This is a genomic window from Rhodococcus aerolatus (assembly GCF_054783215.1).
This window is the reverse complement of sequence record NZ_BAAGQZ010000054.1, coordinates 1-54737: the sequence shown is the minus strand read 5'-3', so window position 1 is coordinate 54737 and position 54737 is coordinate 1. Positions and strand designations below refer to the sequence as shown.

The following is a 54737-nucleotide window of genomic DNA, read 5'->3' as shown; positions in this document are numbered from 1 at the left end:
CCGGCCAGTGCGCCATGTACGGCCCGGCGGTGTCGAGGGGGAAGGTCTCGCGGGCGAAGCTGCGGCGCGCGACCGGCACCGACGACGGGTCACCGGCCAGCGCCGCCCACCCGGGGTTCCACCACACCAGCTGCCAGTCCGCGGCGAACACGGCCACGGCCGCGTCGTGCAGCCGGTGGACCACCCGTTGGACCCCGGGCGGGATGTGGTCGGACACCTCGCCCCCGGCCGGAGCGGCCAGCCCGGCCAGCCGGTACAGGTGGTCGCGCTCGGCGTCGGTGAGCTGCAGGGCGCGGGCCAGGGCGGCGACCACGGGCGCCGACGGGGTGCTGGCCCGGCCCTGCTCCAGGCGCACCACGTAGTCCACCGAGACGCCGGCCAGCTCGGCCAGCTCCTCGCGGCGCAGCCCCGCCGCGCGGCGGTCGCGGCGGCGCGGCAGCCCGGCCGCGGCGGGGGAGAGGCGGTCGCGCCACGCCCGCAGCGTCGCACCGAGATCCGTCGTCACCGCCCCAGTCTCCCGCCTGCCCGGCCCGTCCGGGTGGTACTGCTGGTCCCCCCGACGAGCCGTCCCTGGCCGGGCCCCGGCGCCGGGCGCAGGCTGGGTCCCATGACCACCACCTTCATCACCGGGGCCAACAAGGGCCTCGGCCGCGAGACCGCCCGCCGCCTCGTCGAGGCCGGCCACACCGTCGTCCTCGGGGCGCGCGACCCGGAGGCCGGCGCGGCCGCCGCCGCTGACGTGGGCGCCCGCTTCGTGCGCATCGACGTCACCGACGACGCATCCGTCACCGCCGCCGCCGAGGACGTCGCCGCGCACGAGGGCACGCTCGACGTCCTCGTCAACAACGCCGGTGTCAGCGGGGCGCAGCAGGATCCGGCGGCGCTCACCGGCGCGGACGCGCTGGCCGTGCTCGACGTCAACGTCGCCGGCGTCATCCGCACCACCACCGCGTTCCTGCCCCTGCTGCGCCGCTCGGCCGACCCGGTCATCGTCAACGTCAGCAGCGGCATGGGCTCGCTCGAGCACACCCACGACCCGGCGCGCGTCGAGTTCAGCGTCCTCGCGCCCGTCTGCACCGCGTCCAAGGCGGCGGTGACGATGCTGACCACCCAGTACGCCAAGGCCTTCTCCGACGTCCGGGTCAACGCCGCCGACCCCGGCTACACCGCGACCGACCTCAACGGGAACTCCGGCCCGCAGACCGTCACCGAGGGCACCGACGCCATCGTCACCCTGGCCACCGAGGGCCCCGGGCACGGCTCGGGCCGGTTCGTCGACCGGCACGGCGAGACCACCTGGGGCTGACGCCGGGGACAGGATGGTCCGCGTGGCGGACGAGCCGAGGATGCCGGTGACCTACGCGCACTGCGCCCACGTCACCGGGCCCTTCCTGCACGGCACGGCCGCGGTGCTAGCGGTGGGCGACGAGCTGGCGCCCGGGCACGGCTCGCACTTCCGGCCCGGCCGGGCGCTGCGCCACGTCTACCTCACCACCCTGGAGCCGACGGCGGCGTGGGGCGCGCAGCTGGCCGCGGCGCTGCGCGGGGTGCCGGGCCGCGGGCACATCTACGTCGTCGAGCCGCTCGGCCCGTTCGAGGACGACCCGAACGTGACCGACCAGAAGTTCCCCGGCAACCCGACGTGTTCCTACCGCAGCCTCGACCCGCTGCGGGTGACGGGGGAGCTCGCCGACTGGCAGGAGCACCCGCCGGACGCCGTGCAGCGCATGCTCGACGGGCTGGCCCGGCTGCGCGCAGAGGGCCGCGACCTGATCCTCGACTGAGGAGCGCGGGGCGCGGGTGGGCTCAGTCGTTGCTGCCGCCGGAGTCCCCGCCCCCGGAGTCCCCGCCCCCGGAGTCACTGCCGCCGTCCCAGGTCCAGCTGTCGTCACCGCCGCCGCCACCGCCCGAGTACCGGGTACGCCCCTTTCCCGGGCCGAGCACGACCCACCAGGTCCCGAGCACGACGAAGGCCGCGATGGGCACCCCGACGACGACGCCGCGCACCAGCACCTGGTCGCCCACCAGCACGGCGACGACCACGGCGACGACGTAGAGCACCCCGCCGACCACGACCCCGCCGATCCACCGCTGCCGTCGGCGGCGCTCCGCCTCCCTCCGGGCGGCGAGCAGGGCCGCGTGCGCCTGCTTCCGCTTCCGGCGCGTCGGGCCGCGGGCCGCCCGCGCCCGCCGGGGGTCCGGCGGCGGGGTCTTGCGCAGGTCGGCCACGCGGTGACGCTAGCGGTGGGGTGCGGCCTGTGCTCCGCACCCGGGCCCGTCACCGCAGGTCGAGGCGGGCGAGCGCGGCGGCGTCGGGCGAGCCGGGCGGGGCGCTGTAGAGGACGAGGTGCTGGTCGCGCTCGGGCAGCAGGACCCCGTCGCAGTCCACGGTGACGGGCCCGACCACGGGGTGGGTGAACGTCTTGGTGAGCACGGGCACGGCCTGGACGTCGTGGCGCTCCCACAGCCGGGCGAACTCAGCGCTGCCGGCCAGCAGCTCGTCGACCAGGCCGGTGATGTCGGGGTCGTGCGGGTAGCGGGCGCGGGCGGCCCGCAGCTGCTGGACGGCGCCGCGCCGGAACTCGGCGCCGTCGCTGGTGCCGTACAGGGACGGCTGCTCGGGGTCGCGCAGGAACGCCGCCCGCGCCAGGTTTCGGTCACGCACGGGCAGGGCGCCGAAGTCCTCCATCAGCGCGGCGGCCAGGGGGTTCCAGGCCAGCACCTCGTAGCCGGCGGAGAGGACGAACGCCGCCGTCGCCGGGATGCGGTGGATCAGGGTCACGATGCTCCCGCGCACCTCGCGCTGGTGGCGACGTCGCCGGGTGGGAGCGGTGCCCGCGAGCACGTGCAGGTGGTCGTGCTCCGCCTCGCTCAGCCGCAGCGCGACGGCGATCCCCTCGCAGACCTCGCTCGACGGTCGCGGCGCCCGGCCCTGCTCGAGCCGCGTGTAGTACTCGGTCGAGATGTGGGCGAGCACGGCCACCTCCTCGCGCCGCAGGCCCGCGGTGCGTCGCCGCGGCCCGGCCACGAGCCCCACGTCCTCGGGGTCGACCCGGTGACGTCGGGTGCGCAGGAAGGCGCCGAGCTCGTCCTTGTCCACCCGGACATCATCGCGCCCCGCGGCCCGCCCAGGCCGGTACGGGCTGTACCTGCCTCGGCGTCGCGCAGCACGTCACGGTGGAGCCATGACAACAGCCACCACCACGAACCCCACCACCTCGACCGGCCTGCTCCACGGCAAGGTCGTGCTCGTCACGGGCGCCAGCCGCGGCATCGGCGCCGCGGCGGCCCGCCTCTTCTGCCGCGAGGGCGCCACCGTCGTCCTCGCCGCCCGCGACACCGCGGCGCTCGACGCGCTCGTCGCCGAGCTGCGTGCCGCCGGGGGCACGGCGGACGCCGCCCCGCTCGACGTCACCGACCCCGCCGCGATCCGTGCCGTCGTCGACGGCGTGGGGCAGCGGCACGGCCGGCTCGACGGGGCGTTCAACAACGCCGGGGTCGCCCAGCCGCCCGGCCCGCTCGACACCACCACCGAGGACGTGCTCGACCTGCAGCACGCCGTGAACTTCCGGGCGCACTGGGTGGCGATGACAGCGGAGGCCGCCGTGATGCGTCGGACCGGCGGCGGCGCCATCGTCACCACCTCGAGCATCGGCGCCCGCCGCGCGAACCCCGTGCTGCCCGCCTACGGGGCGATGAAGCGGGCGTTGAACAGCCTCACCGAGACCGCGGCGGTCACCTGGGCGCGCGACGGCATCCGTGTCAACGGCATCACCCCCGGGGCCACCGCGACGGACATGATGACGGGGTGGGACGCCGCGTCCCCGGGGGTGATCGAGGCGGCGACGGCAGGCACCCCGCTGGGCCGGATGGCCGAGCCCGACGAGGTCGCGCAGGTGGCCGCGTTCCTGCTCAGCGACCGCGCCTCCGCGGTGACCGGTGCGATCGTGCCGGTCGACGGCGGCGCCGGAGCCTGAGCCCGCTACCCCGGGGCCACGCCGAGGCCGGCGACCAGCAGCGCGACCAGCCGTCGCGGGTCGCCGGCCGACGGGTCCTCCGCGCCGATGCAGAGGTCGCCCACGCCCCGCATCAGCTCGAGCGCGGTGATGTCGGCGTGCACCTCCCCGGCGGCGCGGGCGGCGTCGAGCAGCTCCGCGCACGCGGGCATCAGCCGGTCGAGGAAGTAGGCGTGCAACCCGGCCAGACCCGCGTCGTCGGAGCGCAGCGCCCCGGCCAGGCCGTGCTTGGTGACGAGGAAGTCGACGAACAGCCCGAGCCACTCCGCCAGCGCCGTGTGCGGCGACTCACGCCCGGCCAGCAGCTCGGGACCCGCTGCGGCACAGGCCTCCACCTGGTGGCGGTAGACGGCGACGACGAGGTCGGCCCGGGTGGGGTAGTGCCGGTACACGGTGCCGACGCCCACGCCGGCCCGCGCGGCGATGTCGCGGACGGGGGCGTCGACGCCGGAGGCCACGAACGCGGCCGCGGCCGCCTTCAGCAGTGTCTGCGCGTTGCGGCGCGCGTCGGCCCGGCGTGGCTGTGGCGTCGGGTCCACCGCACCTCCCCGTTGCGTAGACGGAACATTGTTCCGTATCGTTCGATGAGCGGAACAACGCTCCGGTTCTCCCCAGGATGGCAGACCGGGCGCGCCGCCACCACGCCCCAGGAGGACCCGTGCCGCACCGCACCCCCGCCCGGCCCAGTGTCGGCATCGCCACCCCGCCCCAGCAGGTCACCCACGACGAGCTGCTGCGGGTGTGGCTCGAGGCCGACGCCGTGCCGGAGATCGAGCACGCCTGGCTGTTCGACCACCTGCTGCCCATCGCCGGGGACCCGTCCGGGCCGGTCCTCGAGGGCTGGACCCTGCTCGCGGCCCTGGCCGCCCGGACCACCCGGCTCGAGCTGGGCCTGCTGGTGACCAGCAACCGCATCCGCCCGCCCGCGCTGCTGGCCAAGATGGCCACCACGGTGGACGTCGTCTCCGGCGGCAGGCTGGTGCTGGGAATCGGCGCGGGGTCCCGGCCGTCGGTCCCGTGGGCCCACCGTGAGTACGCCGCCCACGGGCTGCCGTTCCACGACGCCGCGCACGCCGTGGGCAGCCTCGGCGAGGCGCTCACCGTCATCCGTCGACTGTGGACCGCCGACGAGCCGTTCGACTTCCACGGCGAGCACGTCGACCTGACGGGGGCGTGGGCCAACCCGAAGCCGGTGCGCCGGCCGCACCCGCCGATCCTCGTCGGTGGCCGCTCGGCGGGCGTGCTGCGGCTCGTCGCCGAGCACGCCGACGTGTGGAACATCCCCGGCGGGGACCTGGCCGACGCCGTGGGCCGCAACGCCCTGCTCGACCGGTACTGCCACGAGCTCGGCCGCGACCCCGCCGCGATCACCCGGTCCCTCCACGTCGGACTGTCCTACGACGACCCGGGCACGACGCGGGACGCGATCGGTGCCGCGGCCGAGGCGGGCTTCGGCCACGTCGTGGTCGGCCTGCCCGCGCCGTACCCCGAGGGCGTCGCGCGGTGGGTGGCCGACGAGGTCGTCACCCCGGCCCTGGGCCCGCGCCGCTGACCTACCCGCTCATGCCGCCATCGATCGCGAAGGTCGTGCTGGTGACCATCGCGCTGGCGTCCGAGGCGAGGTAGAGCGCGGCCTGCGCGATCTCCTCGACGGTGCTGTGCCGGCCCAGCGGGATCATCGCGTCGAAGTCCGCGGCGGCGTCGGCCTGCGACTTGCCCGTCGCGGTCATCTCGATGCCGTCCTGGAACGGGGTGGACGTGGGTCCGGGGTGCAGGGTGTTCACCCGGATCCGACGCGGCGCGCACTCCTTCGCCGCCGAGCGCATGAGGCCCACCTGGCCGTGCTTGGCCGCGACGTAGGCGCTCAGGTTCCCGAAGCCGACCAGGCCCACCACGCTGGAGGTGATGATGACGCTGCCACCGTCGCTCACGCGGGGCAGCGCGTGCTTGAGGACGTGGAACGCGCCCTGCACGTGCACGGCCAGCGTGCGGGCGAACACCTCGGCGGGGTAGTCGACGATCGTGGCGACGGCCCCGCTGATGCCGGCGTTGCTGAATACCACGTCGAGCCGGCCGAAGCGCTCCACCCCGGCGGCGACGGCGGCGGCCACCGCGTCCTCGTCGGTGACGTCGGCGACGCGGGCGGTGGCGTGCTCCTCGCCCAGCTCGGCCACGGCGGCCCGGAGTGCGGCGTCGTCGAGGCCGAGCAGGACCACCCGGGCGCCCTCGGCGACGAAGAGCCGGGCCGAGGCCAGCCCGATGCCGCTCTCCCCGCCGGTGATCAGCGCGACCTTGTCCTGCAGCTGGCCCATCTCGTCGTCCTCCTCGTCGTGTGTCGGCCGCGTCCGGCGGCCCGCGGGCATTGTGGCCCGGGTCACGGTCGGACGTACACGGTTGTGCACGTCGGACCTGCGTGTCGGGCGTTGCCGGGGGCCCGCGCGGGCGTGAGACTCCTGCCCCGTGAGCGACATGCCGGTGATCACCCAGTCCGAGCTCGGCGGCCCCGAGGTGCTGCGGCTGGCCACCGCCCCCCTGCCCGAGCCGCTGCCCACCGAGGTCCGCGTCCGGGTCGCCGCGGCGGGGGTCAACCCGGTGGACTGGAAGACGCGCTCGGGGCGGGGCATGGCCGCCGTGCTCGGCCCGCCCCCGTTCACCCTGGGCTGGGACGTCGCCGGCACGGTCGACGCCGTCGGGCTCGGGGTGAGCCGCTTCGCCGTCGGCGACCGGGTGTTCGGGATGCCGTTCTTCCCCCGGCAGGCCGGCGCCTACGCGGGGTTCGTCTGCGCCCCCGCCCGCCAGCTCGCCGCCGTGCCCGAGGGCGTCGACCTCGTCACCGCCGCCGCGGCCCCCCTCCGGCGCTCACCGCCTGGCAGGTCGTGCACGACGTCGCCCGGGTGCAGCGCGGGCAGCGGGTGCTGGTCACCGCGGCCGCGGGCGGGGTCGGCCACCTGGTGGTGCAGCTGGCCGCCGAGCTCGGGGCGCACGTCGTCGGGTTCGCCTCCGCCGCCAAGCTGGACGTGCTCGCCGAGTACGGCGCCGCCGAGACGGTCGACCGGCACGCCCACGCGGTCGACGAGCAGCACCGCGACGTCGACGTGGTGGTCGACCTCGTCGGTGGGCAGACCAGCCTCGCCGCGCTGCGGGTGCTGCGACCCGGCGGCGTGGTGGTGAGCGTGCCGTCCGGGCAGGGGGAGGGGCTCGAGGACGCCGCGGCCGCGGCCGGGGTGCGGGCCGCGCGGGTGATCGTGGAGCCCGACCGCCCGGCGCTCGAGGCGGTGGCCGCCCGGCTCGGCGACGGCACGCTACGGGTGAAGGTCGACCGCACCTACCCGCTCGCCGACGTCGCTGAGGCGCACGCGGCGGGGGAGCGGGGCGAGGCCTTCGGCAAGCTGGTGCTCACGGTCGAGCCCTGACGGCGCCACGTCCCCCGTGCGGGAAGATCGCGGCGTCGAGGGTGGTTGAACGCTCCATGAAGAAGATCGGGTTCCTGTCCTTCGGGCACTGGTCGGACGCGCAGGGGTCGCAGACGCGCTCCGCCTCCGACGTGCTGCACCAGTCGATCGACCTCGGCGTGGCCGCGGAGGAGCTCGGCGCGGACGGCGCGTACTACCGGGTGCACCACTTCGCCCAGCAGCTCGCGTCCCCGTTCCCGCTGCTGGCGGCGGTCGGGGCGCGCACGAGCCGCATCGAGATCGGCACCGGCGTGATCGACATGCGCTACGAGAACCCGCTCTACATGGCCGAGGACGCCGGCTCCGCGGACCTCATCTCCGGCGGCAGGCTGCAGCTCGGCATCAGCCGGGGATCGCCGGAGCAGGTCGTGGACGGGTTCCGCTACTTCGGCTACGCCCCGAGCGAGGGCCAGGACTCCGGCGACCTCGCGCGCCAGCACACGGCCGTGCTGCTCGAGGTGCTCAAGGGTGAGGGGTTCGCCCAGCCGAGCCCGAACCCGATGTTCCCCAACCCGGGTGGTCTGCTGCGCGTCGAGCCGCACTCCCCGGGGCTGCGCGACCGCTTGTGGTGGGGTGCGGGCACCCGCGCCACCGCGGAGTGGACGGCCGAGCAGGGCATGAACCTCATGAGCTCGACGCTGCTCAGCGAGGACACCGGGGTGCCCTTCCACCAGCTGCAGGCCGAGCAGATCCTGCGCTTCCGCAAGGCCTGGGCCGACGCCGGGCACCCGCGCGAGCCCCGGGTCTCGGTCAGCCGCAGCATCTTCCCCATCGTCTCCGACACCGACCGCGCCTACTTCGGCCGCGCCGGTGGTGGCGACCAGGTGGGCTACCTCGACGGCGGCAAGGCCCGGTTCGGCAAGACCTACGCCGCGGAGCCCCAGGCGCTCGTCCGCCAGCTCGCCGAGGACGAGGCGATCGCCGCGGCCGACACCCTGCTGCTCACCGTGCCCAACCAGCTCGGCGTCGACTACTGCGCCCACGTGATCGACACGGTCGTCAACCAGGTCGCCCCGGAGCTCGGCTGGCGCTGAGGCCTGCGGCCTGTGTGTGGTTGCTCCACCCAGGACGCGAGGTTCCGTTCACAGCAGGGGCGGCAGGGGTGGCCGCAGCGCGGCGTCGTCCGGGTCGAGCACGAGGAAGGCGTCGCGTTGCCTGGCCACCCGCGCCGCCTCGCGCAGCAGGAAACGTGCGACGCCGCGGTCGTGCTCGTGCGGCCGGACGACGAGCCGGCTCACGACCAGCAGCCGCTCCACCGGCACCCCGGCACGGTCCGCCGCAGCCCCCAGCCAGGGCTCGTCCCGCGTGACCCGCACGGCGACGTGGCCGATGACGTTGCCGGTGGGGACGACCGAGACCGGGGCCTGGTCGAACACCCACGTCACCACGGCCCCCTCGACCTGCAACCAGGTCCGGGGATCGGCGACCAGGGCGCCGGCGGGGTCCAGCGCTCGCACGACGGCGCACAGCGGGTCGAGATCGGTCTCGAGGCGGTCCCGGATCACGGGCCACGACGGTAGCGGCGGACCTTGCTGTTCGAACACGTGTTCGATAGAAATACTTCGTGGACGAGGTCGGGGCGACGCAGGTGGGCCAGTGGCGTGCCGCGCTGCTGGCGCTCACGGGTCCCCGGGGCGGCGACCTCGCCGCGGACGCGGACCGGGTCGACCTGCTGGCCGAGCTCGAGCAGCTGAAGTCCGCGGCGTGCGCCGTGCAGGCCGACCTCGCCGTCGCCCTCGACGTGTCCACCCGGGCGAGGGAGGCCGACGACGGGGTGCCGGTGGCCCGCCGCGGGCAGGGCGTGGCCTCCCAGGTCGCGCTGGCCCGCCGGGTCTCCCCGCACCGCGGCCGGGTCCTGCTCGGTCTCGCGCGGGACCTCGCCACCGACCTGCCCCGCACCCGGGAGGCCCTGCGGTCCGGGCGGCTGGACGAGCAGGCCGCGACGACGGTGGCCCGGGAGACGGGCTGCCTCGATCGGGCCGGCCGCGCGTCCGTCGACGAGGCGGTCTGCGGAGACCAGGCCGAGCTCGACGGCGTCGGTCACGCCCGGCTCGAGGCGCGCGTGCGCCGGGAGGTGTGCGCCGCCGACCCAGGGGCCGTCGCACGACGCGCTCGCCGCGCAGCCGCTGACCGCCGCGTCACCCTGCGGCCCGCCCCCGACGCGATGACCTACCTGACGGCCCTGCTGCCGGTGGCGCAGGGCGTGGCGGCCTACGCCGCCCTGGGGCGCGGGGCCGACTCCGCGCGCCACCACCGAGGCCGGGCTGCGCTCCCGCGGCCAGGTCATGGCGGACCTGCTCGTCGAGCGGGTCACCGGCCAGGCCCGGGCCGAGGACGTCCCGGTCGCGGTGGACCTCATCGTCTCCGACGCCACCCTGCTCGGTGCCGGCGCCGAGCCCGCGGTCGTCTCCGGCTGCGGCCCGGTTCCCGCCCAGGTCGCCCGCGAGCTCGTGGCCGACGCCCTCGACGCCGAGGTCCCCACCTGGCTGCGCCGCCTCTACGCCGACCCGGCGGGGCAGCTCGTCGCCCTGTCGACCCGGCAGCGGTTCACCGCGGATGGCCTGTCGGCGCTGCTGCGGGTCCGCGACCAGGGACTGTGCCGGACCCCCTGGTGCGACGCCCCCGCCCGCCACGACGACCACGTCGTCCCGCACGCGCGGGGCGGGCGGACCGACGCCACCGGCACCCAGGGGCTGTGCGAGGCCTGCAACCACGCCAAGGAGGCGGCGGGGTGGGCCGCGCGGACCGTGCCCGGCCCCCGGCACACCGTCGAGACCACGACCCCGACAGGGCACCGCTACCGGTCGAGAGCACCGGCACCTCCCGTGCCAGCGAATCCCTCCAGACCCGTGCCCCGGGAGGACGCCGCCCCGTGGGGGAGCGTCATCGAGCGTCGGCTCGCGGCGCTGCTCGCCGCCTGAGCGCGCTCAGTCCTCCCGGAGCGCCCGGGCGCGCGCGACCTCGGCCTTGTCCTCGTCGTCGAGCTTGCGGGTGTCCCGGGGCTCGGCGAACGGTTGCACGTCCTCCGGCAGCCCCTCGGAGATCGCCCGGGCGTGGTCCAGCTCGGCGTTGACCTCGGCGCCCAGCAGCACCGCGATGTTGGTCAGCCACAGCCAGACCAGGAACACCACGACCCCACCGAGCGAGCCGTAGGTCGAGTCGTAGGACGCGGCGGTGGCGACGTAGAGGGCGAACAGCGCGGACACCACCAGCCAGATCAGCACGGCCACCACGCCGCCCGGGCTGACCCACCGAACCCCGCCCTGCTTGGCGTTGGGGCTGGCCCAGAACAGCACCGCCAGCAGCACGGTGACGATCAGCACTAGCACGGGCCACTTGAGGATGCCCCACAGCGTCACCGTGAGGTCACCGGCACCGACGAGGTCGCCCACCTGCTGGGCGACCGGGCCGGTGACGACCACGATCACGGTGCTCACGACCAGGAGCACCACGGCCAGTGCCGTCACCGCGAGGCGCACGGGCACCGTCTTCCACATCGGCCGGCCCTCGCGGATGCCGTACACGACGTTCGAGGCGCGCATGAACGCGGCGACGTACCCCGAGGCCGACCACAGGGCGACGGCCAGCCCGACGACGGCGCTGACGCCCGCGCCCTTCTGGTTGGACTGGGCCTGCTCCACCAGGGTCCGCACCACCTGCGACGCCGACCCCGGGGCGACGGCCTGGACCTGGGACAGGAGCTCGTTCGTGGTGTCCGGGCCGGCGAGGCCCAGCAGCGCGACGAGGACGACCAGCCCGGGCACGACGGAGAGCACCGCGTAGTAGGTCAGCCCCGCCGCGAGGTCGAGCAGGTTGTCCCGGCCCACCTCCGAGCGCACCCGTCGCAGGACCGCGACCAGCGAGGGCCGGGGCAGGTCGGTGGGGCTGTCGGGGTCGCCGTCGTGCTCGCGTCCCGCGGCGGTGCTGCCGGGCATGGGTGCTCCCTGGGCTCGGGCCGCGCGGGGTGCGTCGACCATGATCACCCCACCACGTCCGGCCCCCGCGCCGCCGTGCGGAGCGCCCCTCGACCTCGTGCCCGCCACCCGGCAGGATGCCCGCGTGAGCCGCATCAACGACGTCGGGGGCATGGCCGGGTTCGGCGCGGTCGTCGAGGAGCCCGACGAGCCGGCGTTCCACGCCGACTGGGAGGCGCACGTGGTCGCGCTGAACGGCGCCCTCATCCAGCGCGGCACCTACACCCTCGACGAGTTCCGCGACGCCATCGAGCGGCTGCCCGTCGACACCTACCGCGCGTCGAGCTATTACGAGCGGTGGTTCGCCGCGATCAGCACCCTGCTGGTGGCCAAGGGCGTCACCACGGCCGAGGACCTCGAGCCGTGACGGCCTTCGCGCCGGGCGACCGGGTCCGCGCCCGCACGGTCGACCCCGCCGGGCACACCCGGCTGCCCGGGTACGCCCGCGGCGCGCACGGGGTGGTCGTCGAGGTCGCCGGGCACCACCCGCTGGCCGACGACCGGGCCCGCGGCCTCGACGTGGCACCGCAGCCCGTCTACCACGTCCGCTTCGACGCCCGCGAGCTCTTCGGCGAGGGCGAGCACACCGTCACCGTCGAGCTGTGGCACGACCACCTCGAGCCCGACCACACCGTGGTCGACGACACAGTGCCCGACCACCCGGAGGCCCAGCCGTGAGCGACCACCACCCCAGCTCGGTGATCTCCGCCCGGGTGCGCCACGTCGAGGCCCTGCTCGAGGAGCGGGGCGTGCTCCGCGACGGCGAGATCGACCGTCGCATCGACGAGCTCGCCGCGGGCGGCACCCCCGCCCACGGGGCCCGGGTGGTCGCCCGCGCCTGGGTCGACCCCGGCTTCCGGGAGCGGCTGCTCACCGACGCGAACGCGGCCCTGCCCGAGGTGGGCCTGTCGATGTCCGGCGGCCTGCAGGAGCAGCGCCTCAAGGTGATGGCCAACAGCGACGACGAGCACCACGTCGTGGTGTGCACGCTGTGCAGCTGCTACCCGATCGCGCTGCTCGGCCCGTCCCCGGGCTGGTACAAGTCCGAGGCCTACCGCTCCCGGGTGGTGCGCGACCCGCGCTCGGTGCTGGCCGACTTCGGCGTCACCCTCCCCGAGCACACCCGCGTCGCGGTGTGGGACGCCTCCGCCGAGTCCCGGTACATGGTCCTGCCGCAGCGCCCCGCCGGCACCGACGACCTCGGCGAGGACGAGCTGGCCGCCCTCGTTACCCGCACCGGGCTGATCGGCACCGCGCTGGTCTAGCCACCCTGGCGGCGCAGCAGCACCGTCCCGACGACGCCGACCACGACGGCCGCGAGACCCACCCACACCAGCGTCGTGAACCCGTCGAGGGTCAGACCCATCACCACCAGCACCACCCCCAGCAGGCTCACCCGCAACGGGGCGCTGCGCACCACCCACGACCGGGACACGTCCGGCCCGGCGGGGCGGCGGCGGGGGGACGGGGGCGTCGACGGGTCCGGCACACCGTCGAGGCTAGGCGGCCGTGGCCGACCAGCGCCGCGGCGGAGCGCCCCGCACGATGAGGTGGTGCCCACCCAGCCCGACCGCGCCGCCCGGCTCGCGGCCGCGCTCGAGCGGGACGGCCCCACCTGCGTGTGGTGCGGGCGCACCTTCGACCACCACGTCCGGCCCACCACCGAGCACGTCGTCCCCCGAGTCAAGGGCGGGCCGTCCTGGTCGGAGAACGAGGTCGCCGCGTGCAGCCGGTGCAACGCCGCCCGCGGCCACCGAGGCGCCGTGGAGTGGCTGGGGGAGTGCCGGGCGCGGGGCTGGAGCCCGGACGCCGACCGGGTGGCCCGCGCGCTGCAGGCCCTGGCCGACGCGGTCGCGCAGCGGGGCGGGCAGCGCCGCGCCCGCCCCCACCTCGACGCCCAGCTGCGCCGGCTGCGGGCGGGCTGAGAGGGCGCTTGTACCGGCTCCGGCGAGCCCCCGCACGTCGGGCGACGCGGCCGCGGGCGTGGTCCGATCGTGGAGTGCCGGAGGACCTCTCATGATCACCACCGCCGCCGACCGTGCTGCCCGCACCGCCCGCGACCGCTTCGGGGTCGACGAGCTGCGGCCGTGGCAGGCCGAGGCGATCGCCGCCGTGCTCGACGGCCACGACGTCGTCCTGGTGGCCCCGACCGGCGGCGGCAAGTCGCTGGTCTACCAGGTGGCGGGCCTCGAGACCGGGGGCTGGACCCTCGTCGTCTCCCCGCTGCTGGCCCTGCAGTCCGACCAGGTCGCCCACCTCGCCGAGGCCCACGACGTCACCGCGGCCCGGCTCAGCTCCGCCGAGACCGCGAGGCAGCGCGCCCGCACCCTGGAGGCCACGTCGCGCTGCGAGGTCGACTTCCTCTTCCTCGCCCCTGAGCAGCTCGCCGACCCCGCGGTCGCGGAGTCCCTCGCCCAGTGCCCGCCCTCGCTGGTGGTCGTCGACGAGGCGCACTGCGTCTCCGAGTGGGGCCACGACTTCCGCCCCGACTACCTGCAGCTGGGCCGACTGCTCACCCGGCTCGACCCCGACGCGGCCACGCCCGTGCTGGCCATGACCGCGACCGCGGCCCCGCCGGTGCGAGAGTCCATCGAGGCGCGGCTGCGGATGACCGACCCCGTCGAGGTCACCACCGACCTGGCCCGGGAGAACCTCGTCCTCGAGGTGCGCCGTGCCCCCGACCGGGCCCGCCAGCTCGCCCACGTCGTCGACCTCGTCGAGGCCCGCGAGCCCGGCACCCCCGCCCTGGTCTACTGCCGCAGCCGCGCGGGCACCGAGGAGATCGCCGCCGAGCTCACCGAGCGCGGGGTGAGCGCCGCGCACTTCCACGCCGGCCTGGCCCGGAAGCGGCGCGAGCGGACGCAGCGGGCGTTCATGGCCGACGAGGTCGACGTCCTCGTGGCCACCTCGGCGTTCGGGATGGGCATCGACAAGCCCGACATCCGGCTCGTGGTGCACGTCGAGGTGCCCGGCTCCGTCGACGCCTACGTCCAGGAGAGCGGCCGCGCGGGCCGTGACGGCAGCCGGGCCGAGGCGATCCTGGTCTACCGGCCCGAGGACCTGGCCCGCGGCAAGTTCTTCGCCTCGGGGGTGCCGAAGAAGGGGGCCGTGGCGCAGGTGCTGGCCGTGGTGGAGCGCACTGGCAGCACGGACCCCGACGTCGTCACCCCCGAGGTCAACGTCGGACGGCGCAGCGTGGTGCGCATCCTCAACCTCGTCGATGCGCTCGACCAGACGCCCAGCATCGCCGGGGTGCGGGAGCTCGCCGAGGCCCACCAGCGCCTCGAGCGCTCCCGGGTCGACATGGTCCGCGAGTACGCCGAGACCCACCGCTGCCGCGCGGCGTTCCTGCTCGGCTACCTCGGCGAGCGCACCGAGGACGCGGTGTGCGGCCGGTGCGACAACTGCCGGGCCGGCGAGGTGGCCGACGAGAGCGACGACACCCTCACCGAGGCGCACGTCGAGCACCCCGAGTTCGGCCCCGGCACCGTCACCGAGGCGCACGAGGACCGGGTCACCGTCCTCTTCGCCGACGTCGGCTACAAGACGCTCGCCCGCGCGGTCCTCGAGGACCGGGACATGATCGCCTGACCCAGCCGGTCACCCGTCCAGCCGGGCCCGCAGCTCGGCCACCTCGTCCTGCAGCTGGAGCACCATGGCCACGCCGGCCAGGTTGAGCCCGGCGTCGAGCAGCGCGGCGATGCGCCGCAGCCGGTCGAGGTCGTCCTCGCTGTAGCGCCGCGTCCCCGCCGGGCTGCGGTGCGGGGTGAGCAGCCCGCGGTCCTCGTACGCGCGCAGGTTCTGCGGGCCGCTGCCCACCAGCTCAGCGGCCACCGAGATCGCGTACACCCCGCGGGCGCGGTGCGGTCGGGTCACGCGTGCCTCCTTCCCTCGGACGCCTTGCACCCTACCTCCGGGGCATGGCATTATCTGTGTCAGCGACCAGAGAAATACTGGTCGGCACACCACACCCGACTCTGGGAGGAGCAGTCATGATGATCATGCGTACGGACCCCTTCGCCGAGCTGGACCGCTGGGCCCAGCAGCTCGTCGGGCACGGTGGGCGTCCTTCGACGGTCCCGATGGACGCGTGGCGCGCCGGCGAGGAGCTCCACGTCGAGCTCGACCTGCCGGGCATCGACCCGGCCACCCTGGACCTCGACGTGCAGCGCACCGTGCTGACGGTGACCGCGGAGCGGCCGGTGCGGGCCAGCGACGCCGCCGAGGTGCTGGTCTCCGAGCGGCCCCGCGGCACGTTCCGCCGCCAGCTCGTCCTCGGTGACGCCCTCGACCCGGAGCGCGCCACCGCCGACTACCGCGACGGGGTGCTGCACCTGACGGTCCCCGTCTCGGAAAAGGCCAAGCCGCGCAAGATCCAGGTGAGCACCTCCGGCGACGACCGCGCCGTCATCGAGGCCTGAGCAACGCCGTCCGCGGCCCCGCACCGACCGTCGGTGCGGGGCCGCGGCCGTGTGGTCAGGCCACCGGCCCGGGCCCCGGGTCCAGCCGCCGGGGCGTCGTCGGCCCCAGGGGCAGGCAGGCCAGCACCACGCACCCCGGGGGCGCGGCGGTGCCGGGTGCGCGCAGCGGCTCCGGACCGCAGGCGAGGACCGTGCAGCCCGGGGCGGCGTTGGGCCCGACGCCGAACGGGCCGAGCAGCACGGCCGGATTCGCGAACTGCGCCGGGTCCACCGTGGTGTTGAACGCGGGCACGTAGGGGCCGGGGTCGGGCAGCGTCACGTCGAGGAACGCGGGCCCGAGCAGGCGGGAGAAGTCGTGGTACAGCTCGCTGACGATGTTCGCGCTGATCACGGTGCTCAGGTCGGGGGAGACGTCCCCGCCCACCCCGTTCCACGTCACCAGCAGGTCCAGGCTGGGCACGACGAACGCGTTCTGCTGCAGGAACCCGACCATGGCGTAGGCGTCCGTCGGCAGCCCGGCCAGCGGCGCCACGTCGACGGTCTGCCGCGACGGGATCGACGGCCCCGTGCAGGGGGCGTGGTTGGTCCAGAACAGGAAGCCGTAGCAGGGGTTGGCCGGTGACGGGGCCGACGCCTGGCGCACGTAGTCCGCCGAGATGATGCGCGTGCCGTTCCACGCCCCGTCGTTGAGCATCAGCAGGCCGAGCCGGGCCAGGTCGTTCGGGGGCAGGTAGAGGAACGCGTAGCCGTAGGTGTTGCCGCTGCGGTCGCGGGCCCAGTAGTAGTCGCGCGCCGCGATGCCCACCGGCCCGAACAGCTCCCGCTGCGCGAACGCCTGCAGGTCCTCACCCACGGCGCGCTCGACGACGTGGGCGAGGATGTCGGGCACGTGCTGGGCGTACTCGAAGTACGTGCCCGGCGGGTGCTCCACGGGCGCGGCCAACCCCTGCTCGACGATGTCGGGGTCGAGGTCGAGCAGCGCCGTCAACCCCTCCGACACGATGGACTGCTGCAGCCCGGCGGTCTCGGTGAGCAGCTGGCGCACGGTGATGGCCCGGTGCGCGGCGTCGCCCCGGCCGGGCTCGAGGTAGTCCCCGACGGGTGCGTCGAGCGCGAGCCTGCCCTGCGTGACGGCGACCCCCGCGAGCATGGAGACGACCGACTTGGTGACGCTCCACTCCTGCCACGGCACGTCGCCGGTGACCGTGTTCTGCGGCGCCGTCCCGACGAGGCAATTGTTGCGGTAGACCTGCACGTTGACCCGCAGCCGGGAGGAGGCGAACCCGATCGCCCGGTCGAGGGCGGCGGCGTCGAGGTCCACCTGGTCGGGCCGCGCCGTCGTCGGGTTGCCCGTGGTGGGCAGCGTGCAGTGCACCGGCGTCGCGGTCGGGGCGGCGCCGGCCACCCCGGTGGCCGCGAGGGTGCTCACCCCGGTCAGCAGGGTCAGCAGCAGCGCGAGGGCGCGGCCGCGCGGGGGTCGTCGTCGCACCGGGTCTCCTGGGGGTGGTGCCGGTCACAGGCGGGACCACCCTCGCACGACCGACCCCGCGGCGGGGCCGGGTCCGTCAGACCGTGCGCCAGCGCTCCGTCGGGGCCGCTGCGGTGGTCCCCAGCAGCGCGGCGGCGGTGGTGTCGGCGGCCAGCCCGTCGAACACCCGGTGCCGGCGCAGCATGGCGTGCTTGCCGCCGTCGACGCACACGTAGGAGACGTCGGCGTCGCGCGCCACCCGCCGCGCGACCGCTTCCGAGCGGGCCGGGGAGGCGATCCGGTCGGCGGAGCCGTGGACGACGAGCACCTGCCGGCCCACCAGCCGGGGTGCGTCCGTGGTCTGCAGCCACGGGTTGAGCGCGACCACGCTGCGCACCCCGGGCGCGTCCCCGGCCAGCAGCACGGCCCGTCCGCCGAGGGAGTGGCCCACCAGGCCCACCGGCAGCTCGCCGAACCGGGACGCCAGCTCGCCCAGCGCCCAGCGGACGTCGTCGACCGGGGTGTGCCGGGAGTCCCAGCCCCGCACCGAGTTCAGCAGCCGCACCACCGCCAGCCGGCCGCGCCCGGCCCGCGCCACCCGGCGGGCGACCGGCACCATCCGCAGCACCGAGAGCTGGGTGGGCCGCACCATGGGGCTCCCGGGCCTGCTCGCCCCGCCGTGCACGACGAGAACCAGGCCGGCCGGGTCACGGGGCACGGCGGTCTCGACGAGCCGGGGCTGCAGGTCCACCCGCCCATCCTGGCCAGCGCGGGCGGTCCCCGCTCCCCGGGTGCGGGCGCGACGGCGCCCGCACGCCTACCGTCGGGGGCGGGACCGCCGGCCGGCGGGCCGCAGCCGAGCGAAGGAGCGCACATGTCGACCGAGGACAAGGCGTCGAACAAGGCCGAGGAGCTCAAGGGCTCCGCCAAGGAGAAGGTCGGCCAGGCCACCGGCAACGAGGACCTCGAGGCCGAGGGCAAGGGCGACCAGGGCAAGAGCAAGCTCAAGCAGGCCGGCGAGAACATCAAGGACGCGTTCAAGTCCTGACGACCCGCCCCGTGGGCCCCGACCGGTGACGAGCCGGCCGGGGCCCACGGTCGTCCGGGGGTGGCAGGGTGGGCGGGCCCACCGCGCGCCCCGCCCGCCGAGACCACGCCCGCCGAGACCACGCCCGTCGAGACCCCGCCCGCCGAGATCCTGGAGACCCCACCGTGAGCAGCACCCCCACCCGCGCCGAGCTGGCCGGGATGATCGACCACACCCTGCTCAAGCCGGAGGCGACCACGGCCGACGTCGACGCCCTCGTCGCCGAGGCCCGCGAGCTGGGCGTGCTGGCGGTCTGCGTGTCCCCATCGGTGCTGCCCGTCGCGGCCGACGGCCTGGTGGTGGCCACCGTGTGCGGGTTCCCCTCCGGCAAGCACGCCTACCCGGTCAAGATCGCCGAGGCGCACGCCGCGGTCTCCGCGGGGGCCGACGAGGTCGACGTGGTGATCGACCCCGGCGCCGCGCTCGCCGGGCAGTGGGCCGGGGTCGAGGCCGAGCTGGCCGCGGTGCGGGCCGTCGTCCCCGGCGTGCTCAAGGTGATCATCGAGTCGGCCCTCCTCGACGACGACCAGGTCGTCACCGCGTGCCGGGTCGCCGAGGCCGCGGGCGCGGACTTCGTCAAGACCTCCACCGGGTTCCACCCCGCCGGCGGGGCCACCGAGCACGCCGTCGAGCTGATGGCGCGCACGGTCGACGGCCGCCTCGGCGTCAAGGCCTCGGGCGGCATCCGGACCACCGACGCCGCGCTCGCCATGGTCGCCGCGGGCGCGACCCGGCTCGGCCTGTCCGGCTCCCGCGCCGTCCTCGACGGCCTCCCGGGCTAGCGGGGCCGCAGCAGCGCCAGGTCCGCCCGCAGCGAGACGGCGCGACGCCCGGCGGGCACCACCCGGCTCAGCGCGGCCCGGTCGTGGAGGGCGCGGTGCCCGGGCAGCGCGGCCAGCAGCAGGCTGCCGACGGTGGCGAACGCGCCCACCACGGCCAGCACCTCGACGAGGGTGCCCGCCCCGTCCCGGGCCACGACGATGAGCACGAACGGCGCGAACAGCACCGCCACCCGCCCCAGCGCCTGCCCGGGCGGCAGCGCGGTCCCGGCGCGGTCGGTCACCACCGCCAGGCCCAGCAGGCCCTTGCCCACGCTCTGCCCGCCGCGGCGCACCAGCGCCACCCACTCGAGCAGGACGAAGCCCACGAGGTAGGCGAGCCCGGCCAGGGCGTCGCGCAGCCCGGCGCTGGGTCCCACCACGGCGGCAGCGACGAGGTAGACCACCGTCAGCGGCACCGCGAGCACCAGGGTCAGGGCGAGGCCGAGCGCCACGTCGAGCAGGCGGGCCAGCAGCCGGGGGCCGAGCGGGGCGTCGGTCACCGTCCCGACCCTAGGGGCTGCCCGGCCGCCGCCGGGGCGCCGCGCGCCGGGTGGGGGCCGCGGCCAGCGGGTCCTCCGGCCACGGGTGCCGCGGGTACCGGCCCCGCAGGTCCGCCCGCACCTGCGGGTAGCCCTGCGCCCAGAAGCTGGCCAGGTCCGCCGTGACCGCCACCGGCCGCGACGCGGGGGAGAGCAGGTGCAGCACCACGGGCACCCGGCCGTCGGCCAGCCGCGGGGACGCCGTCCAGCCGAACGCCTCCTGCACCCGCAGCGCCAGCACCGGGGCGTCCGGGTCGGAGTAGTCGAGCGCCGCGGTGTGCCCCGTGGGCACGGCCAGCCGCTCCGGGGCCAGCTCGTCGAGCCGCGCCGCGGCGGGCCACGGCAGCAGCGTGCGCAGCCCGGCGGCCACGTCGAGGCGGGCCAGGTCGGCGCCCCGACGCACCCGGCCCACGTCGAGCCAGGTGTCGAGCCCCGCCAGCAGCGCGGGGTCGGACACGTCGGGCCACGGGGCGCCCAGGTGGCGGTGGCAGAAGGCGAGCCGGGCCCGCAGGGTCCGTGCGGCCGGCGTCCAGCGCAGCACCCCGAGCCCGTCGCGCTGCAGGCCCGCGCGCACCGCGGCGGCGACCGCGGCCGGATCGGGGTCGCGCAGCGGTGTCTCGGTCAGCACCACCGCGCCGAGGCGCTCCCGGCGGCGGGCGACGACGGCGCCGTCGGTCCAGGTGACCTCGTCGTCGGTGCGGGTGCCGATGACGTCGCGGGCCGTGGCCTCGTCGAGCGGTGCCGCGGAGCGGATGCGGGCGGACGCCCGGCCGGCGGGCCGGTCGGCGACCGCGACGGCCAGCCAGTCCCGGCCCCGCAGCGCGGATCCCGGGTCGAGGACGGCCCCGGTGCCGCCGGCCATGAGGTAGTCGGTCGCGCCGTCGCCGCGCGCCCGGGCGACCCGGTCGGGGTGGGCGAGCGCCACCACGGTGCCGACGGCGAGGTCGTCGTCGACGTTCGAGGGGCCTGCGGCGCGGGGCCCGCCGCGACCCAGCCGGCGGACCTCCGCGCGCCACCGGGCCGTCGCCGCCGGGTCGGTGCCGCGGCGCAGCGCGCGCCACCGGGCGACGAGGTCGTCGTCGCGGCCGGCGAGGCCGTCGTCGGAGAGCAGAGCCACCACCTCGCGGGCCACCTGCGGCCCCACCCGGTCGGCCCCGTCGAGCAGGGCGCGGGCCAGTCGCGGGTGCACGCCGAGGCCGGCCATCGCCCGCCCCCGCGGGGTGACGGTGCCCCCGGCGGTCGCCCCGAGGGTCGCCAGGAGGTGTTGCGCCGCAGCCATTCCCGCGGCGGGCGGCGGGTCGAGCAGGGCGAGGTCGTCCCCACCCCACACGGCGGTGGCCAGGGCGAAACCGGCCAGGTCGGCGGTGGCGATCTCGGGCGGGGTGTGGGCGTCGAGGTGGGCGTGGGCCGCCTCCGACCAGCACCGGTACACCCGCCCCGGGCCCTGCCGCGCGGCGCGGCCGGCCCGCTGCGTGGCCGAGGCCTGCGACACCGTCGTCGTCACCAGTGCGGCCAGCCCGCGGCGGTGGTCGGTGCGCGGCGCCCGGGCCAGGCCGGCGTCCACCACCACCCGCACCCCGGGGACCGTCAGCGAGCTCTCCGCCACCGACGTCGCCAGCACCACCCGGCGCCGCGGTCCCTCCCGCAGAGCGGCGTCCTGCTCGGCGCCGGCGAGTCGGCCGTACAGCGGCAGCACGTCGGCGTCCACGCCCCGCAGCCGCCCGGTGACGGCACGGATCTCGGCCTCCCCGGGCAGGAACACCAGCACGTCACCGTCCGTCTCGGACAGTCCACGTCGGACGGTATCGGCCACGTGGGTGAGCAGCCGCGGGTCGACCCGGGCGTCGGCCAGCAGCGGCAGCGGCAACGGCGGGGGTGCCCACACCACCCCCAGCGGGTGGGTGGGGGTCCGCGCCGTCACCACCGGGGCGCCGCCCAGCACCCGGGCCAGGCGCTCGGTGTCCGGGGTGGCCGAGGTGGCGACGAGCAGCAGGTCCTCGCGCAGCGTGGCCCGGACGTCGACGGTGAAGGCCAGGGCGAGGTCGGCGTCGAGGTGGCGCTCGTGGACCTCGTCGAGCACCACCGCGCCCACCCCGGGCAGCTCCGGGTCGCGCTGCAGCCGGGCCAGCAGCAGGCCCGTCGTCACCACCTCCACCCGCGAGCCGGGCACCCGCTCGCCGCGCATGGCGTACCCGACGCGCCGGCCCGGCTGCTCCCCGAGCAGCGCGGCCAGCCGGGTCGCCGCGGCCCGGGTCACCAGCCGCCGCGGCTCGGCCACGAGCACGGTGCCCGCCACGGCGTCGGCCAGCCCGAGGGGCAGCAGCGAGGTCTTGCCGGAGCCGGGAGGGGCGACGAGCACCGCGGTGCCGTGCTGGCGGACGGCGGCGACCAGCTCGGGCAGCGCCGCCCGGACCGGGAGGTCAGCGCCGGGGGAGGAGGCCGGCGGGAGCAGGTCGGCCACGACCCGACGGTAGTCCCAGCCCCGCGGGCGGGGGCCGTCTGCCAGGCTCGGGCCATGGATCCCGCCCCGAAGTCCGGCTCCGTCGTCGTCGACACCACCCCGGAGCAGCTCTACGCCCTGGTCTCCGACGTCACCCGCACCGGCGAGTGGAGCCCGATCTGCCGGGAGTGCTGGTGGGACGAGGGTGCCGGCCCCGAGGTGGGCGCGTGGTTCTCGGGGCGCAACGAGGTGCCGGGCCGCACCTGGGAGACCCGCTCGCAGGTCGTGGCCGCCGAGCCCGGCCGCGAGTTCGCGTGGCAGGTCGGCGGCAACCTGGTGCGCTGGGCCTACACGATGGCCCCGGCCGGTGACGGCCGCACCGAGCTGACCGAGCACTGGCAGTTCCTGCCCGACGGGCTCGCGATGTTCCGGCAGCGCTACGGCGACGACGCGGAGCGCGAGATCGAGAACCGCACGCAGGCCGCGCACGACGGCATCCCCGCCACCCTGGCCGCGATCAAGGCGGTCGCCGAGGGGACCGGCGCCGAAGGGACCAGCACGCCGTGATCGACCTGCTGCTGCGCGACGCCGTCCTGCCCGGGGCGGACGCCCCGGTGGACCTCGCCGTCGACGGCGGCGTCCTCGTCGACCCGACGGGGCAGCAGGCCCGCGAGACGGTCGACCTGGGCGGGCGCTACGTCACCACGCCGCTGGTCGAGCCGCACCTGCACCTCGACGCGGTGCTCACCGTCGGCCAGCCGCGGCGCAACGTGTCCGGCTCGCTGTTCGAGGGCATCGCGGTGTGGGCCGACCGGGTCCGCGACCTCACCCACGACGACGTGCTCACCCGCGCCGACACCGTGCTGCGCTGGCAGCTGGCCCACGGGGTGCAGGCGGTGCGCAGCCACGTCGACGTGTGCGACCCGCAGCTGACCGCGCTGCGAGCCCTGGTCGAGCTGCGCGAGCGGTGGCGCGGGGTGGTCGACCTGCAGCTGGTCGCGTTCCCGCAGCAGGGGATCCTCTCCCACGGCAGCGCGGGGTCCGAGGGTCGCGAGCTCATGACCCGCGCCTGCGACCTCGGGGCGGACGTCGTCGGGGGCATCCCGCACTTCGAGCTCACCCGCGAGGACGGCGTCGAGTCCGTCCGTTGGCTGATGGCCCTGGCCGACGAGCGCGGGCTGGCCGTGGACGTGCACTGCGACGAGACCGACGACGAGCACTCCCGCTTCGTCGAGGTGCTCGCCGCGGAGACGATCCGCCGGGGCATGGCCGGCCGGGTCACCGCCTCCCACACCACGGCCATGGGCTCCTACGGCGCGGCCTACGCCAACCGGCTGATCACGACCGTGGCCCGCGCCGGGCTCCACGTCGTCACCAACCCGCTGGACAACGCGGTGCTGCAGGGCCGCTTCGACACCGGCCCCGTCCGCCGCGGCGTCACCCGGGTCAAGGAGCTGCAGGCCGCGGGGGTCACCGTCGCCGTCGGTCACGACTCGGTGATGGACCCGTGGTACCCGCTGGGCACGGGTGACCCGGTGCAGGGCGCGTTCGTCCTCGCCCACACCGCGCACCTCTCCGGGGCCGACGAGCTGCCCCGGCTGCTCGAGATGGTCACCACCGACCCGGCGCGCGTCCTGGGCCGGCCCGAGAACCGGCTGCGCCCCGGCGACCCCGCCGACCTGGTCGTCCACGAGGCGCCCACCGCCGTCGACGCGCTGCGGCTGCAGCGGCCGCGGCGGCTGGTGCTGCGGGCGGGCCGGGTGCTCGCACGCACCGAGCCCGCCCGCACCACCGTCACCGTGGCCGGGGTGGAGTCCGAGGTCAGCTTCCTGGCGTGACCAGCACCGAGTCCTCCGGCTCGCGGGTGCGCTGGCGGGCGAAGAGCACCGCGTAGAGCCCGCCCGCGACGAGGAACCCGACGAAGAACGTGATGTCCCCGATGGCGGGCACCGCGCCGGCGACGAGGCCGGTGAAGTCCTGCTCGGCGCTGAACAGCAGCACCGACAGCGCGATGCCGACCAGCATCGCCACCCAGCCCGCGTGGGGGCTGCGACGGGTGTCGAACAGGAACCCGTCGACCCGGTGGCCGCGGCGCAGGAACCAGTCGGTGAAGTACACGCCCAGCCACGGGCCGATCCAGTAGCTGATGACGAGCAGGAAGCCCTCGTAGGACGCCCCCGCGTCGCGCAGCCCGAACAGGGCCAGCACCAGGCCGACGGCCCCGAACACCAGCGCCGTCACCGCGCGGGCCTGCTTGACCGGCAGCGAGATGCCGATGGCGGTGAAGGACAGCGCCCCCGAGTAGATGTTCAGCGCGTTGGCCGAGACGGCGCCGAGCGCGATGGCGAGCAGCGTGAGTGCCCCCAGGAACCCGCCGAGGTGGTCGGTGAAGGCGGTGGTGGGGTTCGCCTCGGGCGAGCCGCCGACGATGGCGACCGAGGCGGCCCCGGCGGTCTCCAGCAGCACGCAGGAGACGAAGACGCCGAGCCCCGCGTACAGGCCGGCGAGCTTGCCGGAGACCGTGGTGGGCAGGTAGCGGGTGTAGTCCGCCGCGTAGGGGTTCCAGCCCGCGGCGTAGCCGAAGGTGGCCCCGACGATGACGAGGAAGCCGCCGACCCCGGCGCCGGTGCCCTGGGCGGCCGGGCCCGAGTAGTCGGCCTGGGTGAACGTGGAGATGCAGGCGGCCAGGAAGACCACGCCGAGGAACGGCAGGGCGTAGCGCTCGAAGGCCTGCACCAGGTTGTGGCCGAAGAAGGCGACCACCAGCTGCAGCGCCACGACGATGAGCAGGCCCACCCAGGACGGCATGCCGGTCAGCGAGCTCAGCGCGAAGGCCCCGGACACCGAGTTCACGGCGAACCACCCGATGCCCGCCACCAGGGCGTTGAGCCCGGCGGGCAGCGCGTTGCCGCGGTAGCCGAACGCGATGCGGCTGAGCACCATCTGCGGCACGCCGAACGCGGGGCCGCGGCTGGAGAGCACGCCGTGGCTCAGCGAGCCCAGCCCGGTGCCCAGCACGATCGCCCCGACGGCCTGCCAGAACGACAGCCCGACGATCTGGGTGGCCAGCACGCCCAGGAAGACGGTGGCGAACTCCAGGTTGGGGGAGAGCCACGTCCACAGCAGGTGCAGCGGGGAGCCGTGGCGCTGGTCCGGGGGCACCATCTCGGCCCCGCCGGGCTCGACGGTGACCAGGGACGTGCCGTACTCGTCGGCGCGGACGTCGGCCGTGACCGTCTGCCGGGTGGTGCTGACCATGGGCGCCTCGGATCTGCTCGGTGTCGGGCGGAACGCGGTGACGGTAGAGGCTGGCGGCGCCCCGCAGGTGTCCGTCGTGTGACGGACCCGGACGAACCGGACGCACCGGCGGCCGGCGGGTCGCACACGCGACCCCGGCGGTGGAACAACGACCCGGCCCGGGGAGGTTGTGCGAAGCATGCGTGCCATCGGAGTGACCGAGTTCGGAGACGAGAACGACCTGCAGGTGCTCGACCTGCCCCAGACGGAGCCCGGGGTGGGCCAGGTGAAGGTGCGGGTGCTCGCGGCCACCGTCAACCCCACCGACACCGCCTACATCCGCGGGGCCTACCACCAGGGCCAGGACACGCCGGAGGGTCCGTTCATCCCCGGCATGGACGCCGCGGGTGTCGTCAGCGCCGTCGGGGCCGGGGTCGACCGGCTCGCTGAGGGGGACCGGGTCGTGGCCATCGTGTCGCCGCGCACCGAGACCGGGGGTGCCTACCGCGACGAGATCGTGCTCCCCGCCGAGCAGGTGGTGCCCGCGCCGGCCGGGGCCGACGACGCCGCCGCGTCCACCCTGCTGATGAACGCCCTCACCGCCCGCCTCGCGATCGACGCCCTCGCCGTGCCCGCCGGCGGCACCATCGCCGTCACCGGCGCGGCCGGGTCCTTCGGCGGCTACGTCGTGCAGCTGGCCAAGGCCGACGGGCTGCGCGTGGTCGCCGACTCGTCGGAGGAGGACGAGGAGCTCGTGCGCTCGCTCGGCGCCGACGAGGTGGTCCGTCGCGGGGACGACGTGGCCGCGAACATCCGGGCCGTGGTCCCCGACGGCGTCGACGGCCTCGCCGACGGCTCCGTGCAGACCGAGGCCACCCTGGCCGCCATCAAGGACGGCGGCGCACTGGCCACCATCCGCGGCTGGGACGGCCCGGCCGACCGCGGCATCTCGGTGCACCCGGTGTGGGTGTTCAGCGCGGTCGACCGGACCGAGGAGCTCGACCGGCTGCGCCAGCAAGTCGAGGACGGCGTGCTGACGCTGCGGGTGGCCCAGGTGTTCCCGGCCGAGCAGGCCGCCGACGCCCACCGCCTCCTCGCCGGCGGCGGGGTGCGGGGCCGGATCGTGCTCGACTTCTCGTGAGCCTGGCGGCCTCTGGGCTGGCCGGCGCGACCGTCGTCGTCACCGGTGCCTCCAGCGGCATCGGTGAGGCGACGGCGCACGCCGCGGCCGAGCAGGGCGCGACCGTCGCCCTGCTCGCCCGCCGGCGGGACCGGCTGGACGCCCTGGCGGGCTCGCTGCGCGACGGCGGGGCCACGGTGCTCGTCGAGCAGGTCGACGTCACCGACGCCGACGGGGTGCGCGCGGCGCTCGACGCCGTCGTCGAGCAGGCCGGCTCGCTCGACGTGCTGGTGAACAACGCCGGCTGGGGCCGCTTCGGGCGGGCCCGCGACGCCGCGCTCGAAGACTGGCGCCGGATGGTCGAGGTCAACGTCTTGGGCGTGCTCACCACCACCCACGCCGCGCTGCCGCACCTGCTGGCCGCGGCGCAGGGCCCGCGCGGGGTGGCCGACGTGGTCACCGTCAGCTCCGTCGCGGGCCGGCGGACGTCCCCGGTGAACAACGTCTACGCCGCCACCAAGCACGCCGTGGGCGCGTTCAGCGACTCGCTGCGCCAGGAGCTCGCCGAGGCGCACGTGCGGGTGGGGCTCGTCGAGCCCGGCCTGGTGCGCACCGAGCTGACCGAGGGCGGCGGCCCGACCGGGGAGCTGCCGACCGAGGCGCACCTGGTGCTGGAGGCCGAGGAGATCGCGGACGCGGTCGTCTACATGGCCTCGCGCCGCGCCACCACCGCGGTCAACGAGATCCTCGTCCGCCCCACGGAGCAATCCCGCTAGGACGGTCGCACCGGCCGCCCTCCCCGCGTTTCGCCCACGTCCCGCGGCTGCACGCCGCCCCTCCTCGCGCTTCGCCCACTTCGCGCGTTTGATCGCCGTCCCGGGCCGCGTTTCGCCCACTTCCTGCGATGCGACCGTCCTCGAACGCGTTGGGCAGCAGGAACTGTCGGGGGTGCGTCCTAGTGTCCTGGGTGTGGAGATCGTCGAGGCGCTGACCGACCCGAGCGGGGTCGAGCCGTGGCGCCTGGGCGAGGAGGAGCTGCGCTCCGCGGTCGTCGAGCTCACCACCCACCTCCGGGCGGCCGAGGCACTTCGGCTCCGCCTGCTGGCCGACGTCGACCGGCGTGGGGCCGGCACGGCGACCGGGGCCGCGTCCACCGCCCGCTGGTACGCCGGCGCCACCCGGACCAGCACCGGGCTCTCGGCGAACCTGGTCGAGCTGGCCCGGGCGCTGACCCGGGTGCCCGACACGGCGGCCGAGCTGGACCGCGGGGCGGTCTCCGTCGACCACGCCCGCGAGGTGGTGGCCGCGCTCGACGCGCTGCCGGAGGTGGACGACGCCGGGGAGACCCGGGACGCGTGCCAGCAGGCGCTGCTCGCCACCGCCGCCGTGGACGACCCGCTCGCGGTCCGCCGCACCGGCCTGGAGATGCTGGCCCGCGCGCAGGTCGACTCCCTGGAGGACGCCGAGGAGCGGGCGGTGGAGCGCCGCGAGCTGCGCATCAGCCGTGCGCCCGTGAACGGCATGGTGCGGCTCAGCGGCCTGCTCGACACCGAGGGGGCGGAGGCCGTGCTGGCAGCCCTGTCCCCGCTGGCCGCCCCGGACCCGGCGGCGGACGGCACGCCCGACCCCCGTACCTCTCCCCGCCGCGCCGCGGACGCGCTCGTCGAGCTGGCCTCCCGGGCCCTCGGCGGAGGGCGGCTCGGCACGGAGGGCTGCGTGCGGCCGCACGTCACCCTGACGGTCGACGCCGAGCGGCTCGTGCACGGTGCCGCCGCCGACCCCTCGCGCCCGCTCCCGCAGCTCGCCCACCTCGGGGCGGTCAGCGACGCGGCCGCCCGCCGGTGGTGCTGCGACGCCGAGGTCACCCCCGTGAGCCTCGACGCCGAGCTCGCCCCGCTGGACGTGGGTCGCTCCACCCGGCTCGTCACCGGTGGGCTGCGCCGGGCCCTGGTCGCCCGGGACCGCGGCTGCGCCTTCCCCGGGTGCGGGCGGCCGTCCTCGTGGACCCACGCCCACCACGTCGTGCACTGGGCCGACGGCGGGGTGACCGCGCTGCACAACCTGGCGCTGCTGTGCGGGCACCACCACCGGGCGGTCCACCACCGCGGCTGGGAGGTCACGATCGGCGAGGACCGGCACCCGTGGTTCACCCCACCGGCCTGGGTCGACCCCCGCCGAGAACCGAGACCCAGTCACGCCCGCCGGGACGTGCCGGCGGCGGTGTGAGGGGTCGTGGTCGGACGACCCGGAATCGGTCAAAGCCGTCGTACGGGACTGGCACACTGCCACGCCATGGCTTGGTTCTCCCGCACCCCGGCACTTCCCCCGTTCCCGCGGACCGGTCACAGCTGGGCGGTGGTCGACGTCGAGACGTCCGGCGTGTCCAGTGCGGGCGATCGCGTCCTCAGCCTCGCCGTGATGACGCTCGACCGGGACGGTCGACACGAGCAGACGTTCACGACCCTGCTGGACCCGGGGTGCGACCCCGGACCGGTGCACATCCACGGACTGACGCGGCAGCGTCTGGCCGGGTCCCCCCGCTTCGCCGACGTGCTGCCGCGCGTCCAGGAGCTGCTCGAAGGGCGCGTGCTGGTCGCCCACAACGCCGCCTTCGACCACGGCTTCCTCTCCGCCGAGGCCCAGCGTTGCGGCGCGGTCCTCGCGGCACCCACCAGGCTGTGCACGTTGACGCTGTCCCGGCGCCTCGGCCTGCCCGTCGCCGACTACCGCCTGGGCACCCTCGCGGCGCACTGGGGCGTGCAGCGGCGACGGGCCCACGACGCCGAGGACGACGCACGAGTGCTCGTCGGTGTCTTCCACCGGACCCTCGTGCTGGCCGGGGAGCTCGAGATGCCCCTTCCGGTCGTCGACGTGAGACGGCGCACGGAGCCGCCTGCGCGCCCACCCCGTGTGGTGAGGGTGCCGTGTCCGTGGGAGAACCCCGGCCGCCTGCAGCCGGGAGGCCACCTGGTGCAGGGGATGGTCGTCGTCATCACCGGGCCGGTGTCCTGCGGACGGGAGGTGCTCGCGGAGAAGCTCCAGCAGGCAGGCCTGGACGTGGCGAACTCCGTCAGCCGCCACACCTCGCTGCTGGTGAGCAACGATCCCCACGCGACCACGGCCAAGGCACGCCGAGCCCGGCGAGACGGTGTGCCGGTCGTGGCCGAGGCGCTCGTGTCATCGCTGCTCGCAGCGGTCGCGCCGGGCCGGCCCCGGGACACCACCCGCGGTGGACCTCGCCCGGCGGGCACCGAGGTGACGGTCGTCGAGAGACCCCGGTCGACCCCCGTAGCGACCGGGCCGTGGGCTGGGCAACGGGTCCTGGTCGTCGGCGGCACCCATGCCGACGCTCGCGCGGCACGCGACGAGGTGGGCGCGGCGGGCGCCGCGGCCGCCATCAACCTGACGGCGTCGGTCACGCACCTCCTGCTGCTCCCGGGCGGTGAGCGGGACGCCCGCGTCGCCCGCGCCCGCGAGCACGGGGTTCCCGCGGTGCGGCTGCCCGACCTCGCGGCACCCCCCGCACAGGCCCGGGCCAGGGGGACGGGCGCTCCGCCCGTCCTGGTCCGCGGCCAGGTCGTCGACCTCCCACGGGACCTCCGGACGTTCACCGTCACCGCGTCGTGGCGAGCGTCCGACGACGCCACGGACGAGATCGACGTCGTGGCCCTCCTCCTCGACGCCGACGAGCAGGTCAGCTCGGACGACGACCTGGTCTTCTACCACTCACCGACCACCGAGGACGGTGCTGTCGAGCTGGCCGAGGACGGGACCAGCGAGCAGAGCGTGCGCATCGACCTCGACCGGCTCCGTCCCGACTGCGCTCGCATCGTGGTGGCCGCGGTCGTCAACGACGGCCGCGCTTTCGGGGACGTCGGCGCGGTCGAGGTCCAGCTGGACTCGGCGGTCGGCGGCGAGCTGACGTCAACGCTGGACGCCGGGACCACCGAGCGCACGATGGTGCTCGCCGAGATCTACCTCAGGCGAGACGCGTGGCGAGCGCGCGTCGTGGGGCAGGGGTACGACGACGGGCTGGCCGAGCTGGCCACCCGCCACGGGGTCGAGGTCGACGACTAGGCGCCGGAGCGCTCAGCGCAGGTGGGACGCGCCGTTGACGTCGAGCACGGCGCCGGAGGAGAACGACGCCTCCGGCGACGCGAGCCACAGCACCGCCGCGGCGACCTCCTCGGCGCGGGCGACCCGGCCGAACGGGGACTGCCCCCGGATGCCGTCCCCGCGGGGGCCGTCGAGCAGCTCCGCGGCCATGTCCGTCTCCACGAACCCGGGCGCCACCGACGCCACGGTGATGCCCTGCGGGGCCAGGGCGAGCGCCAGCGACTGGCCCATCGCGTGCAGCCCCGCCTTGGACGCGCCGTAGCCCGGGCACTCCGGCTCGCCCCGGTACGCCCCCCGGCTGCCGACGTTGACCACGGCTCCGCCCCCGGCAGCGACGAGGTGCGGCACCGCGCAGAACGTCGCGTTCGCCGCCCCGACCAGGTTCACCCCCAACGTCGACGCCCACCCCTGCTGCCACTCGTCGTAGGTCGACGTCAGCACCGGGTGCGCGGTGAAGATCCCCGCGTTGTTCACCAGCACGTCGAGCCCGCCCAGGCCGTCGACGGCCTCGGCCACGCACCGCGCCACCGCGTCCGGGTCGGCGAGATCGGCCCGCACCACGAGGTGGCCCTCATTGGGCAGGGCCGCAGCCACCGCCCGGGCGGCGTCGAGGTCACGGCCGCAGTGCACCGCCACCACGTCGCCCACCGCGGCGAACGCCCGGGCCACGGCCGCCCCGATGCCGCGCGACGCGCCCGTCACCAGCACCCGGCGACCCCCGACCGGCCGCCTCACGCGAGCATCCCGGCCAGGCCCGCCAGCAGCCGGTCCACGTCGTCGGCGGACGTGTACGGAGCGAGCCCCGCCCGCACCCCGCCGGCGTCGCCCAGGCCGATCCACCGCGACGCCTCGAGGGCGTAGAAGCTCGACGCGGGGGCGTTGACGTCCAGCGCGGCCAGCGCGGCGTGCACCTCCGCCCCGGTCAGACCGGCCACCGTCAGCAGCACGGTGGGCGTGCGGTGCGCGGGCCGGCCGTGCACCGTCACCCGCTCCATCCCCGCCAGCCCGTCGAGCAGCCGGCGCAGCAGCGCGTCCTCGTGCGCCTCCGCCGCCGCCATCGAGGCCAGCACCCGCTCCCGCCGGGTCCCGGTCGCGTCGGGGGAGAGGTCGGCGATGACGTCCACCGCCGCTGTGGTCCCCGCCAGCAGCTCGTAGGGCAGCGTGCCGAGCTCGAAGCGCTCCGGCACGGCGTCGGACGACGGCGCCAGCTTGTCCGGGGCCAGGGCCTGCCAGAACGACGGGGCCGCGACCTGCACGCCCAGGTGCGGGCCGAAGAACTTGTACGGCGAGCAGGCCAGCACGTCCGCCCCCAGCGCCACCAGGTCCAGCGGGGCGTGCGGGGCCAGGTGCACCGCGTCGAGGTGCAGCAGCGCGCCGACCTCGTGCACCGCGTCGGCGACGGCCGCCACGTCCGGGCGCGTGCCCAGCAGGTTCGACGCGCCGGTGAGCGCGACCAGCCGCGTCCGCTCGGAGAGCACGGCGCGGACGTCGTCGACGGTGAGCTCGGCGGTGTCGCGGTCGAAGTCCACCCACCGCACGGTCGCCCCGGCACGCTCGGCCGCCTGCACCCACGGCCGGATGTTGGCGTCGTGGTCCAGCCGCGTCACCACCACCTCGTCGCCCGGGCCCCAGCCGCGGGCCAGGGTGCGGGCCAGGTCGTAGGTCAGCGCCGTCATCGACCGGCCGAACACCACGCCGCCCGCCTCGCCGCCGGTGAGGTCGGCCACGGCGTCGCGCGCGGCCAGCACCACGGCGTCGGCGGCCCGCTCACCGGCGGTGACCCGGCCGCGGTTGGCCAGGCCGGCGGTCAGCGTGCCGGCCACCGCCTCGGCCACCCGGGTGGGCACCTGCGAGCCCCCCGGGCCGTCGAAGAACGCCGTGCCGGAGGCGAGGGCGGGGAACCAGGAGCGCACGCGCGCGACGTCGTAGACCACGGCGGTGATCCTGCCCGGGCGCCCGGCCCCGCGCGGCGCCGGGCGCTAGCGTGGGTCGACCGCAGACCCGAGCAGGAAGCAGGACCCCGTGAGCGACAACACCTACCGCGTCGTCGAGATCGTCGGCACCTCCACCGAGTCCATCAGCGACGCCATCAAGACCGGCGTAGCCCGTGCCTCGGAGAGCCTCGAGGAGCTCGACTGGTTCGAGGTCACCCAGACCCGGGGGCACATCGAGGGCGGCCAGGTGGCGCACTTCCAGGTCTACCTCAAGGTCGGCTTCAAGCTCACCAGCTGAGCCCGGGAATGACTCCCCGGGGCGCTCCGTTGACCCGTGCGACTACGGAAACACGAGCGGCACCGGGAGAACGAGCGACATGACGGACGTGCTGGACCTGCCGACCCTGCCCACCCTCGACGACGCCGGTCGCCGCGCCCTGTTCACCGAGGCGCGGACGGCCGGCACGTTCGCCGACACCCCGGTGGGTGACGACGAGCTGCGCGCGGTCTGGGAGCTGGCCCGCTGGGCACCCACCGCGGCGAACTTCCAGCCGCTGCGCGTGCTCTTCGTCCGCACGCCGGACGGCAAGGCCCGGCTGCTGCCGGCCATGGCCGAGGGCAACCGGGAGAAGACCGCCTCCGCCCCGGTCACCGCCGTGCTGGCCATGGACACCCGCTTCCACGAGCTCATCCCCACCGTGATGCCGCCGATGGCCGACCGGGTGGCGGGCCTCGAGCTCGACACCGAGGGGCGTCTGGCCACCGCACGCACGAACGCCACCCTGCAGGCCGCCTACCTGATCCTCGCGGCCCGGGCGCAGGGCCTGGCCACCGGCCCGATGGGCGGGTTCGACGCCGACGCGCTCGACGCCGAGTTCTTCCCCGACGGCCGCTGGCGCTCCGTCCTGGTGGTCAACCTCGGCCACCCCGGTGAGGGCGCCTACCGCGACCGGATGCCGCGGCTGGCCGAGGACGAGGTGCTGGCCTGGGCCTGACCGCGTGGGCCCGGGCGCCCGGCCCGGGCGCGTGGTGCTGCCCGGCCCGACGTCAGGCCGGCGCCGGGCAACCCTGCTCGGGCAGGTGGGCGCGCGACCAGGCCGTCAGCGCCTCGATCGACGGCAGCAGGGCGTGCCCGGCGCCGGTCAGCGAGTAGGCCACGGCCACCGGCGGGCCCGGGTCGACCCGGCGTACCACCAGGCCGGCCCGGCCCAGCTCGGAGAGCCGCTCGGAGAGCACGGAGTCGCTGATGCCCGCGACGGCGCGGCGCAGGTCGGCGAAGCCCAGCGGCCCCGCCAGCAACGTCGCCAGCAGCACCCCGTTCCACCGCTTGCCGAGGAAGCCGAACGCCCGCTCGAGGGCGCCGTCGCACGCCCGTGGGTCGCGGTCGGCGGGCCCGGGCACGACACCCTCGTCGACGCTCATCTGATCATGCTACCCAGTGCTAGCCTCGCCCGCGTCGCTCTGGAAAAGCGAGCGACACCGGCCGGGCGAGCACTGCCCGCCGACCGGACCACCGCCACCCCGGGAGACCCCGTGTTCGTCGTCACCGCCGTCCTCGCCCTGCTGCTCACCGTCGCCCTGGCCGGCTCCGCCGCGGGCAAGCTGACGCGGTCGCAGCAGATCATGACCACCCTGCGCGGCGTGGGCGTGCAGGACAAGCAGGTCCCGGTGCTGGCCGGGATCGAGATCGTCGGTGCGCTCGGCCTCGTCGTCGGGCTGTTCGTCGGGTGGATCGGCGTCGTCGCCGCCGTCGGTGTGCTCGCCTACTTCGCCCTGGCCGCCGGCGCGCACGTCCGGGCTGACGACACCGGCAACCTCGCTCCCGCCGGCGGGCTCGCGGTGCTGTCGCTGGTCGTGCTCGTGCTGCGCGTCGTCACCCTCTGAGCCGGGCTCAGCGCAGGCCGATCGTCGCCACGGCCCGCTCGGCCAGGTCGCTGGCCTGGGTGCAGTCGTCGGCCCGCGCGGTGATCGACTCGACGACGGTGGAGGACTCCACGCGGCCGCCCTCGGGCACCTCCGTGCGGCCCCGGACGGTCGTGGTGCAGGAGCTGCCCGAGGTCGACGCGCGCTCGGTGGCGTCGAACCCGCCGATGGTCCTCGGGGTCTCGTCGGGGCCCGGGCTGGAGTCGGTGTACTCGACCCCGGTCTCGACGTCGAGGTCGGCGGCGTCCCGGCCGTTGCCGAGGGAGAAGGTGCAGCGGGTGAGGGTGCCGTCGTCGATGTCCCACTGCACCGCGCGGCCCTCCGCGGTGTAGCTGGCGATCGGCGCGCACGGGTCCGCCGTCGCGATGGGGGTCGCCACCGGGTAGCGACCCTCCGCGCGGCGCACCGGGTTCGCCAGCATCGGCACCATCGCCTCGACCAGCGACGTCGCCGCGTCGCACGGGGGCGCGGGCGCCGGGCCCGAGCCGGACCAGTCGACCGACAGGTCCACCACCCGCTCGTCGTCGACCGGCACGCCCAGGTCGCACTCCCCGGGCGAGGAGGACGACGTCAGCACCAGCACCTGCGTGCCCGCGATGGAGCGCGTGGGCGCGTCCTCGCGCCGGTAGTCGGAGAAGGACGGGTCCAGCTCGAGGCGCACCCGCCACTCGTCGAGACGCCCGGCCCCGGGCGGGGTGGCGTAGGCGTAGCAGGTGTCGAAGTCGGTGCGCGAGGTCTGCGACTCGACCTCGCCGAGGCCCTGCAGGACCGTCGGGTCGAGCAGCGCGCACGGGTCCCACGTCCGCATGTCGGCGAAGCGGTCGAAGCGGGCGCGGGCCTCGTCGCCGATGGTGACGCCGTAGACCACCGGGCCGGGCGGCACCGCACCGCCCGCGTCGACGGGGGTGGCCGCACCGTCCACCGTCGAGCTGCACCCGGCGGCGGCGAGGGCCAGCAGCACGGCGGCGGCCCGGGTGGTGGACCGGCGCGGTGGACGGGGCGGCAGGAGCTTCACGGGAGCGCGCACGCGGACGATCCTGGCAGACCGGACAGCGGACGACCCCCGGATCGTCGCGATCCGGGGGTCGTCGGCCGGTGCCGAGCCGGGGGCTCGGCCGGGGGCTCAGCCCTTCGGGGTGTAGATCAGCTTCTTGTTGACGAACTCGTCGATCCCGTAGGGGCCGAGCTCACGCCCGACGCCGGAGCGCTTGGTCCCGCCGAACGGCAGGTCCGCCCAGCTGCCCTGCGCGCTGTTGATCCACACCATGCCGGTGTCGAGCATGCTGGCCACGTCCTGCGCCTTGGCGGTGTCCGCGCTCCACACCACCCCGCCCAGGCCGAACGCCGAGCTGTTGGCCAGCTCCACGGCCTCGCCGACGTCGGCCACCTTGTAGACCACCGCGGCGGGGCCGAACAGCTCCTCGGAGTAGGCCCGCATGTCCGGGGTGACGTCGGTGAGCACGGTCGCCTCGACGAAGGCGCCCGGGCCGTCGACCCGGTTGCCGCCGGTGCGCACGGTCGCGCCCTTGTCCTTGGCGTCCTCGAGCTGCGACATCAGCGTCGACGCCGCGCCCTCCGAGCTCAGCGGGCCGAAGTCGGTGCCCTCGGCCGACGGGTTGCCCGGGGTGAGCGAGCCCATGGCCGCGGTGAAGTGCTCGACGAACTCGTCGTACACGTCGGCGAGGACGATGAACCGCTTGGCCGCGTTGCAGGCCTGGCCCGCGTTGCCCATCCGGCCCTGCACGGCCATCTTCACGGCCTGCGACATGTCCTCGGCGTCGAGCAGGATGAACGCGTCCGAGCCGCCCAGCTCGAGGATGCACTTCTTGAGGTGCTGGCCCGCGATGGCGGCGACGGCCGAGCCGGCCCGCTCCGAGCCGGTCACCGAGACCCCGGCGACGCGGGGGTCGCCGATCATCGTCGCGGCCTGGTCGTTGGTCGCGTACACGTTGAGGTAGGCGTCCTCGGGCAGTCCCGCGTCGTGGAACAGCTGCTCGATGGCGGCCGCGGACTCCGGGCACTGCGGGGCGTGCTTGAGGATGATCGTGTTGCCGATCATCAGGTTCGGGGCCGCGAACCGGGCCACCTGGTAGTAGGGGAAGTTCCACGGCATGATCCCCAGCAGCGCGCCGACCGGGTCCTTGCGGATGACGGCGGTGCCGCCGGCCGCGGGGGACAGGGTCTCGTCGGCGAGGAAGCCGGGGCCCTGCTCGGCGTAGTAGCGGTAGATGCTGGAGACCAGCCACAGCTCGCCGAGGGCCTCCTTGGTGGGCTTGCCCATCTCGCGGCCGATGATCTCGGCCAGCTCCACCTTGCGCTCGTCGTAGAGGTCCGCGACCTTGTTGAGCAGGTCGGTGCGCTCCTGCTTCGACGTCTGCCGCCAGGAGCGGTAGGCCGCGTCGGAGCGGGCCAGCACGTCCGACACCTGCTCGTCCGTGGCGGTCGGGTACTCGCGCTCCACCTCGCCCGTGGCGGGGTTGACGACCTGGTACTCGCTCATCGATGAGCTCCTCTCGTGGGTGTGCGTCGTGCGACGTGATCACCACCACCCTGCCTGGTGCGGCGCCCGGCTGCTCGGTCCGGGGGCGGGTCAGGCCGCGAGCAGCCGGTCGGCGACGGCCTCGCCGATGGGCAGCGCGGACGTGGCCGCGGGCGACGGCGCGTTGAGCACGTGCACGCTGCGGGGGGTGCGCTCGAGCAGGAAGTCGTGCACCAGCGTCCCGTCGGGCAGCACCGCCTGCGCGCGGATGCCCGCCTCCTGCGGCAGCAGGTCGTCGAGCTCGAGGCCCGGGCAGTACCGCCGGGCCGCGGCCAGGTAGGCCCGCCGCGACGCCGAGCCCCGCACCTCCCGGACCCCGGTGCGCCAGTGGGTGCGCGCCACCCGCCAGAAGCCCGGGAAGCCGAGGATCTCGCGCACGTCCCGGGCGTCGACCGAGCCCTTGCGATAGCCCTCGCGGGCCAGGCCGAGCACGGCGTTGGGCCCGACGGTGGTGCTGCCGTCCACCATCGGGGTCAGGTGCACGCCCAGGAACGGCAGCGACGGGTCCGGCACCGGGTAGACCAGCCGGGACACGATGCCCGCCCGGTGCTCCGGCAGCCGGTAGTACTCGCCGCGGAACGGCACCACCCGCGCCGCGGTCCGCACCCCGGCGGCCCTGGCGAGCCGGTCGGCCTGCAGCCCGGCGCAGACCACGAGGTGCCCGGCCGTCCACGACCGCTCCCCGGCCCGGACGACGACCTCGGTGGTGCGCTCGTCGAGGCCGGTGACCGCGACCCCGGTCTCGACGCGACCGCCGCCGTGCTCGAGGTCGGTGCGCAGGGCCCGGGTGACGGCCCCGTAGTCGACGCTGGCCGTGACCGGGACGTGCAGCGCGGCCACCCCCGCCACGGCCGGCTCCCACTCGCGCAGCTGCGCCGCGGTGAGCGGCTCGGTGCGCACCCCGTTCGCCGCGCCGCGCTCGGCGAGGGCGCCCAGCCGCGAGGCCTCGGCCGCGTCGGTCGCCACGACGAGCTTGCCCAGCTCGCGCACCGGGATGGCGTGCTCGGCGCAGAACTCCTTCGTCGCCCGCGCCCCGGCGACGCACAGCCGGGCCTTCAGGCTGCCCGGCTCGTAGTACAGCCCGGAGTGGATCACCCCGCTGTTGTGCCCGGTCTGGTGGACGGCCAGGCCGGTCTCCTTCTCCAGCACGAGCACGGACGCGCCCGGGCGGCGGGCCTGCAGCGCCCGCGCCGTGGCCAGGCCGACGATGCCGCCGCCGACCACGCAGAAGTCCCAGTCGGCCACGGGCCCATCGTGGCACGATCGGGGCCGTGGCCCACCCGACGCACGCCGTGCTCGACTCGCCCGTGGGCCCGCTGACCGTGCTGCTCGACGGCGAGGCCCTCGTCGGGCTGTGGATGGCCCAGCACCGCCGCCGCGCCTCGGTGGACCTGGGGGTCCGCGACGACGCGGCCGCGGCGCACGTCGCCGCGCAGCTCGCCGATTACTTCGCGGGGGAGCGCACCGTGTTCACGCTCGACCTGGCCCCGGTGGGGACGCCGTTCGACCTGCGGGTGTGGGAGCTGCTGCGTGCCATCCCCCACGGCGAGACCCGCACCTACGGCGACCTGGCGCGCGCGCTGGGGGACCCGGGGGCGGCCCAGGCCGTGGGCACCGCCAACGGCCGCAACCCGATCAGCATCGTCGTGCCGTGCCACCGGGTCGTCGGGGCCGACGGCAGCCTGACGGGGTACGCGGGCGGGGTGGCGACGAAGCGTGCCCTGCTCGACCTGGAGCAGCCCGCCGCCGCGCGCCTCTTCTGACCGGCGCTACTTGTGCTGGCGGCGGCTGCCGCCGTGCCAGTCCTCGCTGACCCCGACCTCGTCGGGCGCCACGCCCAGCCCGCGCAGCTGCGGCAGCTCGCGCAGCGACCGCTTCATCTCCGCGAACCCGGGGAAGCGTGCGAGGCCCACGACGTGGTCCCACAGCTCGACGGCCTGCGCCTCGGACGGCAGCCGGCTGATGACGGGGCCGAAGAAGGCGACGCCCTCCGGCGGCTCGAAGTGGATGATCGGGGTGCCGACGTCGTTGCCGGTCAGCGAGAGCGCCTCGTCCGTCGACGCCTGGATCTCCGCGTCCCAGGAGTCGTCCTCGAGCGCGTCGGACAGCTCGGTGGGCAGGCCGGCGTCGCGCAGGATCGCCCCCGCGAACTCGGGGCTGCCGCGGTGCTCCTTGTCCTCGAGCGCCGCCTCGTCCGGGTCGACGTCGAACACGTGGGCCCCGGCCGCGGCGTAGAAGTCGCCCACCGCGTCGACGCCGTGCTCCGCGCGCACCCGCGCCGCCACCCGCAGCAGCTTCAGCCCGGCGGTGTGCCCGGCCTCGTAGTCCGGCGGGAACTGCGCGTCGTAGTCGACGTGCGCGTTGAGCTGGCGCAGCGAGATGAAGCGCCACTCCACGGTGTAGTCGCGCTGGGCCTGGACCGTGCGCACCCACTTCGACGTCATCCACGCGAAGGGGCACACCGGGTCGAAGTAGAAGGTGATGTCAGCCATGGTCCCCATCCTCGCCCGCCGGGCGCGGCGCCGCCCGCACGTGGGCCCGCTCGCCCTGCTTGCCGAACAGCGCCAGCGCCTCGGCCGGGGTGTCGAACGGGTTGCCCAGCCAGTGCGGGACGTGGGTGTCGAACTCGACGGCCTCCCCGGGCAGCAGCACCAGGTCCTGCTCGCCGAGCAGCAGGCGCAACCGCCCGTTGAGCACGTAGAGCCACTCGTACCCCTCGTGGGTGCGCAGGTCGGGCTCCGCACCCGCACCGTTGGGCCACCGCGCCGGGTAGACGATCTTGTAGGCCTGCAGCCCGCCCGGGCGCCGGGTCAGCGGCAGGAACGTCAGCCCGTGGCGCACCACCGGGCGGGGGTGCAGCCGCGGGTCACCCGTCGGCGGCGCGTCGACCAGCTCGTCGAGCGGCACCTGGTGCGCCCGGGACAGCGGCAGCAGCAGCTCCAGGGTCGGCTTGCGCCCGCCGGACTCGAGCCGGCTCAGCGTGCTCACCGAGATGCCGGTGGCCTCGGCCAGCTCGGCCAGGGTGGCCCCCCGCTCGGTGCGCAGGGCCCGCAGCCTCGGCCCCACGGCCGCCAGCACGTCGTCGTCCACTCGGCTAGTTTGCCGTTCCGGCAACGGGACTTGTCAAGTTCGCCGGGGGCGGTCCACGGTGGTCCCATGACGCAGCAGCAGGTGGACGTGGTGGTGGTCGGCGGTGGCCCGGCCGGGCTGGCGGCAGCGGTGGCGCTGGCCCGCTCCCGGCGCTCGGTGGTGGTCGTCGACGCGGGACGGCCGCGCAACGCCCCCGCGGACGGGGCGCACAACCTGCTCGGCCAGGAGGGCGTGCCGCCGCTCGAGCTCCTCGCCCGGGGCCGCGACGAGCTCGCCTCCTACGGCGGGCAGGTGCTCACCGCGGAGGTCGACGGGGTCGAGCGCACGGGCGACGGGTTCACCGTGTCCGCGGCCGGGCAGGTGCTCCTCGCCCGGCGGCTCGTCGTCACCACCGGGCTCGTCGACGAGCTGCCCGACGTGCCCGGGGTGGCCGCGCGGTGGGGTCGCGACGTGCTGCACTGCCCCTTCTGCCACGGCTGGGAGGTCCGGCGCCGGGCGGTCGGCGTCCTGGCCACCGGGCCGGCGGCCGTGCACCAGGCGCAGCTGTTCCGGGCGCTCACGCCGGACGTCACCCTCTTCACCCACACCGGACCCGCGCTCGCCGACGCCGACGCCGAGACGCTGCTCGCCCTGGGGGTGCGGGTCGTCGACGGCGAGGTCGTCGAGCTCGAGGTGACCGGCGACGCGCTCACCGGGGTGCGGCTGGCCGACGGGACGGTCGTCGCGCGAGAGGCGCTCGTCGTCGCCCCCCGGTTCGTCGCCCGCTCGGCGCTGCTGGAGTCCCTCGGGCTCGAGGTGGAGGACGTCCTCGCCGGGGAGCACGTGATGGCGCGGCGGGTGCCCGCGGACCCCCGCGGCGCCACGGCGGTGCCCGGGGTGTGGGTGGCGGGCAACGTCACCGACCCGATGGCCCAGGTGGTGGTCGCCGCCGGGCAGGGGCTCATGGCGGGTGCGGCGGTGCACGGGGACCTGGTCGCCGAGGACGGCCGCCGCGCCGTCGAGCAGGCCCGGGAGTCGGCGGACTTCTTCGCCCGGCAGACGTGGGAGGACCGCTACGGCGCCGCCGACAGCATCTGGAGCGGGGAGCCCAACCCCCAGCTCGTGGCGGAGGCGGCGGACCTGGCCCCGGGCCGGGCGCTGGACGTCGGCTGCGGGGAGGGCGCCGACGCGCTGTGGCTCGCCGGGCGCGGGTGGGACACCACCGGCATCGACATCTCGGCGGTGGCGCTGGCCCGGGCCGCGGCGCAGGCCGAGCGCGAGGGCCTCACGGTCGAGCTCCAGCAGGCCGACCTCGGGCAGTGGGACGCGGGGGCGGGCGAGTACGACCTGGTGTCCGCGCAGTACTTCCACTGGGTGCCCGCGCCGCGCGACGCGCTGTTCACCCGGCTCGCCCGGGCGGTCCGGCCCGGCGGCACGCTGCTGCTCGTCGGGCACTGGTTCCCCGCCGGGGAGCAGGGCCACGGGCACGGCGGGGGCCCGCAGGCGCCGGTGCAGGACATGACGTTCACCCCCGAGCAGGCCGCGTCGCTGCTCGACCCGGAGCGGTGGGAGGTGCAGGTCTGCGAGACCCGGCCGCGGCGACGCACCCACCCCGACACGGGCAAGACGCACGACGTGCCGGACGCGGTGCTGCGAGCGCGCCGGCGGCAGGGCGGTCAGGCGTAGCGCAGGGCGGCGCGCTCGCGGGCCTTGGCCGCCTCGACCGCGCGGTCCTTCGGCGGGGCCGTGGTCACGAGGCTGTCGAGCAGCTCGCGGGACGCGGCGGCCACGGCCGCCACGGCCCGGTCGAAGGCCTCGGCGTTGGCCTGCGAGGGCCTGGCGGCGCCGCTGACCTTGCGGACGTACTGCAGCGCCGCGGCGTGGACCTCGTCGTCCGTCGCGGGGGGCTCGAAGTTGTGGAGGACGCGGATGTTCCGGCACATGGCCCCAGGCTAGGACCGGGGACGACCGCGCGGGCGGCTCGTGCGGCCGGGGTCAGGCCGGGTGGTGCGGGTCGACCCAGGCCACCGTCTCCGGGTCGGCCACCCCGTCGACGTCGAGGTTGACCACGACCGGCTCCTGCCCGCTGCGGGTGAGCACGCAGCGCAGCGGCTCGTCGTCGAGGGCGTTGATCTCCTGGTGGGGCACCCACGGCGGCACGAAGATGAACCCGCCCGGCCCCGCCTCGGCGGTGAACTCGAGCTGCTCGCCCCAGCGCATCCGGGCCCGGCCGCTGACCACGTAGATGACGCTCTCGAGCTCGCCGTGGTGGTGCGCCCCGGTCTGCGCGCCGGGGTGGATGGTGACCGTGCCCGCCCACAGCTTCTGCGAGCCCGTGCGCTCGCCGGTGACCGCGGCCTCGCGGTGCATGCCGGGGGTCTGCGCGGTGCGGTCGTCGAGGGCGTCGGCGGGGACGACCCGCACGCCGTCGTGCTTCCAGTCGGTCATGGCCGCCAGCGTGCCCCGCCCGGGCTGTGAACGAAACCTCGCGTCCTGGGTGCAGCAATCACACACGGACGTCGTTCTACAACCTGTTGCTGCCGCATCGTGCAAGGTGTAGACAGTGGTCCAGGACACCCGCTGACGACGAGAGGTCTGCCGTGACCACCACCGAGCGCACGGGCGCCGCGCCCACCCCCACCGGCCCGCTGAGCCGCATCGACTACAGCGAGCGCATCCCCAACAACGTGGACCTCGCGGGCGACCGTCGGCTGCAGCGCGCGTTGGAGAGCTGGCAGCCCAAGTTCCTCGACTGGTGGAAGGCCCTGGGCCCGGCGCTGCCCACGAAGGACGTCTACCTGCGCACCGCGATCGCCGTGGGCCGTGACGGCTGGGCGCACTTCGACCACGTGCCGATGGAGGAGTACCGCTGGGGCATCTTCCTGGCCGAGCGCAACCCCGACCGCACCATCGCCTTCGGCAAGCACAAGGGCGAGCCCGCGTGGCAGGAGGTGCCGGGGGAGTACCGCGCCGAGCTGATGCGGCTGATCACCGTGCAGGGCGACACCGAGCCCGCGTCGGTCGAGCAGCAGCGCGTCCTCGGCGCCACCGCCCCGTCGTTGTACGACATGCGCAACCTGTTCCAGGTCAACGTCGAGGAGGGCCGCCACCTCTGGGCGATGGTCTACCTGCTGCAGGCCTACTTCGGCCGGGAGGGCCGCGAGGAGGCCGAGCAGCTGCTCAAGCGCAACTCCGGCGACCTCGACTCCCCGCGCATCCTCGGCGCGTTCAACGAGGAGACGACCGACTGGCTGCAGTTCTTCATGTTCACCTACTTCACCGACCGCGACGGCAAGTACCAGCTGGGCACGCTCAAGGAGTCCGCGTTCGACCCGCTCGCCCGCACCTGCGAGTTCATGCTCAAGGAGGAGGCCCACCACATGTTCGTGGGCACCACCGGGGTGCAGCGCGTGGTCGAGCGCACCGCCGAGGTGATGGCCGCGAAGGGCGGCCCGGCCGAGCCGTCGGACGGTGTGATCCCCCTCGACGTGGTGCAGAAGTACCTGAACTTCCAGTTCTCCGTGTCGATGGACCTGTTCGGCTCCGAGCGCTCCACCAACGTCGCCGCGTACTACACCGCCGGGCTCAAGGGCCGGTGGATGGAGACCCGCCGCAAGGACGACCACGAGCTGCACGGCGACACCCGGGAGGTCAACCGCGTCGTCGACGGCGAGGTCGTGGCCGAGACCGTGCCGGCACTGACCGCGCTCAACGCCGACCTGCGCGACGAGTACGTGGCCGACTGCGAGAACGGCGTGCGCCGCTGGAACCAGGCCCTCGAGGACGCGGGGCTCACCGAGCGGCTCTACCTGCCGCACGAGGGCTTCAACCGCGCCGTCGGCAACTACTCCGGGCACCACCTCAGCCCCGAGGGACGCGTGCTGAGCGACGCGGAGTGGGACGAGGCGCGGGACGGGTGGCTGCCGACCGCGGCCGACCGGGCCGCCGTGGCGGCCTTGATGGTGCCGGAGTACGAGGCGGGCAAGTTCGCCGGCTGGATCGCGCCGCCCAAGGCGGGCATCAACGACCAGCCCGTCGAGTTCGACTACGTGCACCTGGCCGACGAGGCCCTCGCCTGACCCGGGCTAGACCGGCGGGCGCACCGCGCTGGTCACGGATGCCCAGGGGACCGGGGTGACCTCGACGGTCTGCCCCACGTCGGGGGCGTCGACCCAGCTGCCGTCGCCGACGTACATCCCGACGTGGCCGCCGCCGTAGGAGAACACCAGGTCGCCCGGCTGCAGCGCGTCCGTGGCCACGGGGGTGCCCCAGCCCTGCAGGTCGCCGGTGGTGCGCGGGGAGGCGACCCCGACCTGGCCGAAGCTGTACTGCACCAGCCCGGAGCAGTCGAAGGTGTCCGGGCCGGCGGCGCCGTAGACGTAGGGGTCGCCGACCTGGGCCAGGGCCACGTCGACCGCACCCTGGGTCGCCGCGGTGGACGCCTGGGCGACGGCCGGGGCGAGGGTCAGCGCTCCGGCGCTCAGCGCGGCGGCCGCGCCGAGACGGGCGGCGCCGCGGCGCAGGGCCGTGGTGCGGGAGGGGCGTGCGTCGGACGTGCGGGTGGTCGTCTGCATGGCGAGCGACGCTAGGCAGCCCGGCCGGGGCTCGGGCAAACCGGCCGTGCCTGCGGTGTGCGCCTCGTCACCAGGGACCGGACACGGGACCCCGCACCCGGGGTGGAGCGTTCGGACCCAGGGCCGCAGGCCCTACCGCCGGTAGGGGTCGTCCGGGTACTGCTGGTAGGTCGTGCGCGGCTCGTCGACCGTGCGGCGCCGGCGGGGCATCAGCACGGCCAGGTCGAGGATGACGCCGAGCACGCCGACGATCATGAGGATGACGCCGACGACGCCGAGGTTGACGACCGGGTTGACCTGGGCGTCGGGGGTGAGCGCGAACCGCAGGATCGCGCCGATCGCGATGAGGACGATGCCCGCACCGATGCCCATGGTTGCTCCGTCTCGCCCGTCGTGGCCCCGCACCGCGGGTGGTCGGGGGCCGACCCTACCGGCCGCAGGCCCCCGGGCGCCGCGCCCGGGCGTCAGCCGCCGGGCAGGTCCTTGGCCAGCACCACGAAGTGGAGGTCGTCGCGGAGCGGCACGCCGAAGCGCTCCTGGCCGTAGGGGAACGGCCGGGTCTCCCCGGTGGCGGCGTAGCCGCGCCGGCCGTACCAGGCGATCAGCTCGGTGCGCTGCGCGATGACCGTCATCTCCACCCGCCCGGCCCCGCGGGCCCGCGCGTGCTCCTCCGCGGCGGCCAGCACGGCCCGGCCCACCCCGGCGCCCTGCTCGCCGGGGCGCACCGCGAACCCGCCGACGTAGGCCAGGCCGTCGCCGCGGTCGGCCACCTGGACGCAGGCCAGCAGCGTCCCGGCGCGCTCGGCCAGCAGCACGGTCAGCGCCGGGTCGGCCACCTCCGCGGCCACCGCCTCGGCGTCCGTCCGCTGCCCGGCCAGCAGGTCGGCCTCCGTGGTCCAGCCCGCGCGGCTGGGGTCCCCGCGGTACGCGGACTGCACCAGTGCCACCACCGCGTCGACGTCGGCCGTGCCCGCGGCGCGCAGCGCCAGCCCCCCGGTCCCCACCACGGCCGTCATCCTGCACCGCCCCCACCGGGCCCCTGTCCGGGGCACCGCCCCCACCGGGCCCCTGTCCGGGGCACCATGGGCCGCAGAGGTCGCAGCGCCGGCGGGCCGACGATGTCCACGCCGTGGCCCGGACGGGGAGTGCGCGATGAGCAGAGGACCGGACAGCGGCGGCGCCGCCGACACCGACACCGACGTGCTGGCCACGGGGCAGGACGGCGACCCGGGCCCGATCGTCGACCCGGGGATGGACGCGGTGGCCAAGGACCTGCTGCCCGGGGACTTCCTCGGCTACCAGCAGCTGCTCAGCGAGGACGAGCTCGCCACCGTGTTCCGCGCCCGGGCCTGGCTCACCGAGACCGTGGCCCCCGAGGTCACCGAGTACTGGGCCAAGGCGGAGTTCCCGCACCACCTGGTGCCCGGCTTCCGCGAGGCGGGCCTGGTGGGCAACGCGCACGAGACCGACGAGCACCCGGCCGGCTCCAACCTGTTCACCGGCTGGCTGACCATGGAGGTGGCCCGGGTCGACGCCTCGATGGCGACGTTCCTCGGCGTCCACAACGGCCTGGCCATGGGCAGCATCGCGCTGCTGGGCTCGGAGGAGCAGAAGCAGCGCTGGCTGCCCGGCATGCACGCCCTGGACCTGGTCGGGGCGTTCGGCCTCACCGAGCCCCACGGCGGCTCCGACGTCGCGGGCGGGCTGGAGACCACTGCCCGGCGCGACGGGGACGAGTGGGTGCTCGACGGCGGCAAGCGCTGGATCGGCAACGGCACCTTCGCCGACCTGGTCGTGGTCTACGCCCGCGACGTCGACGACGACTCCGTCAAGGGCTTCGTCGTGGAGAAGGGCACGCCCGGCTTCACCGCCACCAAGATCGAGGGCAAGATCTCGCTGCGCACCGTGCAGAACGCCGACCTCGTCTTCGACGGCTGCCGCATCCCCGACGCGAACCACCTGGCCGGGGCGAACTCGTTCTCCGACACCGGCGAGGTGCTGCGGCTGACGCGCGGCAGCGTCGCGTGGTCCGCGGTCGGCTGCATGATCGGCGCCTACGAGCACGCCGTGGCCTACGCCCAGGAGCGCGAGCAGTTCGGCCAGCCCATCGCCGGGTTCCAGCTCATCCAGGACCTGGTGGCCAAGATGCTGGGCAACGTCACCGCCTCCCTGGGCATGGCCATCCGGGTCTCCCAGCTGCAGGACCAGGGCGTCTACCTCGACGAGCACGCCGCCCTGGCCAAGTCGTTCTGCACCACCCGGCTGCGCGAGACCGTCGGGTACGCCCGCGAGCTCATGGGCGGCAACGGGATCCTGCTGGAGAACGACGTGGCCCGGTACTTCGCCGACGCCGAGGCGCTCTACTCCTACGAGGGCACCCGGGAGATCAACACCCTCATCGTCGGCCGCGCCGTCACCGGGGTCGGCGCCTTCGTCTGACCCGCCGGCCCCGGCGCGCCGCGCGGGGCCGGGCTCGACCCGTGCGCGAGCGTGGTGGGATCGTGGGCGCGCGACCCGGGCCCGGGTGCGCGGGCCGAGCGGGGAGGGTGGACGTGCAGCGCTTCCCCGCCGCCGGCCCGCTGCTGCGCCGGGGCGCGCCGCTGGCGCTGCTGGTCTCGGTCGCCGTCCGGCTCTGGGTGACCCTGGGCACGCGCGCGGGCCTGGACCTCGTCGACCTGCGCGTCTACTCCGGCGGGGGCGCCGCGGCGCTCGACGGCTCGCTGTACTCCTTCACCTACGCCGCGGCCACGCCGGACTTCCCGCTGCCGTTCACCTACCCGCCCTTCGCGGCGCTGCTCTTCACCCCGCTGCACCTGCTGCCGTTCACCCCGCTCGGGGTGGCCTGGCAGCTGGCCACGGTGGCGGCGCTGTGGGGGGTGCTGCGGGTCGCCGCCGAGCTCGTGGTCGGCCGGGACGCGGTGCGCACCCCCCGCTGGCGCTCGCTGCTGCTGGTGTGGACCGCCGTCGCGGTGTGGTTCGAGCCGGTGCGCACCACGCTGAACTTCGGCCAGGTCAACGTGTTCCTCGTGCTGGGCGCGCTGCTCGCGGTGCGCAGCCGGCGCTGGTGGCTCTCCGGGCTGCTGGTCGGGCTGCTCGCCGGGGTCAAGCTCACCCCCGCGGTGACGGGGGCCTACCTGCTGCTGCGCCGCCGCTTCGCGGCCACGGTGACCTCCGCGGTCGTGTTCGCGGCCACCGTCGGGGTGTCGATCCTCGCCCTCGGGTCGGAGGCGGCGTCCTACTTCACCGACGTCGGGCTGGACACCGACCGCATCGGCCCGGTCGGCTCCGCCATCAACCAGTCGCTGCGCGGGGCGCTGAGCCGCCTCGTCGGCCACGACATCGGGATGGGCGCGCTGTGGGCGGGGGCGGTGGCCGTCGTGCTCGTGCTCGCCGCGCTGGCCTGGCGACGGCTGGACCCCGACGACCGGCTCGGCGCGCTCGTCGTCGTTCAGCTCGTCGGGCTGCTCGCGTCCCCGATCTCGTGGAGCCACCACTGGGTGTGGCTGGTGCCCGCGCTGCTGTGGCTGGTGCACGGCCCGCTGCGCGGCTGGCGGCCGGCCCAGGTGCTGGCCGCGCTGTGGGCGCTGGTGCTGCTCACCAGCCTGGTGCAGCTGCTGCTCGACCTGCAGCCCACCATCTGGCAGGTGCAGCGCCCCCTGCTCGAGGCGGTGGTCGACGCGGTGTACCCGGTCGGGGCGGTCGCGCTGCTCGTCGTCCTGGCGCTGCGGCCCCGCCCGGCCCCCGACCGCGCGACGGCCGTCCCGCGGGAGCCGGCGGCCCACGCGTGAGCAGGCTGGCCGCCGCGCACCACCTGGACCTGCCGCCCGCCGCGGTCTCCGGGGCGGTGCGCTCGGTCGAGGTGCTGCGCAGCTCGGTCCGCGACGCCGGGCACGAGGCCGAGGTCGTCGGCCGCCGCGGCGGCCTGCTCGTCCCCGGCGACGAGGTGGTCTTCCGGCTCGCCGTGCTCGGTGCCCCCGTCGAGGTGGCGGTGCGGCTGACCCGCTCCGACCTCCGCGAGCAGGTCTCCACCCTGCTGCGCGCACCCCGCCTGGTCGCCGGGGGCGGGGCGGCGCTGGACCACCGGACCGCGCTGGTGGGGGCGGGCGGCGGCACGAGCGTCCGCGACGACGTCACCTGGACGGCCCCGTGGGGCCCGCTGGGCCGGCTCGCCGACCTGCTCGTGCTGCGCCGGGTCGGCCGCGGGGTGCTCGCGGCCCGCCACCGCGCCGTGACGTCGGCCGCCCGGCTGCTGGCCGCGGCCGAGGGCACCCAGGTGGTCGCCGCCGGCGCCGTCGTGGACCGCGGCCACCTGCTCGTCGCCCGCCGCACCTGGCCCGTCGAGCTGGCCGGGCTCTGGGAGCTGCCCGGCGGGGGCGTCGACCCGGGCGAGACCGCGGCCGGGGCGGTGGCCCGGGAGATCCGGGAGGAGCTAAACCTCGCCGTGGACGTCGCCGGGCAGGTGGGGGCCGACGTGCCGCTGGCCGACGGCCGCGTGCTGCGCGCGCACCTCGCTCGGCTGCGGGGCGGGGAGCCGGTGCTCCGGGAGCACTCCGAGGTGCGGTGGGTGGGCGCGGCCGAGCTCGCCGGGCTCGAGGTCGTCGAGGCCGACCGCGGCTGGCTGCCCGACCTGGCCCCGCTGCTCGCCCCCTGAGAGCGCCCCGACGCCCACCCCGGCGGCCGCTCCCGGGCCCGACGGGGCGGGGCGGGGGACGTCGACGCGCTACGATGGGGTGTCGTCGCGTCCGCGCGGCGCGCCCCGTGGCGCGCCGACGGTGGCCCAGGACCTGCTGGTCGTGCCCGGCCGACGACGCCACGACCTCGCCGCCGAGGTCATCTGTGCCCCGCACCGCGGGGCCGCCGTGCGCGCACGCCCCCCGAGGTGCGCCAGCCCCGAGGAGCCAGCCAGCGTGTCCCGCACCGCCTTCCGCAACGTCGCCATCGTCGCCCACGTCGACCACGGCAAGACGACCCTGGTCGACGCCATGCTCCGCCAGTCCGGCGCCTTCGCCGAGCGCGCCGAGCTCGTCGACCGCGTCATGGACTCCGGCGACCTGGAGCGCGAGAAGGGCATCACGATCCTCGCGAAGAACACCGCGGTGCGGCGCAAGACCGCCGACGGCGACGTGGTGATCAACGTCATCGACACCCCGGGCCACGCCGACTTCGGCGGGGAGGTCGAGCGCGGGCTGAGCATGGTCGACGCCGTCGTCCTGCTCGTCGACGCCTCCGAGGGCCCGCTGCCGCAGACCCGCTTCGTGCTGCGCAAGGCGCTCGCCGCCTCGCTGCCCGTCATCCTCGTGGTCAACAAGACCGACCGGCCCGACGCCCGCATCAGCGAGGTCGTCGAGGAGGTCCACGACCTGCTGCTCGACCTGGCCAGCGACCTGGAGAACGAGGCCGCGCACGCCGCCGAGCTGGCCCTGGACCTGCCGGTGATCTACGCCTCCGCCCGCAACGGCAAGGCCTCCCGGGTGCAGCCCGGCGACGGCGAGGTGCCCGACGCCGAGGACCTGCAGGAGCTGTTCGACCTGCTCATGGAGTACGTGCCCGCCCCCAAGGGCGACCCGGACGCGCCGCTGCAGGCCCACGTCACCAACCTCGACGCCTCCAGCTTCCTCGGCCGCCTCGCGCTGGTGCGGGTGCACGCCGGCGAGATCCGCAAGGGCAGCCAGGTCGCGTGGATGCACGACGGCCCCGACGGCGAGCCCGTCACTACCCGCGTCAAGATCACCGAGCTGCTGCGCACCGAGGGCGTCGAGCGCGTCCCCGCCGACCACGGCGAGGCCGGCGACATCCTCGCCATCGCGGGCATCGGCGACATCATGATCGGCGACACCCTGGCCGACGTCGAGAACCCGGTGGCGCTGCCCCGGATCACCGTCGACGAGCCCGCCATCTCCGTCACCGTCGGCATCAACACCTCGCCGCTGGCGGGGCGCAACGGCGGCACCAAGCTCACCGCGCGGCTGCTCAAGTCCCGCCTCGACGCCGAGCTCGTCGGCAACGTGTCGCTGCGCGTGCTGCCCACCGAGCGCCCCGACACCTGGGAGGTCCAGGGCCGCGGCGAGCTGGCGCTGGCCATCCTCGTCGAGCAGATGCGCCGCGAGGGCTTCGAGCTGACCGTCGGCAAGCCGCAGGTCGTCACCCGCGAGGTCGACGGCAAGGTCCACGAGCCGTTCGAGCACCTCACCGTGGACGTCCCCGAGGAGCACCTCGGCGCCGTCACCCAGCTCCTCGCCGCCCGCAAGGGCCGCATGGAGGAGATGGTCAACCACGGCACCGGCTGGGTCCGCATGGAGTTCGTCGTCCCCGCCCGCGGCCTCATCGGCTTCCGCACCGACTTCCTCACCGACACCCGCGGCACCGGCATCGCCAACACCTACTCGGCGGGCTACGACGCCTGGGCCGGCGAGATCCGCAGCCGCCACTCCGGGTCCCTGGTCTCCGACCGCGCCGGCTCGGTCACCCCGTTCGCCATGATCCAGCTGGCCGACCGCGGCACGTTCTTCGTCGAGCCCGGGGCGGCCACCTACGCCGGCCACGTGGTGGGGGAGAGCCCCCGCTCGGAGGACCTCGACATCAACGTGTGCCGGGAGAAGAAGCTCACCAACATGCGGCAGTCCTCGGCCGACGTCATGGAGACCCTGGCCCGCCCGCGGGTGCTGGGCCTCGAGGGCGCCCTGGAGTTCTGCGCCACCGACGAGTGCGTCGAGGTCGGCCCCGACGTGGTCCGGGTCCGCAAGCTGCTCCTCGACTCCACCGAGCGGGCGCGGGAGCGCTCGCGCAGCAAGGCACGCGACAAGGCCGTCGCGGGCTGAGCCGGCTGCCAGCCGCGCGCCGCGTGGCACGATGGCGGTCCCCGGCCACCGCGGTCGGGCTCGACGGCTCCCGGGGGGACGGCACGGTGCAGGGCGCGCGTCGCAGGCTCGGCCCGGCCGCGACGGCCCTGGCGGTGACCGTGCTCGTCGCGCTGGCGGGCTGCACCGCCGACCCGCCGCCCCCGGTGCCGGGGCCGACGGCCACCACGACCACGGCCGCGCCGCTGCCCGCCACCCCGGGCGACCCGGCCCGCACCCTCGTCGTCGAGGTGGACGACCTGGGCCCGGGGTTCAACCCGCACCGGGTGGCCGACCTGACGCCCGTCTCCACCGCGGTGGCCGACCTGGTGCTGCCCAGCGCCTTCCGGCCCCAGGGGGTCGGCACCACCGCGGCGTCCACCGCGGGCGACGAGCCGGCCCCGCAGCCCACGTCCTGGCAGCTCGACCCCTCGCTGCTGGTCTCCGCGGAGGTCACGTCCACCGCCCCGTTCACCGTCACCTACACGGTGCGCCGCGAGGCGCAGTGGTCCGACGGGGCGCCCATCGCCGCCGAGGACTTCCGCTACCTGTGGGAGCAGATGACCAGCCAGCCCGGGGTGGTCGACCCCGCCGGCTACGGCCTCGTCCGCGACGTCGCGTCCTCCGACGGCGGCAAGACCGTCACCGTCACGTTCGCCTCGGCCTACCCGGCCTGGCGCGAGCTGTTCACCGGCCTGCTGCCGTCGCACCTGCTCAAGGACTCGCCGGGCGGGTTCGCCTCGGCGCTCGACGACGGGCTGCCCGTCTCCGGCGCCCGCTTCGGGGTGATGCGCGTCGACCGCGACCGCGGTGAGGTCGAGCTGGTCCGCAACGACCGCTTCTGGGACGCGCCCGCCTCGCCCGACACCATCCTGCTGCGCCGCACGACGAGCACCACCGCGCTGGCCGCGTCGCTGCGCAGCGGCAACACCCAGGCCTCGCTGGTGCACGGCGGCGCGGCCACCGTCGCGCAGCTGGGCCTGGTGCCGGGCACCCGCACGCTGCCGGTGGTCCAGGCCTCGACGCTGGGGGTGGTGGCCTCGACCACGTCGGCGACGCTGTCGGACCCGGTGGTGCGGGCCGGCGTGCTGGGGGTGCTCGACCCCGACGTGCTGCGCACCGTCGGGTCCGGCGGGGTCGACGCCGCCCCCGCCGCGCGGGCGCAGGTGCGGGCCCCCGCCGCGTTCGGCTACACCCCCACCGCGCCGGACCGCCCGTCCGCCTCGGCCGCGGTGGCCTCGCTCGTCGCGGCCGGCTACCGCTCGGTCGACGGCGCGCTGACCCGCGGCGGCGCTCCGCTGGCGGTGGTGGTCGGGGCCGACGAGGCCGACCCGGTCGCCGTGACCCTCGCCCAGGCGGCGGCCGACCAGCTCACCGCGGCCGGGATCGTGGCCAGCGCGGCCACCACCCCGTCGGCCACCCTGCTCGGCGAGGACCTCACGGCCGGCCGGGTCGACCTCGTGGTCACCCGCGCCGCCAGCGGGCGGGACCCGGCGACCGCGCTGGCGTCGCGCTTCGGCTGCCCCACCACGACCGCCGCCGGCACGCCCACCACCACCGGCACCGCCGCCGGCAGCACCGCCGCCACCACGACGCCGGCGCCCACCACCACCGCCACACCGTCGCAGGTGACCGCGAGCCGGGGCGCCAACCTCTCCGGGGTGTGCCTGCCCGCGCTGCAGCCGGCCATCGAGGCCGCGCTGCGCGGGGACGCCGACCCCGCCGCGGTGCTCGCCGAGGCCGAGCCGCTGCTGTGGGACGCCCACGTGTGGCTGCCGCTCTACGAGGACCGCACCGTGTTCTCCGTCCGCTCCGACGTGACCGGGGTCGACCTGGGGTCGGGCCTCGTCGCCGGGCCCCTGTCCAGCGCCCCGTCCTGGCTGCGGGTGGTGTCGTGAGCGGGCCCGCGGGGGACGGGCGCGCCCGGCTGCTGCTGGTCCACGCCCACCCCGACGACGAGTCCATCACCACCGGCGGCACCATCGCGCGCTACGTCGCGGCGGGGGCCGAGGTCACCGTCCTCACCTGCACCCTGGGCGAGCAGGGCGAGGTCATCGGGCCGCGGTGGGCCCACCTGGTCGCCGAGGAGGCCGACCAGCTCGGCGGCTTCCGCATCGGCGAGCTGACCACCGCGCTGGCCCGCCTCGGCGTCGCGGCCCCCCGCTTCCTGGGCCACGCCGGGCGGTGGCGCGACTCCGGCATGGCCGGCACCCCCGCCGCCGAGCACCCGCGCAGCTTCGTCCGCGCCGCGGACGACGACGTCACCGAGGCCGTGGTGCGGGTGGTGCGCGAGCTGCGGCCCCACGTCGTCGTCGGCTACGACCCCGCGGGCACGTACGGCCACCCCGACCACGTGCGCGTGCACGCCGCCACCACCGCGGGCGTGGCCGCTGCGGCCGACCCCGCCGCGCACCCCGGGGCGGGCCCGGCCTGGGCGGTGCCCAAGGTGTACTGGACGGTCGTCGAGCGCACGGCGCTGCGAGCGGGCCTGGCCGACCTCGGCCCGCTGCCCGCGGCGTGGCGCGCCCCGGCGCGCGACGAGCTGCCGAGCGTGCCCGACGCCGAGGTCACCGCCGTCGTCGACGTCCGCCCCGTGCTGGGCGCCAAGCTGGCCGCGCTGCGCGCCCACGCCACCCAGGTGACGGTGGCGCCCGGGGACCGTTGCTACGCCCTGAGCAACGACGTCGCGCAGCCGGTGCTGGCCGAGGAGCACTACGTCCTCGTCGCGGGCGAGCCGGGGGAGCGGGGCGCCGACGGCCGCGAGCACGACCTGCTGGCCGGGCTCGACGTGCCCGGGCTCGCCGCAGCCGGGCCCGCCGCGACCGGGACGGGGACCGGCGGGGCGCCGGCGGACGCGGTGCCCTCGTGAGGCGGCTGCTCGACGTCGCCGTCGTCGCGGTGGTCGTGCTCGACACCGTCGTCCTGGCCGTGGTCGCCGTGCTCCTGCTGCCCTTGTACGTCGGGGCCGTGCCCGTCCCGCTCGGGGCGCTCGTCGCCGCCGTCGCCAACGTGGTGGCGGTGCTCGCCCTGGGCCGCACCACCTGCCGCACCGCGGTGGTCGCGCTGCCGCTGGGGGCGTGGGTGCTCACCGTGCTGGGCACCGCATCCCCCGGCCCGGGCGGGGACACCCTGCTGGTCGGCGACTGGCGGGCGCTGCTGCTGCTCGGCGCG

59 protein-coding genes and 4 pseudogenes (1 of these 63 running past the window's edge) are annotated in these 54737 nt (G+C 75.9%); 36 read left to right on the top strand and 27 right to left on the bottom strand.

The genetic code is table 11. The features are described 5' to 3' along the window. Window positions 1-505, bottom strand: the 5' portion of a protein-coding gene (locus tag ACYVOF_RS19690; RefSeq protein ID WP_460869551.1) for a helix-turn-helix transcriptional regulator. Its footprint begins 347 nt before the window's first position; the window shows 505 of its 852 coding nt (coding positions 1-505); the start codon lies at window positions 503-505; its stop codon lies off the left edge, out of view. A gap of 102 nt (window positions 506-607) precedes the next feature. Here ACYVOF_RS19690 and ACYVOF_RS19685 point away from each other — a divergent pair, with 102 nt between their 5' ends. Both ACYVOF_RS19685 and arr read left to right on the top strand, forming a co-directional pair. Then, complete coding sequence (locus ACYVOF_RS19685) at window positions 608-1306, top strand: SDR family NAD(P)-dependent oxidoreductase (RefSeq protein WP_460869549.1); 699 nt, start codon at window positions 608-610, stop codon at window positions 1304-1306. A 40-nt stretch (window positions 1307-1346) separates the two neighbouring features. Then, window positions 1347-1784 carry an NAD(+)--rifampin ADP-ribosyltransferase gene (arr, locus tag ACYVOF_RS19680; protein ID WP_460869572.1) on the top strand — a complete coding sequence of 146 codons (438 nt, stop codon included), beginning with the start codon at window positions 1347-1349 and terminating at the stop codon, window positions 1782-1784. 22 nt (window positions 1785-1806) lie between these two features. Here arr and ACYVOF_RS19675 read toward each other — a convergent pair whose 3' ends face one another. Both ACYVOF_RS19675 and ACYVOF_RS19670 read right to left on the bottom strand, forming a co-directional pair. Then, the gene (locus tag ACYVOF_RS19675) at window positions 1807-2229 is read right to left on the bottom strand and encodes a hypothetical protein (protein WP_460869547.1); all 423 of its coding nucleotides are present in this window, start codon (window positions 2227-2229) and stop codon (window positions 1807-1809) included. Between the two features lie 49 nt (window positions 2230-2278). Next, window positions 2279-3100, bottom strand: coding sequence for a helix-turn-helix transcriptional regulator (locus ACYVOF_RS19670; protein WP_460869544.1), 822 nt, complete (start codon window positions 3098-3100; stop codon window positions 2279-2281). 85 nt (window positions 3101-3185) lie between these two features. Between ACYVOF_RS19670 and ACYVOF_RS19665 the strand changes: the two genes are divergently transcribed. Continuing rightward, on the top strand, window positions 3186-3977 hold the full coding sequence (locus ACYVOF_RS19665) for an SDR family NAD(P)-dependent oxidoreductase (protein ID WP_460869542.1): 792 nt from the start codon (window positions 3186-3188) through the stop codon (window positions 3975-3977). Window positions 3978-3982: 5 nt separating this feature from the next. On the opposite strand, the gene ACYVOF_RS19660 is transcribed toward ACYVOF_RS19665, so the two are convergent. Beyond that, window positions 3983-4555, bottom strand: a complete 573-nt coding sequence (locus ACYVOF_RS19660) for a TetR/AcrR family transcriptional regulator (protein WP_460869540.1) — start codon at window positions 4553-4555, stop codon at window positions 3983-3985. 119 nt (window positions 4556-4674) lie between these two features. Between ACYVOF_RS19660 and ACYVOF_RS19655 the strand changes: the two genes are divergently transcribed. Next, window positions 4675-5568 (top strand): LLM class flavin-dependent oxidoreductase, encoded by an 894-nt coding sequence (locus ACYVOF_RS19655; RefSeq protein ID WP_460869537.1) that lies wholly within the window; start codon window positions 4675-4677, stop codon window positions 5566-5568. Between the two features lies 1 nt (window position 5569). Here the strand turns inward: ACYVOF_RS19655 and ACYVOF_RS19650 are convergent, their stop codons facing one another. Then, entirely contained in the window at window positions 5570-6394 is an 825-nt protein-coding gene (locus ACYVOF_RS19650; RefSeq protein ID WP_460869535.1) for an SDR family NAD(P)-dependent oxidoreductase, read from the bottom strand. Window positions 6395-6485: 91 nt separating this feature from the next. Here ACYVOF_RS19650 and ACYVOF_RS19645 point away from each other — a divergent pair. The 3 genes and pseudogenes from ACYVOF_RS19645 to ACYVOF_RS19635 form a co-directional block, all read left to right on the top strand. Next, window positions 6486-6773 (top strand): annotated as a pseudogene (locus ACYVOF_RS19645) (alcohol dehydrogenase catalytic domain-containing protein); the annotation flags it as partial. Between the two features lie 119 nt (window positions 6774-6892). Then, a complete protein-coding gene (locus ACYVOF_RS19640) occupies window positions 6893-7429 on the top strand; it encodes a zinc-binding dehydrogenase (protein ID WP_460869533.1) in 537 nt (178 codons plus the stop codon). A gap of 56 nt (window positions 7430-7485) precedes the next feature. Continuing rightward, on the top strand, window positions 7486-8502 hold the full coding sequence (locus ACYVOF_RS19635; RefSeq protein ID WP_460869570.1) for an LLM class flavin-dependent oxidoreductase: 1017 nt from the start codon (window positions 7486-7488) through the stop codon (window positions 8500-8502). A gap of 48 nt (window positions 8503-8550) precedes the next feature. Here the strand turns inward: ACYVOF_RS19635 and ACYVOF_RS19630 are convergent, their stop codons facing one another. After that, window positions 8551-8973 carry a GNAT family N-acetyltransferase gene (locus ACYVOF_RS19630; protein ID WP_460869531.1) on the bottom strand — a complete coding sequence of 141 codons (423 nt, stop codon included), beginning with the start codon at window positions 8971-8973 and terminating at the stop codon, window positions 8551-8553. Window positions 8974-9080: 107 nt separating this feature from the next. On the opposite strand from ACYVOF_RS19630, the pseudogene ACYVOF_RS19625 reads away from it, so the two are divergent. Continuing rightward, window positions 9081-10389: pseudogene (locus tag ACYVOF_RS19625) on the top strand (HNH endonuclease). A gap of 6 nt (window positions 10390-10395) precedes the next feature. Here ACYVOF_RS19625 and ACYVOF_RS19620 read toward each other — a convergent pair. Then, window positions 10396-11403 carry a YihY/virulence factor BrkB family protein gene (locus ACYVOF_RS19620; RefSeq protein ID WP_460869530.1) on the bottom strand — a complete coding sequence of 336 codons (1008 nt, stop codon included), beginning with the start codon at window positions 11401-11403 and terminating at the stop codon, window positions 10396-10398. A 124-nt stretch (window positions 11404-11527) separates the two neighbouring features. Here ACYVOF_RS19620 and ACYVOF_RS19615 point away from each other — a divergent pair, with 124 nt between their 5' ends. Genes ACYVOF_RS19615 through ACYVOF_RS19605 form a run of 3 tightly spaced genes read left to right on the top strand, consistent with a single transcriptional unit; the run spans window position 11528 to window position 12707 of the window. Beyond that, window positions 11528-11809, top strand: a complete 282-nt coding sequence (locus tag ACYVOF_RS19615) for a hypothetical protein (RefSeq protein WP_460869528.1) — start codon at window positions 11528-11530, stop codon at window positions 11807-11809. Beyond that, entirely contained in the window at window positions 11806-12120 is a 315-nt protein-coding gene (locus ACYVOF_RS19610; protein ID WP_460869526.1) for an SH3-like domain-containing protein, read from the top strand. The genes ACYVOF_RS19615 and ACYVOF_RS19610 overlap by 4 nt, the downstream gene beginning before the upstream one ends. Next, entirely contained in the window at window positions 12117-12707 is a 591-nt protein-coding gene (locus ACYVOF_RS19605; protein ID WP_460869524.1) for a nitrile hydratase subunit alpha, read from the top strand. The genes ACYVOF_RS19610 and ACYVOF_RS19605 overlap by 4 nt, the downstream gene beginning before the upstream one ends. Here the strand turns inward: ACYVOF_RS19605 and ACYVOF_RS19600 are convergent. Further along, a complete protein-coding gene (locus ACYVOF_RS19600; RefSeq protein ID WP_460869522.1) occupies window positions 12704-12931 on the bottom strand; it encodes a hypothetical protein in 228 nt (75 codons plus the stop codon). The two genes, ACYVOF_RS19605 and ACYVOF_RS19600, sit on opposite strands and share 4 nt — an antisense overlap. Window positions 12932-12995: 64 nt before the next feature. On the opposite strand from ACYVOF_RS19600, the gene ACYVOF_RS19595 reads away from it, so the two are divergent. Next, window positions 12996-13367: an HNH endonuclease gene (locus ACYVOF_RS19595; protein ID WP_460869521.1), complete on the top strand. Its 372-nt coding sequence runs from the start codon at window positions 12996-12998 to the stop codon at window positions 13365-13367. Between the two features lie 91 nt (window positions 13368-13458). Next, on the top strand, window positions 13459-15033 hold the full coding sequence (locus tag ACYVOF_RS19590; RefSeq protein ID WP_460869519.1) for a RecQ family ATP-dependent DNA helicase: 1575 nt from the start codon (window positions 13459-13461) through the stop codon (window positions 15031-15033). A 9-nt stretch (window positions 15034-15042) separates the two neighbouring features. Here the strand turns inward: ACYVOF_RS19590 and ACYVOF_RS19585 are convergent, their stop codons facing one another. Then, window positions 15043-15369 (bottom strand): MerR family transcriptional regulator, encoded by a 327-nt coding sequence (locus tag ACYVOF_RS19585; protein ID WP_460869517.1) that lies wholly within the window; start codon window positions 15367-15369, stop codon window positions 15043-15045. A 68-nt stretch (window positions 15370-15437) separates the two neighbouring features. Here ACYVOF_RS19585 and ACYVOF_RS19580 point away from each other — a divergent pair, with 68 nt between their 5' ends. Next, complete coding sequence (locus tag ACYVOF_RS19580) at window positions 15438-15863, top strand: Hsp20/alpha crystallin family protein (RefSeq protein WP_460869515.1); 426 nt, start codon at window positions 15438-15440, stop codon at window positions 15861-15863. Window positions 15864-15918: 55 nt separating this feature from the next. Here ACYVOF_RS19580 and ACYVOF_RS19575 read toward each other — a convergent pair whose 3' ends face one another. Beyond that, window positions 15919-17352, bottom strand: coding sequence for a serine hydrolase domain-containing protein (locus ACYVOF_RS19575; RefSeq protein ID WP_460869513.1), 1434 nt, complete (start codon window positions 17350-17352; stop codon window positions 15919-15921). A 76-nt stretch (window positions 17353-17428) separates the two neighbouring features. After that, a complete protein-coding gene (locus tag ACYVOF_RS19570) occupies window positions 17429-18082 on the bottom strand; it encodes an alpha/beta hydrolase (RefSeq protein ID WP_460869512.1) in 654 nt (217 codons plus the stop codon). A 123-nt stretch (window positions 18083-18205) separates the two neighbouring features. Here ACYVOF_RS19570 and ACYVOF_RS19565 point away from each other — a divergent pair, with 123 nt between their 5' ends. Beyond that, on the top strand, window positions 18206-18379 hold the full coding sequence (locus tag ACYVOF_RS19565; protein ID WP_460869510.1) for a CsbD family protein: 174 nt from the start codon (window positions 18206-18208) through the stop codon (window positions 18377-18379). Window positions 18380-18579: 200 nt separating this feature from the next. Then, entirely contained in the window at window positions 18580-19200 is a 621-nt protein-coding gene (gene deoC / locus ACYVOF_RS19560; protein ID WP_460869569.1) for a deoxyribose-phosphate aldolase, read from the top strand. On the opposite strand, the gene ACYVOF_RS19555 is transcribed toward deoC, so the two are convergent. Further along, window positions 19197-19739 carry an RDD family protein gene (locus ACYVOF_RS19555; protein ID WP_460869508.1) on the bottom strand — a complete coding sequence of 181 codons (543 nt, stop codon included), beginning with the start codon at window positions 19737-19739 and terminating at the stop codon, window positions 19197-19199. The two genes, deoC and ACYVOF_RS19555, sit on opposite strands and share 4 nt — an antisense overlap. 10 nt (window positions 19740-19749) lie before the next feature. Then, window positions 19750-22239, bottom strand: coding sequence for an ATP-dependent helicase HrpB (gene hrpB, locus ACYVOF_RS19550; protein WP_460869506.1), 2490 nt, complete (start codon window positions 22237-22239; stop codon window positions 19750-19752). A gap of 54 nt (window positions 22240-22293) precedes the next feature. Between hrpB and ACYVOF_RS19545 the strand changes: the two genes are divergently transcribed. Beyond that, entirely contained in the window at window positions 22294-22785 is a 492-nt protein-coding gene (locus ACYVOF_RS19545) for an SRPBCC family protein (RefSeq protein WP_460869505.1), read from the top strand. After that, complete coding sequence (locus ACYVOF_RS19540; protein WP_460869503.1) at window positions 22782-24056, top strand: cytosine deaminase; 1275 nt, start codon at window positions 22782-22784, stop codon at window positions 24054-24056. Before ACYVOF_RS19545 ends, ACYVOF_RS19540 begins: the two co-directional genes overlap by 4 nt. On the opposite strand, the gene ACYVOF_RS19535 is transcribed toward ACYVOF_RS19540, so the two are convergent. Next, window positions 24040-25476 (bottom strand): purine-cytosine permease family protein, encoded by a 1437-nt coding sequence (locus ACYVOF_RS19535; protein ID WP_460869502.1) that lies wholly within the window; start codon window positions 25474-25476, stop codon window positions 24040-24042. The two genes, ACYVOF_RS19540 and ACYVOF_RS19535, sit on opposite strands and share 17 nt — an antisense overlap. 178 nt (window positions 25477-25654) lie before the next feature. Between ACYVOF_RS19535 and ACYVOF_RS19530 the strand changes: the two genes are divergently transcribed. The 4 genes from ACYVOF_RS19530 to ACYVOF_RS19515 all read left to right on the top strand — a co-directional run bounded on the left by ACYVOF_RS19530 (window position 25655) and on the right by ACYVOF_RS19515 (window position 30652). After that, window positions 25655-26596: a quinone oxidoreductase family protein gene (locus tag ACYVOF_RS19530; RefSeq protein ID WP_460869500.1), complete on the top strand. Its 942-nt coding sequence runs from the start codon at window positions 25655-25657 to the stop codon at window positions 26594-26596. Between the two features lie 2 nt (window positions 26597-26598). Further along, window positions 26599-27351, top strand: a complete 753-nt coding sequence (locus ACYVOF_RS19525) for an SDR family oxidoreductase (RefSeq protein ID WP_460869567.1) — start codon at window positions 26599-26601, stop codon at window positions 27349-27351. Between the two features lie 193 nt (window positions 27352-27544). After that, window positions 27545-28801 carry an HNH endonuclease signature motif containing protein gene (locus ACYVOF_RS19520; protein WP_460869499.1) on the top strand — a complete coding sequence of 419 codons (1257 nt, stop codon included), beginning with the start codon at window positions 27545-27547 and terminating at the stop codon, window positions 28799-28801. Between the two features lie 66 nt (window positions 28802-28867). After that, window positions 28868-30652: a TerD family protein gene (locus ACYVOF_RS19515; RefSeq protein WP_460869497.1), complete on the top strand. Its 1785-nt coding sequence runs from the start codon at window positions 28868-28870 to the stop codon at window positions 30650-30652. A 12-nt stretch (window positions 30653-30664) separates the two neighbouring features. Here the strand turns inward: ACYVOF_RS19515 and ACYVOF_RS19510 are convergent, their stop codons facing one another. Together ACYVOF_RS19510 and ACYVOF_RS19505 are read right to left on the bottom strand one after the other, a co-directional pair. Continuing rightward, window positions 30665-31426, bottom strand: coding sequence for an SDR family NAD(P)-dependent oxidoreductase (locus ACYVOF_RS19510; RefSeq protein WP_460869496.1), 762 nt, complete (start codon window positions 31424-31426; stop codon window positions 30665-30667). After that, on the bottom strand, window positions 31423-32625 hold the full coding sequence (locus tag ACYVOF_RS19505) for a cysteine desulfurase-like protein (protein ID WP_460869494.1): 1203 nt from the start codon (window positions 32623-32625) through the stop codon (window positions 31423-31425). The genes ACYVOF_RS19510 and ACYVOF_RS19505 overlap by 4 nt, the downstream gene beginning before the upstream one ends. Before the next feature lie 88 nt (window positions 32626-32713). Here ACYVOF_RS19505 and ACYVOF_RS19500 point away from each other — a divergent pair, with 88 nt between their 5' ends. Then, the gene (locus tag ACYVOF_RS19500) at window positions 32714-32923 is read left to right on the top strand and encodes a dodecin (protein WP_460869492.1); all 210 of its coding nucleotides are present in this window, start codon (window positions 32714-32716) and stop codon (window positions 32921-32923) included. Between the two features lie 79 nt (window positions 32924-33002). Continuing rightward, complete coding sequence (locus ACYVOF_RS19495) at window positions 33003-33620, top strand: malonic semialdehyde reductase (protein WP_460869490.1); 618 nt, start codon at window positions 33003-33005, stop codon at window positions 33618-33620. A gap of 52 nt (window positions 33621-33672) precedes the next feature. Here ACYVOF_RS19495 and ACYVOF_RS19490 read toward each other — a convergent pair whose 3' ends face one another. Further along, window positions 33673-34047: a winged helix-turn-helix transcriptional regulator gene (locus tag ACYVOF_RS19490; protein WP_460869488.1), complete on the bottom strand. Its 375-nt coding sequence runs from the start codon at window positions 34045-34047 to the stop codon at window positions 33673-33675. A gap of 111 nt (window positions 34048-34158) precedes the next feature. Here ACYVOF_RS19490 and ACYVOF_RS19485 point away from each other — a divergent pair, with 111 nt between their 5' ends. Beyond that, window positions 34159-34509: a DoxX family protein gene (locus ACYVOF_RS19485; RefSeq protein WP_460869486.1), complete on the top strand. Its 351-nt coding sequence runs from the start codon at window positions 34159-34161 to the stop codon at window positions 34507-34509. Between the two features lie 7 nt (window positions 34510-34516). Here the strand turns inward: ACYVOF_RS19485 and ACYVOF_RS19480 are convergent, their stop codons facing one another. The 3 genes from ACYVOF_RS19480 to lhgO all read right to left on the bottom strand — a co-directional run bounded on the left by ACYVOF_RS19480 (window position 34517) and on the right by lhgO (window position 38332). After that, window positions 34517-35575: a DUF3558 family protein gene (locus ACYVOF_RS19480; protein WP_460869484.1), complete on the bottom strand. Its 1059-nt coding sequence runs from the start codon at window positions 35573-35575 to the stop codon at window positions 34517-34519. 96 nt (window positions 35576-35671) lie between these two features. Further along, on the bottom strand, window positions 35672-37048 hold the full coding sequence (locus tag ACYVOF_RS19475; RefSeq protein ID WP_460869482.1) for an NAD-dependent succinate-semialdehyde dehydrogenase: 1377 nt from the start codon (window positions 37046-37048) through the stop codon (window positions 35672-35674). A 90-nt stretch (window positions 37049-37138) separates the two neighbouring features. Beyond that, a complete protein-coding gene (lhgO, locus tag ACYVOF_RS19470) occupies window positions 37139-38332 on the bottom strand; it encodes an L-2-hydroxyglutarate oxidase (protein ID WP_460869479.1) in 1194 nt (397 codons plus the stop codon). 26 nt (window positions 38333-38358) lie between these two features. Here lhgO and ACYVOF_RS19465 point away from each other — a divergent pair, with 26 nt between their 5' ends. Beyond that, window positions 38359-38850, top strand: coding sequence for a methylated-DNA--[protein]-cysteine S-methyltransferase (locus ACYVOF_RS19465; protein ID WP_460869477.1), 492 nt, complete (start codon window positions 38359-38361; stop codon window positions 38848-38850). Between the two features lie 6 nt (window positions 38851-38856). On the opposite strand, the gene ACYVOF_RS19460 is transcribed toward ACYVOF_RS19465, so the two are convergent. Together ACYVOF_RS19460 and ACYVOF_RS19455 are read right to left on the bottom strand one after the other, a co-directional pair. After that, on the bottom strand, window positions 38857-39588 hold the full coding sequence (locus tag ACYVOF_RS19460) for a mycothiol-dependent nitroreductase Rv2466c family protein (RefSeq protein WP_460869475.1): 732 nt from the start codon (window positions 39586-39588) through the stop codon (window positions 38857-38859). Continuing rightward, on the bottom strand, window positions 39572-40177 hold the full coding sequence (locus ACYVOF_RS19455) for a helix-turn-helix domain-containing protein (protein WP_460869473.1): 606 nt from the start codon (window positions 40175-40177) through the stop codon (window positions 39572-39574). The genes ACYVOF_RS19460 and ACYVOF_RS19455 overlap by 17 nt, the downstream gene beginning before the upstream one ends. Before the next feature lie 66 nt (window positions 40178-40243). Between ACYVOF_RS19455 and ACYVOF_RS19450 the strand changes: the two are divergent. Next, window positions 40244-41185, top strand: a pseudogene (locus tag ACYVOF_RS19450) (NAD(P)/FAD-dependent oxidoreductase); the annotation flags it as partial. 36 nt (window positions 41186-41221) lie between these two features. Continuing rightward, window positions 41222-41842, top strand: a pseudogene (locus ACYVOF_RS19445) (class I SAM-dependent methyltransferase); the annotation flags it as partial. Here ACYVOF_RS19445 and ACYVOF_RS19440 read toward each other — a convergent pair. Both ACYVOF_RS19440 and ACYVOF_RS19435 read right to left on the bottom strand, forming a co-directional pair. Further along, window positions 41833-42099 carry a DUF2277 domain-containing protein gene (locus ACYVOF_RS19440; protein ID WP_460869471.1) on the bottom strand — a complete coding sequence of 89 codons (267 nt, stop codon included), beginning with the start codon at window positions 42097-42099 and terminating at the stop codon, window positions 41833-41835. The pseudogene ACYVOF_RS19445 and the gene ACYVOF_RS19440 overlap by 10 nt on opposite strands. Window positions 42100-42151: 52 nt before the next feature. Then, on the bottom strand, window positions 42152-42604 hold the full coding sequence (locus ACYVOF_RS19435) for a cupin domain-containing protein (protein ID WP_460869469.1): 453 nt from the start codon (window positions 42602-42604) through the stop codon (window positions 42152-42154). Between the two features lie 152 nt (window positions 42605-42756). Between ACYVOF_RS19435 and boxB the strand changes: the two genes are divergently transcribed. Further along, entirely contained in the window at window positions 42757-44235 is a 1479-nt protein-coding gene (gene boxB, locus ACYVOF_RS19430) for a benzoyl-CoA 2,3-epoxidase subunit BoxB (RefSeq protein WP_460869467.1), read from the top strand. Window positions 44236-44241: 6 nt separating this feature from the next. Here the strand turns inward: boxB and ACYVOF_RS19425 are convergent, their stop codons facing one another. The 3 genes from ACYVOF_RS19425 to ACYVOF_RS19415 form a co-directional block, all read right to left on the bottom strand. Next, window positions 44242-44730, bottom strand: a complete 489-nt coding sequence (locus tag ACYVOF_RS19425) for a C40 family peptidase (protein WP_460869465.1) — start codon at window positions 44728-44730, stop codon at window positions 44242-44244. 132 nt (window positions 44731-44862) lie between these two features. Beyond that, window positions 44863-45102 (bottom strand): DUF6458 family protein, encoded by a 240-nt coding sequence (locus ACYVOF_RS19420; protein ID WP_460869463.1) that lies wholly within the window; start codon window positions 45100-45102, stop codon window positions 44863-44865. A 92-nt stretch (window positions 45103-45194) separates the two neighbouring features. Continuing rightward, the gene (locus ACYVOF_RS19415; RefSeq protein WP_460869461.1) at window positions 45195-45737 is read right to left on the bottom strand and encodes a GNAT family N-acetyltransferase; all 543 of its coding nucleotides are present in this window, start codon (window positions 45735-45737) and stop codon (window positions 45195-45197) included. Window positions 45738-45882: 145 nt separating this feature from the next. On the opposite strand from ACYVOF_RS19415, the gene ACYVOF_RS19410 reads away from it, so the two are divergent. The 7 genes from ACYVOF_RS19410 to ACYVOF_RS19380 form a co-directional block, all read left to right on the top strand. After that, window positions 45883-47169, top strand: a complete 1287-nt coding sequence (locus ACYVOF_RS19410; RefSeq protein WP_460869459.1) for an acyl-CoA dehydrogenase family protein — start codon at window positions 45883-45885, stop codon at window positions 47167-47169. A gap of 107 nt (window positions 47170-47276) precedes the next feature. Continuing rightward, window positions 47277-48518 (top strand): mannosyltransferase, encoded by a 1242-nt coding sequence (locus tag ACYVOF_RS19405; protein WP_460869457.1) that lies wholly within the window; start codon window positions 47277-47279, stop codon window positions 48516-48518. Then, window positions 48515-49381 (top strand): NUDIX domain-containing protein, encoded by an 867-nt coding sequence (locus tag ACYVOF_RS19400; protein WP_460869455.1) that lies wholly within the window; start codon window positions 48515-48517, stop codon window positions 49379-49381. The genes ACYVOF_RS19405 and ACYVOF_RS19400 overlap by 4 nt, the downstream gene beginning before the upstream one ends. Before the next feature lie 256 nt (window positions 49382-49637). Further along, window positions 49638-51548 (top strand): translational GTPase TypA, encoded by a 1911-nt coding sequence (gene typA / locus ACYVOF_RS19395; RefSeq protein WP_460869454.1) that lies wholly within the window; start codon window positions 49638-49640, stop codon window positions 51546-51548. Window positions 51549-51571: 23 nt separating this feature from the next. Continuing rightward, entirely contained in the window at window positions 51572-53464 is a 1893-nt protein-coding gene (locus tag ACYVOF_RS19390) for an ABC transporter family substrate-binding protein (protein WP_460869453.1), read from the top strand. Then, a complete protein-coding gene (gene mshB, locus ACYVOF_RS19385; protein ID WP_460869451.1) occupies window positions 53461-54435 on the top strand; it encodes an N-acetyl-1-D-myo-inositol-2-amino-2-deoxy-alpha-D-glucopyranoside deacetylase in 975 nt (324 codons plus the stop codon). Before ACYVOF_RS19390 ends, mshB begins: the two co-directional genes overlap by 4 nt. Continuing rightward, window positions 54432-54737, top strand: a 306-nt coding sequence (locus tag ACYVOF_RS19380) for a hypothetical protein (protein ID WP_460869448.1), incomplete at its 3' end; no start/stop codon positions are given. The genes mshB and ACYVOF_RS19380, both read left to right, overlap by 4 nt.

Excerpts from the sequence above, each read along its gene's own strand:
- ACYVOF_RS19420 (WP_460869463.1), bottom strand. The coding sequence starts at position 45,102 with ATGGGCATCGGTGCGGGCATCGTCCTCATCGCGATCGGCGCGATCCTG.
- ACYVOF_RS19460 (WP_460869475.1), bottom strand. The coding sequence starts at position 39,588 with ATGGGGACCATGGCTGACATCACCTTCTACTTCGACCCGGTGTGCCCC.
- deoC (WP_460869569.1), top strand. The coding sequence starts at position 18,580 with ATGATCGACCACACCCTGCTCAAGCCGGAGGCGACCACGGCCGACGTC.
- ACYVOF_RS19410 (WP_460869459.1), top strand. The coding sequence starts at position 45,883 with ATGAGCAGAGGACCGGACAGCGGCGGCGCCGCCGACACCGACACCGAC.
- arr (WP_460869572.1), top strand. The coding sequence starts at position 1,347 with ATGCCGGTGACCTACGCGCACTGCGCCCACGTCACCGGGCCCTTCCTG.
- ACYVOF_RS19590 (WP_460869519.1), top strand. The coding sequence starts at position 13,459 with ATGATCACCACCGCCGCCGACCGTGCTGCCCGCACCGCCCGCGACCGC.
- ACYVOF_RS19665 (WP_460869542.1), top strand. The coding sequence starts at position 3,186 with ATGACAACAGCCACCACCACGAACCCCACCACCTCGACCGGCCTGCTC.
- ACYVOF_RS19490 (WP_460869488.1), bottom strand. The coding sequence starts at position 34,047 with ATGAGCGTCGACGAGGGTGTCGTGCCCGGGCCCGCCGACCGCGACCCA.
- ACYVOF_RS19580 (WP_460869515.1), top strand. The coding sequence starts at position 15,438 with ATGATCATGCGTACGGACCCCTTCGCCGAGCTGGACCGCTGGGCCCAG.
- ACYVOF_RS19565 (WP_460869510.1), top strand. The coding sequence starts at position 18,206 with ATGTCGACCGAGGACAAGGCGTCGAACAAGGCCGAGGAGCTCAAGGGC.
- ACYVOF_RS19635 (WP_460869570.1), top strand. The coding sequence starts at position 7,486 with ATGAAGAAGATCGGGTTCCTGTCCTTCGGGCACTGGTCGGACGCGCAG.
- ACYVOF_RS19495 (WP_460869490.1), top strand. The coding sequence starts at position 33,003 with ATGACGGACGTGCTGGACCTGCCGACCCTGCCCACCCTCGACGACGCC.
- ACYVOF_RS19425 (WP_460869465.1), bottom strand. The coding sequence starts at position 44,730 with ATGCAGACGACCACCCGCACGTCCGACGCACGCCCCTCCCGCACCACG.
- ACYVOF_RS19545 (WP_460869505.1), top strand. The coding sequence starts at position 22,294 with ATGGATCCCGCCCCGAAGTCCGGCTCCGTCGTCGTCGACACCACCCCG.
- ACYVOF_RS19440 (WP_460869471.1), bottom strand. The coding sequence starts at position 42,099 with ATGTGCCGGAACATCCGCGTCCTCCACAACTTCGAGCCCCCCGCGACG.
- ACYVOF_RS19535 (WP_460869502.1), bottom strand. The coding sequence starts at position 25,476 with ATGGTCAGCACCACCCGGCAGACGGTCACGGCCGACGTCCGCGCCGAC.
- ACYVOF_RS19585 (WP_460869517.1), bottom strand. The coding sequence starts at position 15,369 with ATGCCATGCCCCGGAGGTAGGGTGCAAGGCGTCCGAGGGAAGGAGGCA.
- ACYVOF_RS19515 (WP_460869497.1), top strand. The coding sequence starts at position 28,868 with ATGGCTTGGTTCTCCCGCACCCCGGCACTTCCCCCGTTCCCGCGGACC.
- ACYVOF_RS19435 (WP_460869469.1), bottom strand. The coding sequence starts at position 42,604 with ATGACCGACTGGAAGCACGACGGCGTGCGGGTCGTCCCCGCCGACGCC.
- ACYVOF_RS19620 (WP_460869530.1), bottom strand. The coding sequence starts at position 11,403 with ATGCCCGGCAGCACCGCCGCGGGACGCGAGCACGACGGCGACCCCGAC.
- ACYVOF_RS19475 (WP_460869482.1), bottom strand. The coding sequence starts at position 37,048 with ATGAGCGAGTACCAGGTCGTCAACCCCGCCACGGGCGAGGTGGAGCGC.
- ACYVOF_RS19685 (WP_460869549.1), top strand. The coding sequence starts at position 608 with ATGACCACCACCTTCATCACCGGGGCCAACAAGGGCCTCGGCCGCGAG.
- ACYVOF_RS19530 (WP_460869500.1), top strand. The coding sequence starts at position 25,655 with ATGCGTGCCATCGGAGTGACCGAGTTCGGAGACGAGAACGACCTGCAG.